Source organism: Mongoliitalea daihaiensis (assembly GCF_021596945.1).
Lineage (GTDB): Bacteria > Bacteroidota > Bacteroidia > Cytophagales > Cyclobacteriaceae > Mongoliitalea > Mongoliitalea daihaiensis.
In genome coordinates, this window is the sequence record NZ_CP063779.1 from 4,728,140 (window position 1) to 4,785,810 (window position 57,671).

Below are 57,671 nucleotides of genomic sequence, written 5' to 3' on the forward strand. Positions count from 1 at the left end.
AAGATGTTAATGGCAATCGAGCCAGAATGCGAGGTGGCATTTCACACGATTACTTCTCAGACTTTATCTTAGACATTCGCTCCACTTTAGAAAACTTTCAGGTGCTAAATACCACTGTCCGCGATAATGATCTTTTTTATGGAACGGCCTATGCCTCGGGAACATTAGAGATTTTTGGAGCAGCCAATAACTTGGATATCGTAGCGAAAGCGACCTCTCAACCAAATACTAGGATATTCATCCCCTTCGGATCCTCATCCGTGCAAGCACAAGAAGATTTCATTAACATCATCAATGTACGAGATTCAAGCAATGTGGGATCGACTGAAGAGTCCATTGAAAAGCTGGCAATCAACAATGTTCGAATGAACTTTGTCTTAGACCTTACACCGGATGCCTATGCCGAAATATCCATTGACCCTCGCACAGGCGAAAGCATACAGGGTAGAGGTCGTGGAGTACTTACGTTGAACATTGATACGCAGGGAAATTTTTCGATGAACGGAAACTATGAAATCACAGAAGCGAAGTACAATTTTTCTTTATACAACATCATCAACAAAGAGTTTGTCGTGCAACCTGGTGGAAGAATATCTTGGTTTGGAGATCCATTTGAAGGAAATATGGACATCAAAGCCTATTACCAAGAATCGGTATCTTTACAAAATCTCCAAAATAACCCCAATGCTACCATTGATGATCCTCAAATGCGCAGAAGATGGCCTCTTCGAGTGCTGATGGATCTGCAAGGAAATCTACTTTCCCCAGCCATCACTTTCAATTTTGATTTCTCGCAATTCCCTTCGGAAGGAAACCTTCAGACCTACATTTCAGCGTTTCAAAACAGAATTGCCAACGATGAACAAGAAAAAAACAGACAAGTATTTTCCGTCATCATGATGCGGTCACTTTCTCCCGAAGGACAATTTTCGGGAGTATCGAACATTGCTACCTCTAACCTCAGCCAACTACTTTCTTCTCAATTGAATTCATTCATAGCGCAAGTAGATCAAAACCTAGAGGTAGATATTGACTTGGCTAATTTAGATCAAAGCGCACTTGAAACGTTTCAATTGCGGGTAGCTTATACATTTTTGGATGGACGCTTGCGGGTGACAAGGGACGGGGGATTTACAGATTTGCAGGGAAATGCTGATCTTAACAGTATCGCGGGAGATTGGCAAGCAGAATATCTGTTGACAGAGGATGGTCGCTACCGTATGCGTATCTATAACCGAAATAACTTCAATACCTTTACATCTCTTTCTTTGGCCAGAAATGTCGCAACGTATGGGGTTTCGATTTCACAGAACTTATCATTCGACTCCTTTTCAGAATTCATTCAAAGAATCAAAACACGAAGAAAGCCCTTGGATTTAAAAAATGATTCCGATGATTTTCTCAGGGAAGAGTATGGAGATCAATGGCAAGAAATACCCCTTGAGAATCTGGAAGAAAACTTCCAAAAGTCTCAAAAAAATAATCCATCCGTCCCGGTATTCCTTCGAAAAGAAGAGGATCGTTAAAACATTTTTGAAGCCTATCCTATTCTATATAAAAAATAGACCACATGGAAAAAGTAAGTATATTTTGGTTTAGAAGAGACCTTAGATTGGATGACAATCGAGGACTTTATCATGCCTACACGCAGGAGAAAAATGTCCTGCCATTATTTATTTTTGATAGAGAAATCTTGGATGATTTAGATGATCGAGAGGACGCAAGGGTGAGTTTCATACATCACCAAATCACACGCCTATCCAACGAATTAGCTGCTTTTGGGAGCTCTATGGTAGTGAAATACGGGAAGCCGATAGAGGTTTATGAGGAGCTACTGAACACCTATGACATTGTCAATGTGTACACCAATCGGGACTATGAGCCTTATGCGGTATCGAGAGATTTAGAAATCCAAAAACTTTTGAGCAGCAAAAATATACAGTTTCTAGATTTCAAAGATCAAGTGATATTTGAAAGAGATGAAATCGTCAATGGAAGTGGTGGCTTTTACAAAGTATTTACCCCATATAGCAAGGTTTGGTTAGAGAAATTCAATAAATCCACCATTCAATTGGTCTCCTTAAACTCAACAAAAAACACCTTTTTCCAGACCAATGCTTTGCCAGTTCCAAGTTTGGAGGATATGGGTTTCAAGCCAAGCTCGATTCAAATTCCACCACTGGAAATCAATACCGCTTTAATTCAAAAGTACGATCAGGTAAGAAATTTTCCTGCTATCAAAGGAACCTCACGACTGGGGATCCACATACGGTTCGGCACCATTTCTGTTAGAAAATTAGCTTTGGAAGTTCAAAAGCTCAATGCTACCTATCTGAATGAGTTGATCTGGAGAGAATTTTACATGATGATTTTATATCATAATCCTCAAGTGGTGGACAAAGCATTCAAACCTCAATACGATGAAATACCTTGGAGAAATGATGAAGACAATTTTCAAAAGTGGTGTGATGGCAAAACTGGATACCCTATCGTTGATGCAGGAATGCGGGAATTAAATGCTACTGGCTTTATGCATAACCGTGTTCGGATGATCGTAGCGAGTTTTCTTACCAAACATTTATTGATTGATTGGAGATGGGGAGAAGCATACTTTGCAAAAAAACTCTTAGATTTCGAACTCTCCTCCAATAATGGGGGCTGGCAGTGGGCAGCTGGAACAGGTACAGATGCACAACCCTACTTCCGAGTATTCAATCCAGAATCCCAAACGGAGAAGTTTGATAAAGAATTGAAATATATCAAAAAGTGGGTGCCTGAATACGGAACCCCAGCATACCCGAAGCCCATAGTAGACCATAAGTTTGCAAGGGAAAGAGCAATCAGTACATACAAGGAAGCGTTGAATACATGAACATAGGTGATAGAGTACGTTTACTCCACGGCAATGAAGAAGGAGTGATTACTAAAATCTCAGGATCAAAAGTAGAGATTGAAATAGAGGACGGTTTCAGAATCCCTGCTATGAAAAATGAGGTAGTGGTAGTCTCACCGTCCGAAAGGATGATTTTCGGAGAAAAAGAATCAGAAATTCCAGTAATTGGGTCAGAAAAACAAAGCAGTATCAGCAGTAAGGATATCGGAGTTTTTCTAAGCTATATCCCCTTGAACGATCAAGCACATGCCGTCTACCTTTCAAACAACAGTTCTAAAAGTTACATGGTAATCGTGTCGGAGGTTTTTGGAACTAACTCCCAGACCATTATTGCAGACAGCTTGCTCCCATCAAAGTCCCAAAAAATATCAGAGAAAAACATCCGTGACTTTGAGGAATGGCCACACCTAATGATCCAACTGGTGCAAATCAATAAAAAAATTGATAAAACAGAGCCTATCGTATCCAAAACGTATAAGTTTAAAGCAAGTGCATTCTTTAAAAGTAAAGGAATTGCACCGATATTGAATAAAACAGGCTATGTATTTAACATAACAGCAAGTGCAAAACCGTTGGATATTACTGCTCTCAATCAAGAACTTCAAAGCATACAACCGAAAGTAGTCCCATCTTTTCCAAAACCACCAAAAGAAGTAGATTTACACATTGAAAAATTGACTAAAGATCATAGTTTGATGAGTAACTCAGAGATGTTGAAACTTCAAATGGAGGTTTTTGAAAAAAACCTGAATTACGCTATTGCAGCTGCTATGGATGAGATTTCATTTATCCATGGTATCGGAAACGGAATCCTTCGAAAAGAAATTCACCGATATTTGAGTCAATTGCCAAATATTAAGTATTTTAAGGACACGCAAAAAAGCCCATTTGGCTTTGGTGCAACCTTAGTAAGAATCTCATAACCCATGCAAGGTAAACTTTCCCCCTTATTTCAGACTTTTCACCAGCAATTTCACGAAGGAAAATCTATTTTCAATGCACTGAGCAAACAATTCAGAGGCAAAAAGGCCGTAGAACTGGAGCAAAAGCTCATTTTTCTTGAAATTTACATAGACCTATTGGCTAAAATACATTTCAAAGAAGACCAACTGAAATTTAAAGTTTTTTCTCCATTCAAGGATATTTTTAAAGGTCTTAAGAAAGTCAAACATATACGGATCATCCTCGGGCAGTTAGCATTGTATAAGACAGACAATACCCCCACCTTTAATTCCTATGAGCGTTTTCTTTTACTTGAAAAAAACAAACTCTACACGCAAGTCTACGATCTTATTGTCGGAGCTCCTTTAAAAATTTGGGAAGACTTATATGAAGAAGCTTTCAACTACAGTCATGGCATCAAACCTTTATCCATAAATACCGCGACTACTCAAATTATTGAAGAGGAGTTAGAGTTTTTCAATTTAGAAAACAAAGACAAGCTGACATCCAAAGGGATCAAAGATATTTATGAAGGAGTGAGAGTGATTACTGCTTTAGAGAATTTGCGCATTGAAATTGGTTTCAATGCCGTCTTTGTACCTGCAGTTCATGAGTACCTTACCTCCTTCCAAAGAGACTTGTTGGAATGGTACGAAAACCATTTGCTCATGCAGCACATCATCAGCTATTTATCAGAACAAGAGCATGTCTCAAAAAAATACTTGGAACTTCTAGCCGGATTGAAGGAAAATAAAAAAACCTACACCCTTCGAGTTGAAAAGGAATGTAGGTTTCTCTTTGACAAAATCATTCAATAAACTTAAGAAAGCTTCGCAAGTGCTTGTCTGAGGTCTTCTTTCAAGTCATCAGCATCTTCAATTCCTACGCTTAAGCGAATGAGGGAATCAGTCAAACCAACTTTTTCTCGTTCTTCTTTGGGTATAGAGCCATGGGTCATGGAAGCTGGGTGTCCCGATAGTGACTCTACACCTCCCAAAGATTCTGCCAAGGCAAAATAATGTAAGTTCTCAAGGACTATCTTAGCGTCCTCGATACGGTTTCCTTTGATGATAAAAGAAATCATTCCTCCAAAATCTCTCATTTGGGATTTGGCTACTGTATGATTGGGATGATCTTCGAAACCTGGCCAAAATACCTTTTCAACCATAGGGTGTGTGCGTAAAAAAGCTGCTATAGTCTTCCCATTTTGGCAATGTCGTTCCATCCTGATATGCAACGTTTTGATCCCTCTGAGTACCAAAAAACAATCTTGTGGTCCTGGAATAGCACCGCATGCATTTTGGATAAAAGCTAGCTTTTCAGCCAATGCATCATCATTGACGATGATAGCTCCCATCACCACATCAGAATGTCCAGCCAAATACTTCGTCACCGAATGCATGACAATATCAGCACCTAAGTCTAATGGATTTTGTAGGAAAGGAGTAGCAAAAGTATTATCCACAGCTAAAAGTACTCCATGCTTTTTAGCGATCGAAGCAATTTTAGCGACATCCACAATATTCATCATGGGATTGGTCGGGGTTTCTGCCCAAATCAATTTCGTGTTTTCGTTGATATATGCCTCCATAGATTCCGGATTATCCATAGAGACAAAGTGGAATTTTATTCCATAGCGCTGAAAAACTTTGGTAAAGATCCGATAAGAGCCCCCATACAAATCACTGGTAGAAATGACTTCATCACCAGGATTCAGAAGTTTGATAATCGCATCAATAGCCCCCAATCCAGAAGAAAAACATAAGCCATATTTTCCATTTTCCAAAGCAGCCAGATTATTTTGAAGGGCTGTGCGGGTTGGATTGTGAGTACGAGAATACTCATAACCCTGATGATCGCCCAGTGAACGCTGTACATAGGTAGATGTTTGGAAAATGGGAGTCATAATGGCCCCAGTACTTGGATCCGGCTCTACACCAGCATGGATAGTTTTTGTTCCGAATTTCATAAATCAACTTAGAAAGTTTATGGGCTTACTTCTGTTTTTTTTCTTTTCTTGCAGCTCGGGAGATCAAAGATGACAAAAATGACAGGCATTATCAAGGAATTTAAAACTGGGATTCAGAAGAATTTATTTTTGGGTTTGGCTGTCTTATGGGTAAGTGTAATGCCTAGCATTGGAACATTGACAGCGACTCCAGTGATGCTAACTCATGTGGATTTCATCCGTCAGTTTCCTTGGAGTAGTCCACTTTCTATGTTGACTACTTGCTTGATTTTAGTATGTGTGATGGGTATTGCCTTGCTCCCTACTACTATGGTGGCTGTATTTTCAGGTTTTTTATTTGGTTGGCAAATGTTTCCTTGGTTGATCCTTTCCTATGCATCCGCCTCTTTAATCGGGTACGCTTGGGGTAAATTTGTAACAAAAGATGGCTTGAATTTTCTCATCAATCGCTATCCAAAAGTATCTGTCCTCCTCGAGTCTCATGCTCAAAATCTCCCTCAATTGATCTTCTTCATTCGGATTAGCCCCGTGATCCCCTTTGCTTTATCCAATCTCTTGTTTGCTTTTCTCAAAACAGGTTGGAAAAAGCTTTTGGTATGGGGAACATTGGGTATGTTCCCTAGAACCTTGTTGGCTTTTTATACCGGCACTCTAGCAAATGACCTATATGATGCGCTATATGAAGAAGATTCCCTCTCTAAATGGCTGCTATTTTTAGTTTTTTTGGGCATCAGCACCTTTGGAATTTGGAAGATTTTTACCTCTCGCAAACAAAAACAAAGCAATTCATCTCAGGTGTGAAAATTTCATTTCTACCTAACGCAAGAGATACATTTTCCCATACCCCTGTCTAAAGGCTTTATCTCCCGCTGTATTTCTCAACTCTACAAATGCCCCATTCTTACGAACCAAAACACGGTAAATGTACACACCATTTGCTAGTTGATCTCCAAACTCATCTCTCCCATCCCAAGCATACTCCGTAATATTGTTTCCAATTCGAATGGCTCCTAATTCATCCTGTAAAATCTCCCGAACCACCCGGCCTGTTACGGTCATGATTTGAATTTTTATCTGGTCAGGGACCTCATTACCCGTGACGGTAAACACAAAGCGTACACTTGTACTAAAAGGATTGGGATATGGGTAAAAGTTTGAAATAGTTGCCTCATTGATGACCTCAAAGTTGATTTCGTAAGGCTTTTCTACTCCAAGATCATCTGTTACTACACGCAGGGTATAAATTCCATCTTCCAAAGGTCCAGGACGCATCTCTATTCTAAAACCCGAGTTTTCGGTAGCTTCTGTCCAGAATACACGAGGATCAGAAAAATTAATCCTCCCAAATTGACATCCTTCACATTGCTTTCTCAAAAACAATTCAATACCAACAGTATCACGTTTGAGCAGCAGGCTGGTTTCATTTTTCAGCAAGGTAGTGATCATTACTGTTGGAGAAACAATATCTCCATCCATAATATACACCCCATCGAAACTTACATCCAAAATGGCAGTCGTATTATCAGGGATTACCGTGATATAATTGCCCAAATCAATCAAATTGTTTCTGAAGGTCTGCTCCATCAGGATACGTGGATTGGCAAATACTTCAATTTCATTTTCGCCTCCTCTCCCAATCGAATTAAACGGGATTGCAAACTCTATGCGCTCACCTGCTGCTAAGGCAGGGAATTTTCTGCTGAAATTCTGGACTGTGCGCTGAGTGTTGTTGGTAATCTTCCAGTCCACCTGAATGGAGTCTAGAAAGTCATACTTTGAGATATTGATAAACTCAAAATTCAAGGAAGTTTCTAAACCTTCTTGAAGTGTCAATTGCTCATCTCTGTTCTTGAAAATCAACACACCTTCGGGTACGCCTGTGTAATTTACCTGCCATTTATTCAGCTGAGCGGGAGCTGTCGAAGCTGGATCATCCATGGAATAGCGCAACCTGAGGAATGGATACAAGGATGGATTAATACCAGTCAAGTCTGCCAAGCTTTCATTGACATTAGTTAATAGTACTTGCTCTTCACCAGAAGGCCTGACACCAATCACATCAAAATGCGCAAAATCATTATTAAACCATTCCCTTTTATTGACGCGATTAAAGAAGAGCTTCCAATCCGAAGCAGGGCCAATTCTAGGTGTGATGATAGAGCCTGACGTGATGTATCCTTTTACAGAGGTTTCAAATTCGATAATTTGTTCATTGGTCTCCAATTCGATACCTCTTTGGGCGACGATTTCTACAGCCTCCCCTGTTCTCATTCCTTTCTGTCCATAAAGAATATATGGATCGCCATTTTTTAGATTTCTTAAAACCGCTTCATTTGCCCCCACCTGACGCAAGCTTTGAAAGGCTGCATCGGGCCACTGTTCGTAGTTCACATTTCCTACTGAGAAGATTACCACAAAATCCCCCTCTCTTAGGCCATTGATATAATCAATTAAAAATGTCTGACCGGGATTACTTATCTGAGCATTGCGGATACTTTGTATTACCTGAGGCACCCTGCCACAACTTCTACCATCCAGGATATCAAAACCAGGTACAGGAATTACTAAGTAGGGCGTCAATGATTTTTGCTCAAATGCTACTAATCCCAAAGAACCATCTGGACATAGACGGGAATTGGCATTATTTATATTATCCAAAATGTACGGCACCCCATCCAAATAAAATTGGGTGTTACGAAATGTCAATGAATCAGCCTGATTACCAAAGGTAAACACCCCTATATCCAAGGTATTGGTTTGGTAATCCCATCTGCGTTGGTTGGAATCAAAAGCAATATTATCTAATATATTGGTCTGTATTTCGGCAACTTCCCGTTGTGTCCACCCTTCGGGACCATTACGAATAAAGGAGAAACTACTACTGGTCCAATCTTCACTTTCGCCTTCTTGAGGTTGTAAAAATCGGCTCCTCCAATAGAAAGTAACTGAATCTCTTGCTTGAATATTTTGAAATAAATCCAATTTCCACTGCAAGATATTAGAGGTAGTAATTCTATTTTCTCTTCGTGAAGAGCTGTTGAAATTTGGTGATGTATCTATCTGTACCACTACTGTACGTTGCTCAATTGATTTCCCTGGAATTTGGGCAATCAATTCAACTTCCCGTTCATTTACAATTCCAAAGGCACTTGGCAACAGATGAATTGTGCCACTTAAAGGAATGAATCTAGTTACGGTCACCGAATTATTCATGAAAGTCATTTCAGGAATGACTCGATCCGTATTGATTTCGATGGTGAAATTATTCTCTCCAAAAGCTGCAAGCCCTGTATTTGGTACGGCAAAACTGATCGTATCTTTTCGAAAAACCCCTGCTACTTTCTTTAAAGGATAGGAAATATCCGTGCCATCCGGCAATCTTCTGGAGACTTTGAAGTTTACTGAGTCAGTGTTTACAATACCGAGATTTCGGAGCACAAACTTTAACTCCAAAGAATCTGATAAAGCATTGAAGACATCACCTTCAAACGCCCCTAAAAAGACTTCAGACTCCTGCACAGCGTAATCCGCTTTGTTTGCTGGAAACATGCGCACGGCCGGATCCCCCAACATCACCAACTGCTCTCCGTGGGAGCGGTTCACAGCAGAGGTGCCAAATTGTCTGTAAAATAAGCGTTCTGTTTCACGCTTGACTACACCTATAGGGCGATGAATCATTGTAGAATCTGCAAATGCTTTGGTATAAAAAGCTTCTGAATATCTTCGGAGGAAAACATCCACTCCCAAACTGGCATGTGCCAAGAAATTGGAAGCTCCCTTTTGTGGAGTCACAATCCAATCTTCCCCAAAAGTGTAAGCATTGCCAAAAGCATTCCCTGCATCACATCCATTTAGAAGTAAAATAGGATACTTTCCTTGATTTTTATAACCAATTGTTGGGTCTGATGCAAACCCGATTTCAATATCAATCACGGTAGGTGCTCCATGCCCAAAAAAAGTAATTAAGTTAACTCCTTTGTTGACATCCCCAGATATATCTATAAGCTCAATGGTAGAATTAGATCGTTTCCGGTAGGTTGTTACATTTCCGCCCAAGAATTTGCCTTGAGCTATATCTTTGAACCCATTGAGGAAATTAAAAAAACGTTGAAGTTCAAAAGCACTGATTCCTCCACTTAAGTGTACAATTTCTTTCAACCACTCCGCTTGATGGCCCAAAGCATCTTTTTCTTTAATCTTGTCTAGGTAATCCGCTACCTGTTGGGAATTCCTAACAGGTAATCGTCCAATAGCAACTTCCCCCACGTAAGGATCTTCTGGATTCAATCCCATGGAGAAATTATTATCCGCATAAGGGTAACCTGCCGGCGGAATCATATCCTGAAAATTGAAAATGGACGGACGCTGCCTATAAAAAAAGTTGGTATTGCCTTCTCTGGCAGTTGCGAAAATCCCTACAGAGCGCCCTACTAAGAGTAGATGTTCGGGTTTATGAATAGGATAATATTCCTGAAGGAATTTATAGATGGCCAAAGGGGTTTTCTCTCCAAATGTAAACTGGTCATATAGCTCATCAATGTTGACAATCAGTGTATCATAACTACCGCCAGCTGGGGAAGCTCTATGGGCTGCATATGCCACCACTGGATCCGCATAGGTTCGGGTAGGTCTTCTTAAAGAACGATGGGTAAGCAAAATGAAGTCTGCACTTCTAGATAAGAAGTCCCGGAACCTTGTAGGAACCATCGATCCAACTGGAATAATTTCCAGGTTGTTTTGCAGCAAGATTTTGCTTGAACTATTACTAGATTGCGCTTGAAAACGCATCAACTGCCCCTCCTTGACAATAGCAACACGCTCAGGATTTAAGGGATCTGTCACATCATAGGCTTGATAATTACCGAGGATTTGGGGAAACTCTATAGCTGAAACCCCGGGTTCTGTAATCACAAATTGTTTGTCCCGTTCTCCTCCTACGACAGTTTTGGGATAGGTTAGCCTAAGGTATGCTATGGATACATTGTCTACCCCTTGAGGACCTTGGCTAGCAATCTGAACTCTCAAAACCCCATTGCGATCAAAGTCGCCTGCATTAATTTCTATACTCCGATGAATCGCTTGAAAGTCTGCGTATTCAAATCTGCCCACCTGTCTAAGATTCCCTAAGGTGGGACCTACGCTAATGACTGAGACATGAGGTGTGTCGGACCTTCCCGTTAGACCTATTTCTAAAACTGCTCTTCCATTTTCTGGTATCGGACCCAGATCAGTTAAATTCAAGTTTAATGGTACTGTTCGGGTAATCGGAGGGCTCATCCAACCCTGGCCTTCCTCAAATTCGGCTATACGCACACCTGGATTGTAAACTCTACCTAAGTTGTACTGAGCAGCAAAAACCTCGAAATACTCATCTTGATAAGTCTGAAGAGTAGGTGCAGTAGGTGCAGGTGCTGCCCGTTGAGCCATTCTACGACCATTGACTCCTGGTGTTACTGCTAGGTAAAAGGCAGTCGTATCATTGTGCGTATTGTATGCTATATTGCCTACATGGCTAGGGTCTTTATATAATTTAGCATCTAGAGTCCCATCATTTCTTCTTCCAAAAAAGTCAATGTAATCATTGGCATCAAAAGACCCGTCCTGTGCACCTTCCACATGAATCGCCACTTCCTCTCCTCTGAAGTACATGCGGATATGGTTGGGATTGATGATAGACGGATTAATTCCTGCTGATGCTAAGGCAGCAAAGTTGATTCTATGGATTCCATCTTGAGAGGTTGGAATTTTATAGTATGTTTTGGAAAAATCAATCCAATCACTTTGTCCAAATGCAACCTGCATCAAGACCAAATTCAACAAAAACCCTATCAAGTATGCTTTATTCATTTGCTAATTTTTCCACCCCTTGTTTATTCTGTAACGAGCATCTAATTCCTGCAAACTTACTTTCACTGAGACAATATGTGAATACGGTGTCTGAGAAATACCCCCAATATCGGAAAGGGCATAATCAATAAAAAACTTATCACTGAGAAATACTCCCAATCCAAAACTTGGCTTCCAAGAAGTGAACATGGTATTATCAAAATCTCTGATACGCTGTACATTACTACCTCCTCCGCGCAAGAAGAATTTATTACTGTAATTTACCTCAAAACCTAAGCGAGGATCGAAAGAAACCAAACTAGTCCGTAAAACAGTATTTCTTCTTCCATCAAATGTAAAGTCTAAATCCAAGACCCCCTGCAGACCTATATCATCTGTAAGCTGTACATCGCGGGTGACAGAAAAGATAGCTCTAGGCAAGGTAAGTTCTATGGAATTGACCGGAATTTCATTATTAGTTTGAGCATAAATGTCACGGACCATATCTGCATTATGAAACCAGGCATTGAAAGTACTGGTGATATCTTTCAACATGACTCCAAATCTCCAATCATCCAACAAGTAAATTCCCCCTAAATCCAATCCAAAGCCCCACGCCTGAGCAAATCTGCCTACATTTCGATGAATGATTTTCGCATTGACTCCAAACTTAAATTCATCACTCACATCCTTAGCAAAGGATAGCAACAATGCATAGTCGGCAGCATTAAAAAACTGGATATTATTATAATTTAATGCTCCATTGGCATCATACAAAAACCGAGTATCTGGGATGTCATCTACTCCGAATCTGATGAGAGAAACTGCGATCTGATTGTCATAATCCAGACTCGTACTATAGCCTAAATAATCAAACTTGGCTATCCCAGCAAAATATTCAGCATGCATCAAGGTAAACTCATGCTTATTTCGGATACCAAGCAAACCTGCAGGATTCCAAAAAGCAGCAGTAACATCCCGAACAGAAGACACTTGAGCGCCACCCATTGCCAATGCCCTCGCCCCAACTCCAATATTCATAAATTCATTTGAATATTTGGGGGCAATCGTTTGAGCATAGAGTCCTCCACAAACTAGGAAGAAAAGATAACATAATAGGAGCCCCAATCTGGCCATTTGCAACTTGAAATTCTTATACGCAAAGTAAAAATAAATAAGAAACAAACGCTTAAGAATCCAATTTTTCATGAAAATAAATCTCCAATATGCCCGAAAACGGTCACTAAACTGTCCAATTTTATCTTTTTGGCAATTTTAAAAAATGGACTTGGCATTTTTTAAAAAAAATTATCCCCCTCGTGGGTGTCATACTATATTTAGGTAAATGCTGAAAATTGAGCTAATTTGGAAGAAAATTCCCACCTGAGAAAGGCATAAAAAGTGATTGCTATAGATGAACATGATCAAAGGAAATACTCTGGTACAATTTTTCTCTAAATACCTTCAGCAAATGTACACAAAACCATACATGCTGCCCTGGAATGAAAAATAAACCAACGATATGAACACTATAAGCACCCAACTACGCAGGAGAATTCTGGAGCTCTGCATCTTGAAGATCATATCCAGAGGAGAAGTCTACCTCTCAGACATGCTCGAAGAATTAAAGGAAGCAGAATTAATCTCAGCAGAAGGTACCTTATACCCACTGATGTATCGATTCAGAAAAGCGAATTTGGTCCTCGTCCGCTCTGAAAACCTCGACTCTGGTCCTACCAAAAAGTATTACACGCTATCAGCGGAAGGATTAGTTGCAATAGCCCAACTTGAACAAACTTGGCTTGGACTGGTAAATTCTGTCCAAATGATCACCTCCAAACAACCAACATCATGAAAAAGACCATCAGCATCAACATTAGCGGCATTCTCTTTCATATAGAAGAGGACGGTTATAGCACACTCAAAAAGTACTTAGACTCCATCAATAAATACTTTTCTACATATAGTGACAACCAAGAAATCATTGCCGATATAGAAAACCGCATTGCAGAAATCTTTTTATCTAACCTGAAAAATAACAAACAGGTAATCACAGAAGAAAACATCAATGCTTTGATTGAAAAAATGGGGACAATCGCCGATTTCAAAGCAGCCGAGTCTGATGTAAAAGCAGACTTTAGCCACAATGAAGGTCAGGAAGAGCAGGACTTTTATAAATACATCACTCCTCCTAACAGTAATACGAAAGGATATAAAAAACTTACACGTCTAGAAAATAGAAAAATCTTAGGTGGCGTTTGTGCAGGAATTGCTCATTACCTTGCCATTGATGCCCTTTGGATTCGATTGATTGCGATTTTATTGCTTTTTAGTGGTAAGCTCAATTTTAATCCAGATTGGGATTTTATGCCATGGAACATGAAAATTGGTTTTTCAATCGGTATTTGGGCTCTTTTGGCTTACATTGTCATGTGGGTAATGCTTCCCGCATCTTATGATGAACCTGAGGATAAAAATATCAAAAAACTATACAGAAATCCTGATGACAGAACACTCGGAGGAGTTGCTTCAGGAGTAGCTGCATATTTTGGTATTGAAGTGATTTGGGCTAGATTGATTTTTGTCGCTTTAATCTTTGCTGGTGGGTCAGGCCTAGTCATTTACATTATTTTATGGATCATCACTCCTCAAGCAAGTTCGATCACAGAGCGAATTCAAATGAAGGGTGGAGCCATCACTCTGGATAATATTGATTACACCATTAAAGAAAATATGAATATTGGCCATGCGGAAGAGGAAAGCCCTGGTAAAAAAGTCCTACTGGCACCATTCAGAGTGCTTGGTAAGCTCATTAATAATTTGGGAACAGCACTTGGACCTATCGGCCTGTTTATTTTAGCTATCTTCCGCATACTCTTTGGAACCTTTGTTTTCCTACTCGGCTTGGCGTTTATCATCACTCCTGTGAGCTTATTAGGCGTGTACTTTGCCATTTTACCAGAAGCCATGTTGAATACAGGCAGTGTCGATGTACCCATAGAATGGATCATAGAAATGATTCCTGCTTGGTTAGCTGTTGCGGTAGCTGCCTTAATTGCAATTCCTGGTATCATCATTCTTTTGTTAGCTATATCTGTTTTTGTCAAGCGAAATATCATCAGTTCAAAATATGGGCTTATTCTGCTTGGTTTATGGATCATATCTCTTGGAGTGAGTGTTTTTCAACTCCCAAAAGTGCTTAAAAACTTCAGTACAGAAATAACGCATCAAGAATCCTCCGTCATTGATCCCACTGGAAAAATCCTTGTTTTGAAAGGAAACGATGAGTTTGAAAAGAATGCAATACTGGAATCCGTTACCTTGCAAATTAAGGGGGGATCTCAAAATGATGTTTCCTTAATTATGGAATATAAAGGTCGAGGGAAAAATATCGAGGATGCTACATTGAATGCCAAGGCTATACAATACGAATACCTTGTGCAAGACTCCACCATTACCTTTCCTACACATTGGAACCTGAGTAACTTACGGCAATTTAGAGCACAAAAACTACGGATGACTTTGGAAGTGCCTTATGAAAGGGCCTTTATCATGCATCCCTCCCTTACGCCCATCATCCGCAATACTCTTTATCAAAACGGCTATAAAATCAGGGATCTTTCTGACGATAATTACTTCGTATTTAATGAAAGGGGACTCTTGTGCCTAACTTGTAACAGCAATGGGAGACTTCATTCCACAGATAGTATTTCGGTTGCCAACTTCAAAAAACAGTATCCATTTATACAGCTTGATTAACCTCAGCTAATCAAGTAAGGAAGTCAACTATCCACAAGACCTCAGGGAAAAAACAACCCGCTTTGTGTCTTGTGGATTTTCTTCTTTTTAACTCGTATCAAGGTACATTCTGATGTCTCAACTAAGGATCCGAAAACTGCTAGATTTTTCTTGTTTTTTAATAGTCCTTCCCGAATTTTTAAGGTACATTAGCTAAACAAGTAAACCCAGATCATGAAAGTAAGAATCAAATTTTTGGGGGGAGCCAAGACAGTCACTGGTTCTCGGTATTTATTGGAAATCGATCATCTGAAAATCTTAATTGATTGCGGCTTATTCCAAGGGCTTAAGGAGTTAAGATTACGAAACTGGGATACTTTCCCCATAGCTCCATCAGAAATCGACGCTGTTATTCTTACCCATGCACATATTGATCATACTGGATACCTTCCAAAATTTGTGAAAGAAGGCTTTCGTGGCCCTATTTATTGTACCAATCCTACCTTGGATTTGACCAAAATACTCTTGCTAGACTCTGGAAAGTTACAACAAGAGGAAGCTAATTTCGCGCAAAAAAAAGGTTACTCCAAGCATGAAAAACCAGAGCCTCTCTACCAAATTGAGGATGTGGAACGTGTATTCTCGTTATTAAATGGCGTGGAAATGGAAAACAAGATTGAAATTTTTCCAAATATCCATGTGACATTTTTCCCGGCAGGCCATATTTTAGGCGCATCCATCATCAAATTGACCGTTCAGGGAAAAAACCAAGAAAAGAAAATTGTTTTCTCGGGGGACTTAGGCAGATTTCAAGATCCTCTATTCAATCCTCCGAGTAGAATCCCTTTTGCTGACGTGCTGATTTTGGAGTCTACTTATGGCAATAGAATACAAAAGAATCATCGCCCCGAAGAGGAATTAGGCAAAGCAATTAGAGAAACTTATCAAAAGGGTGGTGTTGCAACTATACCAGCCTTTGCTGTAGGCCGTACGCAACTGGTTCTTTACTATCTAGATTACCTGCTTCAAAAGAAAAAAATCCCTTCCATTCCTATCTACATAGATAGTCCGATGGCTATTGACGTCACCAAACTTTACAAGGAATTTACAGGTTACCATCGTGTAGGAGCATTGATTGACGAGTCTAGTGCCAATCCATTTAATCACAAGCTGCTCCATTATTACAGCTCCCAAGAATCCTCTATTTCCCTCAACCAACTTCGTGGAGATGCCATCATCATCTCAGCGAGTGGCATGGCTACTGGAGGCAGAATAGTGCATCATCTTTATAATAGGTTACCCAATGAACAGGATAGTTTCATTTTTGTAGGCTATCAAGCAGCGGGAACTAGGGGAAGAAAGCTATTGGAAGGAGACACCACCTGCCGAATGTACGGAATAGATGTACCCGTCAAAGCAGCTATCTACTACATTGACGGGCTCTCTGCCCATGCTGATCAGGAAGAACTGCTCGCATGGTGTGAGGGTTTTGTAAGTAAGCCCAAAATAACATTCCTCGTTCATGGAGAGGCGGATGCCTCAGAAGAACTCGCCAAACGCCTACAAGAGGATTTAGGTTGGAACAGTATCGTGCCGGAATACTTGGAAAGCTTTGAGTTATTTGACGGAATTTAAAGAATTACTTAAAATGTCTGTACCACTGGAAATGCTCATTGATAATTTCCTCTTTATTGTTGACAATAAAGTCCAAGAAAGCGTGAGCCACAGGTGAAAATCGTTTGTTTTTCAAATGAATCAAATGCCAATTTGTGACGATTGGCAGACCTTTAATTGGTATTATTTTCAATTCTCCACTTCTAAGCTCGTTTTTTATTCCAATCAAAGGCATCACCGAACAACCCAATCCTGCCAATACAGCTTGCTTGACTGCTTCATTAGATGTCAATTCTAATTTGCGTTGTACATAAATATCATTATCCTTTAAAAAGCGTTCCATGACAAGCCTAGTCCCCGATCCTTGCTCTCTGAAAATCAAGACCATTTTCTCTAGCATATCAGGTTCGATACTTCCCGATCCTAATTGAAAATTTTTGCCAGCGATCAAATATAAATTATTCTCCATCAAGGGTATTCGCTCTACCTGTAATGCCTCCGGTAAAATAGACACCAAAGCAAAATCTATCTCATTATCATCCAAACTGTTTAGCACCATTGCCTTATTTGTCACATCCAGTTTGAGCTCTACGTCAGGGTTTCTTTTCAGAAATTCTGATAAAAAGTAAGGAATTACATACTTACCCGTAGAAACTACCGAAATTTTCAACTTCCCAGCCAACCTACCTTTGTAAATAGCTGTTCTAGATTGAATTACATCAATCTGTTCCAGGATTTTTTGGGCATATTCTGCTATTTCCTTCCCAAAATCCGTCACATATAATTTTCTACCGACCACCTCTGTAAGTGGTATTTCAAATTGATCCTGAAAATTTTTTAACTGCACAGAAACAGCAGGCTGAGAAAGATGAAGATCCTCCGCTGCCTTGGTAATGCTCTCTCGCTGCACGACTTTCATAAAAATCTGTAACTGATGCAAGGTATAGTTCATAAGGAAATTTTATGTTAAATATTCAATAGATTAATAAAAATATATGTATTATACATGGTTAATTTGCGAAAGGTTTCCTGAAACATTATGTTTTACGAAAATCTCTCAAATGGAGTTCAGTATCAAAAACCATTAACCTATGAATTTACAGTTACTCATTGACAATTTCACCAACCCTGCATTTCTATTTTTTGTTTTAGGAATCATTGCTGTCAGGGTGAAAAGTGATTTAGAAATTCCCGCCAACTCCTCTAAGTTTATTTCATTATATCTTTTGTTTTCAATCGGCTTTAAAGGAGGTCAAGAACTTGCCCATAGTGAATTTAGTATGTCCATCATATGGGCTGTTTTATTTGGTATAGTCACAGCCTTAGTAATTCCTCTATATACGTTTTTTATCCTTAAGAAGAGGTTTAGCATCGAAAACGCTGGGGCAATTGCAGCAGCTTATGGATCGGTATCCGCAGTGACGTTCGTCACAGCTGTATCATTTTTGGAAATACAGCAACAGGTATTTAGCGGTTATATGGTAGCTATAATGGCCTTGATGGAGGCTCCTGCTATTATCTTGGGGGTATTACTCATTAGGAAATATGGAGAGGGAAGTCAAACCAAGCTAAAGCATGTGGCCGGCCACGCTTTTACAAATGGCTCTGTTTTATTGATCCTCGGAAGTTTAGTAATTGGCTTTTTGGCTAGTGATCAAGAAGCGGAGGGCATCAAGCCTTTTACAACCGACATATTCAAAGGATTCCTTGCTATCTTCCTATTAGACATGGGAATAACCAGTGGTAAAAAACTTAAAGACTTCATTGCATCTGGTAGGTTTACTACCTTTTTTGCATTGATCGTACCTTTGATCAATGGTATCATCGTCGCTTATGTGAGTCAGCTCGTCACCTCAAGTACAGGCGATCGATTTATGTTTGCTATTTTAGCTGCCTCAGCCTCTTACATTGCAGTCCCAGCAGCCATGAAAATCGCAGTCCCCAAAGCAAACCCTGGTATTTTCCTCCCCATGGCCTTAGCAGTAACCTTCCCTTTAAATATTACCATAGGGCTACCGCTCTATTATTGGGTGGCAAGTCTTTGATCTACATTCAACCCTTGTTGGATCCCCCCAATGTTTCTTCTGTCTTTATAGGTATTGAGGTTGGCGACTTTCAATAGACACGTCAGCGCGAGAGAAAGGCTGCTCAAACTCGAGCAGCCTCTTTTTTTATAAATTCCTGATTTTCCATTTGGCTTTCAAATAGCCCCAAAGGAGTTTGGGGCTCATCCCTTTTTTCCGCGAGATGCCTCCAACATATCCCACATTTCTTGAGGTATCATATCCAAATTATTAAATTCACCCGCTCCCATTAGCCATTCTCCTCCATCTATCGTCACTACCTCACCGTTGACATAAGCCGAAAAATCCGACACTAAGTATGCAGCTAAATTTGCTAATTCCTGATGGTCTCCTACTCTACCCACCGGTACTTTTTTAGCTGGATCAAATTTCTTTACCAAATCTCCAGGCAATAGCCTACTCCAAGCTCCTTCGGTAGGAAATGGACCCGGTGCAATGGCATTGCTACGGATTCCATACTTAGCCCACTCTACCGCCAAAGAACGCGTCATGGCTAATACCCCCGCTTTAGCTGCTGCTGATGGTACTACATAGCCTGAACCTGTCCAAGCATAGGTTGTCACAATATTCAAAAAAACCCCAGGTTGTTTTGCTGCAATCCATCGCTTTCCTGCTGTCAAAGTAACATTGGATGTTCCTTTTAATACAATATCAATCACTGTACTAAACGCATTTGAAGAAAGCCTTTCAGTAGGGCTGATAAAATTTCCTGCAGCATTATTCAAGACCACATCTATGCGACCAAAAATAGCATCCGCTTCATCAAACATGGACTCCACTTGAGAAATTTCCCGCACATCACATGCAATCGGTGCTACTTTCCCACCTGTGAGTTGCTCAATTTCCTTCGCTGTTTCTTGTAACACATCCAACTTCCGGCTGGTAATGACGAGATTGGCACCAAGTTTGGAAAAATAAATTGCCATGGATTTACCTAAACCCGTACCACCTCCCGTGATAAGTATACTTTTGCCTTTTAATGCTCCTTCTTTGAGCATTCCTTCTGTGTGTGTCATATCTTTTGTAGGTTATTTCTCCGTTGAAGATAGAGAAATAGCAATACAAAAAAAAGTATGCATGCATACTTTTTTTCCAATTTTCAAATTCTCTTAAAAGAACCTAGTTTTACAATTATTTCAGTATGTATGAAAAAGTTTATCACTCTTGCATTTGTTGCTCTTTTTTGCTTGGCTTGTGACTCCGAAACCGAGAGAACCTTAAGCACTGATTTACAGGTAGAAGGAACAGAGGTATTTAACATATCACTAGCTTTTGAAGAAAGCTTGTACTTTGGCTTGTTAAGTTTAGACGATTATAGAATAGCAGAGAGAGATAGTATCTCTTTACCAGGCTGCCCTATTTTGTCAGTTGATAACGACAGTAGTCAAGTTCGCTTAACATTTCAAGCTAACCCTGCCTGCGACAGTCAAAAACTGGAAAGAAATGGATCAATCCTCATAAACTTTAGTAGAAACACCTCAACAGAATCGATCCGAACGCTGATCTATGATGATTATTCTATCAAAGGTATCCATCTGGATGGAGATCGTAGTTTTACTGTAGTGAGAAATGGAAGTCCTGCCAGTATTCAAGAAAGTTTTACAAATCTTAGAATGACCAATCCACGAGGATCCACCACACGAATTTCAGGCAACTTTTCACATCAGTTGCAACTGTCAAACAGACAGCTCATTGGTTTTACAAGCACTGGGCAACTATCGGGGATCAATATTGCCGGACGAGAATTCACTATGCAACAGACATCTCCCCGTCAATACCTTACTACCTGCCTCCTTCAAGGCAATCTCCTAGCACAGCAAGGCGTCGAACGATGGAGCATTTCTAGAGGTCAAAACAAAAATGCTGTCCAACACACACTGACTTTCTCTCTATCAAGCAACTGTGAGACAAATGCAAATCTATCCCTTTCCGATGGCCGGAGTCTTTCCTTCAAACTCTAAGCAAAAAAAAAGCCTTGAATGTTTATTCAAGGCTTTTTTTGGTGGGCATTATTAATACCTATAATACTCCGGTTTGAACGGACCTTCCGGCGTCACACCGATGTAAGCTGCCTGATCGTTGGACAAGATATCCAATTCTACACCTAACTTAGATAGGTGAAGAGCTGCCACTTTTTCATCTAAATGCTTTGGCAAGACATAAACTCCTGGCTCGTACTTGTCTGTATTCAACCATAATTCCAACTGTGCCAAAGTCTGATTAGTAAAGCTATTGGACATCACAAAAGACGGGTGACCAGTAGCACAACCAAGATTTACCAATCTACCTTCTGCCAATACGATGATTTGCTTACCATCGATTTCATATAAATCTACCTGTGGCTTGATCACATCTTTGGTGTGTCCGTAGTTTTTGTTCAACCAGGCCATATCGATTTCATTGTCAAAGTGTCCTATATTACATACGATCGCTTTGTCTTTCATTGCACGGAAGTGAACTTCAGAAATGATGTCTTTATTTCCAGTTGCGGTTACTACGATATCTGCCTCTTTAACTGCATCCACCATTTTCTTCACGGCAAATCCATCCATAGCGGCCTGCAATGCACAAATTGGATCAATTTCGGTCACAATCACACGAGCACCTGCGCCTCTTAGGGAAGCGGCAGAACCTTTACCAACATCACCATACCCTGCAACTACCGCTACTTTACCTGCCATCATGACATCCGTAGCTCTTCGAATAGCATCTACCAATGACTCTTTACAACCATATTTGTTGTCAAATTTTGACTTTGTTACTGAGTCATTGACATTTATGGCTGGCATTGGAAGTGTACCATTTTTCATACGCTCGTACAATCTGTGAACACCGGTTGTGGTTTCTTCAGAAAGTCCTTTGATCCCGGCAACTAACTCAGGGTAATTATCCAAAACCATATTGGTCAAATCACCTCCATCATCCAAAATCATATTCAAAGGCTGACGATCTTCTCCAAAGAAAATGGTTTGCTCGATACACCAATCAAACTCTTCTGCTGTCATACCTTTCCATGCATAAACAGAAATTCCTGCTGCTGCAATTGCTGCTGCTGCATGATCTTGTGTAGAAAAAATATTACAAGAAGACCAAGTTACCTCAGCACCTAAGGCTACCAATGTCTCAATCAACACGGCGGTTTGAATAGTCATGTGCAAACACCCTGCTATTCTAGCACCCTTCAATGGCTGCGATGCACCATATTCCTCACGTAAAGCCATCAAACCAGGCATTTCTGCTTCTGCCAATGTGATTTCTTTTCTACCCCACTCAGCCAGTGAAATGTCTTTCACTTTGTACTGGATAAACTTGTCAGATTTTATTTCAGACATATTATTGAATTATTAATGAATTGATTTTCAAACTAAAATGCAAAATTAAGTATTTTTATTGGGAATGAAAAGTTATAAACCTAGGTACTGTATTTCCTTGAATCCATAAGATTGAATCTCACCTTTCTTGTTTACCAACAATTTACCATCTTCAGTAACACCTGTGATCACCCCTTCAAATACATCTCCATCTGAAAACAGTTGTCTCTGCTGATAGTTCAATAAATTTTTAAGATAACTATTTTTCAACATTCGTATTTCACCTCGCTTCAAACGAATATAATTCCACTCAATGCGTTGCACAAGCTTTTCCATTACCTCCCAGATATCATGCGTCTTTTGTGTAAGACGGCACAGGGATAATGCGCCCGGAAAAGCATTCATGTTTTGATTGACATTGAGACCGATTCCCACTACAGAAGACTCTATCCACTGGCTTTGCAAGGTATTTTCAATCAGCACACCGGCTATTTTACCGTATTTCTTATGCAGTACATCATTGGGCCACTTCACAACAAACTCGGGATCAAAAGCCTGTAGCAGCTCTAAAATTGAAAGGCAAATGACGATATTCAAATCAAACTGTTGGCCTGCCTTCAAGAACTTAGGTTCCAATACCAAGGAAAAAGTCAAGTTCATGCCGGGCTCCGACCACCATCGATTCCCACGTTGCCCTTTTCCTTTAGTCTGTTTATCTGTAAAAACGATCACCCCCTCTCCCGCCTCGTTATTTTTCAATAATTGCTGAGCAAAATCGTTGGTAGAGTGACACTCTGTCAGATAAATAATTTCTTTCCCCAAAAAAACAGTATTGGCAAGGATTTTATGCATTTATAATAGTTAAATTGTAGAGTATTCAAGATATTTAGACCTTGGTTTTTATGATACCAAATCAAACCACAAAGTTAATCTTTAAAATATGACAGCAGAAGCGCTGAGCAAAGTAATTATTCAGGGAATGGAAGAAAAAAAAGCCCACAACATTGTATTGATGGACTTAAGGGGAGTTAAAAATGCATTCACGGACTTTTTTGTAATTTGCTCTGGAAATTCAGACACACAACTGGAGGCCATAGCAGAGTCCATCGAAGAATTTGTATATAAAAGCAATCGTGAAAAACCTGCAGTTTCAGAAGGAAAAAGTAACCGTCAATGGATCTTAATTGACTATGTAAATGTAGTAGCCCATGTTTTTTTGAAAGACAAAAGGGACTATTACGGTTTGGAAGAGCTATGGGGAGATGCCACAATCACACGTATTGAAAAATCTTTTTCATAAACTTTAACCAGCCAAAATCGTTTTATCAAAAGTTTGCACAAATTACAGCAGCATGAGCGAAAATAATAAAAATAAAAGTTTTGTACCAAAAACACCACAAAAGCCTAATCTTCAGCTTTGGCTGATCATCACGGCAGTGATTGTGTTGATTGGAATCACGTTTATAAATCAACGAAGCACCGTCGTCAATATAACGAAAAGCAGATTTGAGGAAATGTACCTTGCCAATGATGTGGCCAAGGTCATGATCATTAGAAATGAAAATAGGGTAGATATTTCTCTTCGGGAGTCTGCTTTGCAAAATCAAAAATACAGCACTGAATTAGAGACAAGCAGTCCCTTTTTCAATCCCGCTGGACCTCATTACTCCATAGAGGTACCCACTGCTGAAAAGTTTGCTTCAGATTTTGAAGAACTTGAAAGTAAGATGCCAGAGGATCAACGCATAGGATATAGCGTGCGCAATGAACAAAATTGGTCTAACTGGTTTTCTAGCTTTGGTTTCTTGATTCTTTTATTCGTCTTCTTCTGGTTGATGATGCGAAGAATGGCCGGGCCAAGCGGTCCAGGTGGGCAGATTTTCAATGTGGGGAAATCTAAAGCACAGCTTTTTGATGCCGAAAACAAAGTCAAGATTACCTTTGACAATGTGGCAGGTTTGGATGAAGCAAAAGAAGAAATCCAAGAGATTGTCGAATTTCTGAAGAACCCTTCAAAATTCACCAAACTGGGTGGTAAAATCCCTAAAGGTGCTTTATTGGTAGGACCTCCAGGCACAGGTAAAACCTTGCTTGCAAAAGCTGTAGCGGGAGAGGCAGGCGTACCTTTCTTTACTTTATCAGGTTCTGACTTTGTCGAAATGTTTGTTGGGGTAGGTGCTGCAAGGGTACGTGACTTGTTTAAGCAAGCTAAAGAAAAGGCTCCTTGTATCATATTTATCGATGAGATTGATGCAATTGGTCGCTCTAGAGGTAAAGGACAAATGCCTGGTTCCAATGACGAACGTGAAAATACATTGAACTCCCTACTAGTGGAGATGGATGGATTTGGTACCGATACTGGTGTCATCGTGTTAGCAGCTACCAACAGACCGGATGTCTTAGATTCTGCGTTGTTGAGGCCGGGTAGATTTGATAGACAAATCAGTATAGACAAACCAGATATCGTGGGCAGAGAAGCTATTTTTAAAGTTCACTTGCAACCAATTAAAGTAGGTTCAGATATCGATGCTAAAAAATTATCCGCTCAAACACCAGGTTTTGCGGGCGCAGAAATTGCAAACGTATGTAATGAAGCAGCGCTCATTGCTGCGAGAAGAAATAAGACAGAAGTAGATATGCAAGACTTCCAAGACGCTGTGGATAGGGTCATTGGAGGATTGGAGAAGAAAAATAAAATCATCTCTCCAGAGGAAAAGAAAATCGTGGCATACCATGAAGCAGGTCACGCTGTTGCAGGCTGGTTTTTAGAGCATGCAGATCCATTGGTCAAAGTAAGTATTGTACCTAGAGGGGTTGCAGCCTTGGGATATGCACAATATTTACCTAAGGAGCAGTTCTTGTACCAAACAGAGCAGCTATTGGATGAGATGTGTATGACTTTGGGTGGAAGAGCCGCAGAAGAAATCGTATTTGGGAAAATCTCAACAGGTGCTTTGAGTGATTTGGAACGAGTGACAAAAATGGCTTATTCCATGGTATCTGTATATGGTATGAACGACATCATTGGTAACGTATCTTTTTACGATAGCAAGTCTACAGACTACCGCATGACCAAACCATATTCGGAAACTACTGCTGAGACTATTGACTCCGAAGTACGTAAACTCATTGCGGCGGCTTATGAACGCACCAAAGAGCTTTTAGGAAGCAAGCGTGCTGAATTGGAAACGTTAGCCAAGGAATTGCTCGAAAAAGAAATCTTATTCCAAACAGATTTGGAAAAATTGATAGGCAAGCGCCCGTTTGAAAAGGAGACTACCTATGAGGCATTTACCAAAAAAATGGATGCCAAAGAAGCAGATGAAGCTGCTGCCAAAGAGGCCGCTTCTCCAGAGGTTACAGAAAATCCAACTGCGCCTGTAAACGAAGAGGAATCGAAGTAAAAGAATCATCAAATAAAATAAAAGAAAGGCCGATTTTAAAAATCGGCCTTTCTTTTTTGAGAAATTTTATACCAAACGATGCATAATGTGTATATAAGTTTGATTCAAACAACGCTCTGTTTAGCCAAATCCAGTCCAAAAACCCCTCCCCTACAAATAAATCCATCTATCATATGAATCATTTTTATTTCAAAAGCATGTTTGTGTATATTTGAAGCATCGTTTGAATTCATGAAAATAAACCTTAGCCATAAAAAAGTATTTTTTGCATCCGATTTTCACCTCGGAGCACCTAACAAAGAAGCCAGCAAAAGGAGAGAAGCCAAAATAATTCGTTGGTTAAATGAAATCGAAGACGAGGCAGCTGCTATCTTTTTGGTAGGAGATATCTTCGATTTTTGGTTTGAATACGATACCGTTGTACCGAAAGGCTTTATTCGATTCCTTGGAAAAATTGCGGACTTAAGAGATAAAAATATTCCCGTTTGTTTCTTTACAGGCAATCATGACCTTTGGATGAAGGATTACTTTATCCATGAGTTGGGAATCCCCGTACATCATCAACCTATAGAAGTTGAAATTGGTAGCAAACGCTTTTTGATCGGCCATGGAGATGGTTTGGGGCCAGGTGATCAAACCTATAAACTTTTGAAAAAAGTGTTTACAAATCCCGCTTGCAAGTGGCTATTTAAATGGTTGCATCCAGATATTGGTGTTAAAATCGCCCTCAATTGGAGTTCCAACAGCCGAGCAAGTAGCATGGCTAAAAATGACAATGACTTCAAAGGAGAAAATGAATGGCTTTGGCAATACGCCAAACAAGTATATGCCTCAAACCCGCTAGATTATTTTGTATTTGGACACAGGCATCTCCCGCTGGAGCTTCCAGTTGGAAAGACGGGAACCTACATCAACCTAGGGGAGTGGGTCAGTCAGTTTACCTATGGTGAGTTTGATGGTGAAAAATTTGAATTAAAAACCTTCAACTTTTGAAAATCTTCGCGCCGATCTTGCTCCTGCTTTGTTGCATATTTCCTTTCAAGGCAAATGCGCAGCAAGCGTTTGGAGAACCTTTGACGGTGATTCAAGTACCACGCTTAGATTTGATATCCTTGGATAATCAGGGCTTTATTTTCGCTGTAGATCTAGAGGGGAATCTGTATCAATACCAAGTAGATCAAACTACTTGGATCAATAACTTCTCTCCTCCCCGCCAAGCAAGAATATCCAGCCTTGAAGCCTTCTGGACTGTTAACATTTTTACTTTTTCCGTAGACCTACAGGAATACAGAATCCTGGACCGCTTTATCAATCCCATCGCAGAAAATAGAATCCCAGACCATTTAATTTCATTGGCCAAAGTAGCCACATTAGGAAATAACAACATCATATGGGTCTTAGATGAAAGTGATCTTTCCCTCAAACAATTCGATTACAGAAGAAATCGCATCATTCAGCATCAACCGCTTAACTTGATTTTAGGGGAATCCTTCCTCTATGTGACGGATATGCGGGAGTATGGCAACCTCTTATTTCTTACCATTGAAGATGAAGGAATTTTTATTTTCGATAATCAAGGTAATTTCATCCGCAAGTACCCACTTCTGCTTACACAAAAATTATCCTTTTGGAAAAACAATTTGGTATTTATTTCCAATGGTGAACTACAACTCCTAGACTTTCAATCCGGTAAAAATCAAAGCTTCCCACTTCCCAAAGAAGTACAGGACATGTCCGTAATGATCGGTCCTCGTACACTCGTTTTCTACGGTAAAAATCAGATCCGCATCTACGACCTTGAAAAAACTTTGGGGCTTTTGGAGGAATAAAATCACTCCATATTAGTTAACTCAGCCTTTCAATGAGTTTGTTTGAACTACAGGTGATACAGGTAAATAAAAAGGCCACTCTAAGGCGGCCTTTTTATTTTTTATCCGATAGACACTAGGGTGATATCGAAAATCAAATCCTCACCTGCGAGTGGATGATTGGCATCCAACGTGATTTTTGTGTCATCTATATGAACGACCTTTACAGGTACAGGTTGACCTGCTTGATTCTGAAGAGAAAGCTCCAAACCTAATTCGGGCTTGATATGTGGAGGTACCTGGTCCAATGGTATATCCAACATCATATCGTCTCTTTTTTCTCCATACGCTTCTATAGAAGGGATGGTCACGGTAATTTCTTGTCCGACTTCCATTCCATTGACAGCTGTATCAAAACCTTTAATCATGTTTCCGTCCCCTACTACAAAAGATAAGGGCTCTCTGTTGGCAGAGCTATCAAATACAGTCCCATTTTGCAATCTCCCGGTGTAATGTACACTGACAGCATCGCCTTTACTTGCTATTGACATAAAATACTTTATTGGTTAAAGTTCAAAGGTAAGGATTATAAATAACCTAAAAAAATGTACGAAAACAACCCAATGCTGTACGCATACGAGAAATAACTGTCCGTTATCGGACATTGAATTCAAGAAAAGTCGCTATATTAGCCTGCTATGCCTGATTTACTGATTTGGCATTATTTTGTCATAGTATCAGACAAATCAAAGCACTAAACGATGAACAGCATGGAAGCTACCCAACTAGGCAAAATTCTAATCATAGATGACAACGAGGACTTACTTTTTGCTGCTAAAATGCTCTTGAAAAAACACGCGAAAGAAGTCAGCATAGAAAAAGATCCCCGACGCATCCCTTTCTTGATCAATAACAATTCATTTGACGTGATTTTATTGGATATGAACTTTACCGAAGATACCACCTCGGGCAAGGAAGGATTCCACTGGCTCAAAACGATTAAAGAAATCGACCCACAAGCGGTCGTAATTTTGATCACCGCATTTGGAGATGTAGAAATGGCCGTACAAGCACTGAAAGAAGGAGCAACAGACTTCATTCTCAAGCCTTGGCAAAATGAAAAGCTATTAGCTACGCTGACTTCTGCCAGCCGTTTGAAGGAAAGCTACAACCAAGTAGACAAACTCTCCAAGAAACAAAAACAGCTGCAATCAGACTTAAAGAAACCATATGAGGACATCATAGGAACTTCTGCTTCCATGAAAAATATCTTCTCCATCATTGACAAGGTAGCACAAACGGATGCCAATATCTTGATTTTGGGAGAAAACGGGACCGGTAAAGAATTGATCGCACGGGCCATTCATGAGCGTTCACTGCGCAGGGATGAGATATTTGTTGGGGTTGACATGGGGGCCATTACAGAAACCCTTTTCGAAAGTGAGCTCTTCGGCCACAAGCGCGGTTCGTTTACAGATGCAAAAGAAGATCGAGCAGGAAGGTTTGAGATTGCTGATCAAGGTACACTTTTCTTGGACGAAATAGGGAATTTGAGTATGCCATTGCAATCCAAGCTTTTGACGGTCTTACAAAAACGAGAGGTTACCCGCATAGGAACCAATAAATCCATCCCTGTGGATATTCGCCTCATCTGCGCTACCAACATGCCTTTGCATGAAATGGTCATGGATAATACTTTCCGACAAGATTTACTTTACCGAATCAATACTGTCGAAATCTTTCTCCCTCCCTTGAGAGAACGTTTGGATGATATTCCCATCTTGGCAAACCATTTTTTGAAAATTTACAGCGCCAAATACCGGAAGCAATTCGATGGATTTACCGCTTCTGCTATGCAGCTTCTACAAGGCTATAGCTGGCCTGGCAATATCCGTGAATTGCAGCATGCTATCGAGCGGGCCATCATCATGGCTGATGGAAGCGAATTGGACGCACGAGATTTCTTTTTCCTTTCAGCCAAACCTGTCAATGAGCGGGTCGCTGCACAGGCTACATTTAATTTGGACGAAGTAGAAAAAACAACCATCCAAAAAGTGATTGATAAAAATGGCGGGAATATTTCTAAAGCTGCCAAAGAATTGGGGTTGACTCGTGCATCCCTCTACAGAAGACTCGAAAAATATGGATTATAAAGTAGGCTTATTGGGCAGGATTGTATTGCTTGCCCTCTCTATCTTTTTCTTAAGCTTGTTCATCACCAAAGGATCAAGTGTATTTGGTATTTCCCTCTTCATCATCGTAGTCGTGGCCCAAATCATCTTTTTGATCAAATATGCAGAAAGCTCCTTTCAAAAGGTGCGCTTGTTTCTCAACAATATCAAACAGGATAACTACACCAATGTCTATCCGGTGAAATTTGATGGCACAGAAACTGACGATCTCCACATCGAGTTCAATGCTATCCTTGCCAAACTAAAGGAAGACCAAGCCGAAAAAGAAGCCAATTACCAATATTTTCGTTCGGTTTTCCAGCATTTAAGCATAGGCCTGATGACCTTTGATGAATCAGGCAATGTACAGATCATCAATACTGCGGCTAAGCGGCTCCTGAATATTCAGCAATTGAATCATATCGGAGAGATCGGATCCATCAACAAAGAGCTCAGCCAAGCCATCAATCAGTTGAGAACCGGAGGCTCGGAACTCATTAAAATTGCACACCCAGATGGCATCATCCAGCTTTCCGTCTATGCTATCGAACTGGTGATGAGAGGCCATAAGTTCAAGTTGGTCTCCCTTCAGAATATCCAAAGCGAATTGGAGGAAAAAGAAATGGAAGCTTGGCAAGGGCTTATCAAAGTGTTGACGCACGAAATCATGAATAGTATGTCGCCGATTTCATCCCTTGCCTCCACCATCAAGTCAGATATTGCCGCTAAATTGGATGTTGAACAAACCGCAGATCTCTTAGAATTGGAGGAATATCAGATGGCTCTCAACACCATTGAAAAAAGAAGTGAAGGATTGATTAATTTTGTTTCGGATTTCAGAAACTTAGCCCATATTCCGGTGCCTAAATTTCAAACGATCCAGCTATCCTCTTTATTTGATCAATTGACTACCCTGCTGCAGCATAGCTTTGACGAATATCAGATTCAGGTTATCAAGCGTGTAGAACCTTCTGAATTAATACTCTTTGCTGATCCCATGCTCATAGAGCAGGTTTTGATCAATTTGATTCAAAATGCCATTCAAGCGATGGAGGAGTCTGTCACCAGGGTGCTTACATTGGATGCTTTCATCGATGAAAACGGGAAAATTATTATCGAAATTTCAGATTCGGGCAAAGGAATAGAGGAAGATGCTCTATCAAAAATTTTCATCCCCTTCTTTACCACTAAGAAGAAGGGTTCGGGTATTGGTTTGAGTCTTTCCAAGCAGATCATCCGAAGACACAAGGGAAACATTCAAGTGAAGTCTGACTTAGGTACGGGCAGTACTTTCAAACTGATTTTCAATGGTTAATTATTTTCTCGTATAGATTAGCACGGGGCCATCACATGAAGCCCAAGCCACATTTTTTAGTTTACGGGCATTATCAAATACCAAAAATTCAAACTCAGGCAAACAAGAACCTGCGATCTGAGGGTTGGTCTCATAAAGTAATTCCACTTGAAACAAATTTTCAAAAGAGGCTTCAGCTGACTCTACAAATGAATACTTCCCAAAGGATTGTACAGGTAGATTGATATTGCGTACATCACCACCCAAGCGGGTTGAAAATTTGATAAAAGTACCATCATCATTAAAAATATAACGCTCTTGAAACAAAGGCTCATTCATTTCGATACCTTCCACCGCATTTTGCATTACAGATAAATTCCAATAGCCTAAAATACTGAATTCAGGCTCCTTATCATCCTGACTGCAAGCAAAGCAGCTCACCAACAGCAACAAGGCCACTACTCTCATATCTCACATCTATAATTTATTACAAATACATTAATTCTTCCCTAAGATTGAAATAAAGACGTAATAAGCAAAGGATTCGTTTAGAAAACTTTATAAACGAAGTGAATTTATTACACGAAAGATACAAATAGCCAACTATTCTCATTCGCTAGACTTGCAATAAAACAAGCATATTGAGCAATTCCCAACCCCAACTAGATCACATAACAAAGGAGAAATTAATTCTTTAAACTCCAAATCAAGTCTCCCAAACAGTACATTCATCCTATGGTAATACTCTCTTCACAAATAAGCTTTTGCCAAACTAAATCTTCGCCATTCAATAACATTGCTTTCATCATGAGTTGATATTGGGTTACTACTTTTATAAAAAACTAAAAGCATTGAAAACCCACTTCAAAACAATCGTAGTCTCAGACATACACTTGGGGACAAAAGGCTCAAAAGCGAAGGAAATTGCACGTTTTTTAAAGCTTTACTCTTGTGAAAATCTGATTTTAAATGGTGATATCATCGACGGATGGCAGCTGAAAAAATCAGGCTCTTGGAAGCGCAAACACACACGGTTTTTTAATCGCATGCTTAAAATGATAGAACAGGATAACACCAGGGTGTACTATCTACGCGGCAATCATGATGATTTTTTGGATCAGATACTGCCCTTACAAATTGGTAACTTATCCATTCAGCAAGATATGATTTATGAAAGCTGTGGAAAAAAATACTTCATCACCCACGGAGATATGTTTGACAGTGTGACGACTCATTTGCGTTGGATTGCCTACTTGGGTGATATTGGCTACACATTTTTGCTTTGGCTCAACCGACAGGTCAACTACTATCGAAGAAAAAAAGGTCTGCCCTATTACTCCCTCAGCCAATATATCAAAGGAAAAGTCAAAACAGCAGTCTCTTACATTGATTCCTATGAAGAAGAGTTGGCTCGATTTGCCCATTCTAAGGGATGTGATGGCATTATCTGCGGGCATATACACAAAGCCGAAAATAGAATGATTGACGGGATATGCTATCTCAATTCAGGTGACTGGGTAGAAAGCATGAGTGCCTTAGCAGAAGACCATGAAGGAAATTGGCAACTGATTTACTACAATGAAATCGACTTCAAATCCAAGGAGTCAAAAGTAGTAGTTCCTGAACCGATCAACCTTGCAGAAGATACCTATAAAATTGTTGCATTCAATTCGTTGGGAACTGATTTAAAAAAATATACATTGAAAGGAAGCTCATGAGGTTTATGTTTTTGGTACAAGGTGAAGGGCGTGGACACATGACCCAAGCTCTGAGCCTCTCTGAAATACTCATTTCGGAAGGACATGCGGTCGTGGCTGTAGGTATTGGGAAAAGTAAGCGAAGAAAAATACCTGAATTTTTTACCCAAGGCATCCATTGCCCAATCATCGGCTTTGAAAGTCCCAACTTTGTATGCGATCAAGAACAAAAGAAAATCCTTCTTTGGGAAACTCTCATTTTCAATTTTGCTCATACAAAAACCTATTATCAAAGTTTGAAGACCATCAACACGATGGTTGAAACCTATCAGCCTGATGTGATCATTAATTTTTATGAATTACTCGGCGGATTGCATCAACTGATATTTCGTCCCAAACAGCGTTATTGGGTAATCGGGCATCAATACTTAACAGCACACCAAGAATTCCCTTTTGCAAAAGGAAAAATATTACACAAAGAACTATTTCAACTCAATACATTCGTAACGGCCATCAGAGCCGAAAAATTACTAGCCCTTTCATTTAGACCCTTACCGCCCTGCAAAAACAGAAAGGTCATCGTCTTACCTCCACTTTTGCGCAAACAGCTTTTTGACTTAAGCCCTAGAGAAGAAGACTTTATCTTGGCATACATGGTCAATCCCGGGTACGCTAAAGAACTGACCGAACAAGCAAAACTCCATCCAGAAATAAAGATTGAGGCATTTTGGGACAACAAATCATATACTGCAAGCTATCAAGTGTTGCCAAACCTTATTTTTCATCCCATCAACGATCTTCTTTTCCTTCAAAAAATGAGTGCTTGTAAGGCCTATATTACAACTGCTGGATTTGAGTCCGTCTGTGAAGCGATGTATTTAGGAAAGCCTGTATTCATGGTGCCTGTAAAAGGACAATACGAACAAGCTTGCAATGCAATTGATGCCGAAATTGCCGGGGCGGGAATAGCGCACGATGGTTTTGATCTCACTCTCCTGGCAAACTACCTGAGAATCCACCAAAGTAGACAAATAGCCCATCAAACATGGATCGGACAAAGTAGGGAAATGATTAGTAAGCAGTTTCTTGGAGAAAGAGACAGGTCATTTGTAGAAAGTTAATCCATGTATAACCTTTGCGTATTTTTGTTCGGTTATGCAACCAATAGCGTTCGTTACTAAAAATTGATAAGTTTCGACTGCATTCCCATAGAAAAGACTCTTTCAAAATTAATATTTATGATTACCCGCAATCATCTGTCAATTATTTGGACTCTGATCTAATTGCGGATAATCATATTAATATTTTTGACAAAGCACTAAACATTAGTTTGTTGCTATTTTTGAGATAATAATTTTAAAAAAACCTGATTTTTAAAATTCCATTCGCCCAACAAGCTGTATTCTTTCGAACTTTATTAAATTCGTGGATACGTTAGCAATTGATCGTTCATGAATATAGAAAAAGAAAGGCTTAGGGAAGACAAGGAACGAATTAAGCATTGGAAAAAATGGGGGCCTTATCTGACAGAAAGACAATGGGGCACTGTAAGAGAAGACTACAGTCCAAATGGGGATGCATGGAATAATGTAACCCATGAAGAAGCACGAAGTAAAGCCTATCGCTGGGGCGAAGAAGGTATAGGAGGGGTATCAGATTACAGACAAAAAATATGCATTGCCTGGGCTTTTTGGAATGGAAAAGATCCTTTCATAAAGGAGCGCCTTTTTGGATTAACAGGACCACAGGGTAATCATGGGGAGGATGTAAAAGAACTTTATTACTATTTGGACTCCACTCCTACCCATAGTTATATGAAGATGCTATACAAGTATCCTCAAGCTGAATTTCCATATAAGCAACTCTATGAGGTCAATGCCAAACGAGGCAAACTGGACCCAGAATTTGAGTTGATGGATACGGGTATTTTTGATAATGATGAGTATTTTGACATTTTCCTAGAATATGCCAAAGAAGATGCGGAAGACATTTCTTTTTTTGCCACAATCCATAACAGAGGTGCAGAAGATGCCCCTTTGGTGGTGATGCCTACTATTTGGTTTCGAAAAACATGGTTTACCGGTCATGAACCTTTTATGCCGAAAATTTCAAAACAAAGCGTTGATGAACTGAAGGCTTTCAGCCCTAAAAGCGGTAACTATTTTTTCACATTTGAAGGGGAGCCCGAGTTTAAGTTTTGTGACAATGAAACCAATCGAATGCGATTGTACAGTATCCCTAATGAAAAAGAATACCTCAAAGACGCGATCAATGACTATGTAATCAAAGGTTACGTACAACATCTCAATCCTAATAATTACGGAACTAAAGCAGCTGCCATCTACCGTTTAAACATTCCAGCAGGAGGAAGTGTGCGCATCAAATTTCGTATGACACATCAAAAACAAGCAGAATGCTTGGAAGATTGTGAACGAATTTTAGCTACCCGAAAACAAGAGGCTGACGATTTTTACAATGAAATCCAGTCGCGGGTGAAATCCGAAGACCATCGATTGATTCAGCGTCAGGCTTTTGCAGGCATGATGTGGGGCAAGCAGTTTTACTACTATAATGTAGAGCGTTGGCTGGAAGGAGACCCCGGTAGATACTCCCCTCCAAAAGAGCGAAAAAAAGGGAGAAATACCTCTTGGAGGCACATGCACAACTATGATATTATTTCCATGCCTGATAAATGGGAATATCCTTGGTATGCTGTCTGGGATTCTGCTTTTCACTGTATCCCAATTTCAAGAATAGATCCTGATTTTGCCAAAAATCAATTGACGCTATTTTTAAACGATTGGTATATACATCCCAATGGTCAGATTCCTGCCTATGAATGGAATTTTTCTGATGTAAACCCTCCCGTGCACGCCTATGCGGTATCCCGTGTATTTCACATCGATAAAAAAATGAAAGGAAAAGGAGATTTTGAGTTTTTGGAACGCTGTTTCCACAAGCTTATGATCAACTTCACTTGGTGGGTCAATCAAAAAGATTCGGATGGGAAAAATATTTTCCAAGGGGGGTTTTTGGGCTTAGATAACATCTCCGTCATTGACCGAAGCCATGCGGATCGTTTTGGCGGAAAACTCGAACAAGCGGATGCTACATCCTGGATGGCCATGTTTAGCTTAAATATGTTGCGAATATCCTTGGATTTATGTGAGTTCAATAAAACTTATCAATATTCGTCCATCAAATTCTTGGAGCATTTTCTTCACATTGCAGGAGCGATGAATAATATTTCAGGAGAAAACATTAGTCTTTGGGATGAAAAAGAACAGTTTTTCTTTGATATTTTTCATTTACCTGGAAAAGAGCCGAAAGTGATGAAGCTTAAATCCATTGTAGGCATCATTCCATTATTTGCTGTAGAATCTATTCGGATAGACCTCTTTGACGACCTCCCAGATTTCAAAAAGCGATTAGAGTTTTTCTTAAAAGAAAAACCCAAACTTGCAGCCTTGGTATCAAGCTGGATACAACCGGGTCATGAGAAAAGAAGACTGTTTGCCCTATTGAGGGGGCATAGAATGAAGAGTATCTTACACAAGATGTTGGATAAGGACGAGTTTTTAAGTGAGTATGGTATTCGATCCATGTCAAAATACCATGAAAAGCACCCTTTCTCCCTAAGAATCAATAAAGAAGTTCAAACAGTCCGATATACTCCTGGAGAATCCGATACATTAATGTTTGGCGGAAATAGCAATTGGCGAGGTCCTATTTGGTTCCCTATTAATCATTTGATCATTGAATCGTTGAGAAAATTTGATCATTACTACGGAGGTGAATTTTCTATAGAATACCCTACAGGTTCGGGCAAATACCTTACAATGGATCTTATTGCAAGGGAGCTATCCTTACGCTGCATCAAAATATTTGAAAAAGATGAACAGGGCTACAGGCCTGTGTTTGGTAAACATAAAAAATTCCAAGAGGATCCACACTTCAGAGACTATGTGCTCTTTTATGAATACTTCCACGGAGATAATGGCGCAGGATTAGGTGCCTCTCATCAAACAGGCTGGACTGGTCTAGTAGCAGAAATGATCCATAAATATTATAAATCAGATAAAAAGAAAGAGGAAGAGGAAAATGCTGAGACCCTTTTTAGACTCTAGGCGAATGGAAGCAGGCTGTGATGAAGTGGGGAGAGGATGCCTCAGTGGTCCCGTAGTGGCTGCTGCTGTTATTCTTCCCCCTGATTACGCCAATGAATTTATCAATGATTCCAAAAAGCTCAGTAAGCGTAATCGAGAAGATTTGATTACTGAAATCAAACAACATGCACTTAGTTGGGCAGTAGCAGAAGCTTCCGTGGAAGAAATTGATGAAATCAACATTTTGAATGCTTCTTTTTTGGCCATGAACCGAGCTGTGGAAGCTCTTCAGATTACACCAGAATTTCTCCTCATAGATGGCAATCGATTTAAAACCAAGCTTGACATTCCCTATGAATGCATCATTAAAGGGGACGCCCAATTCGCTAGCATTGCTGCTGCCTCCATTTTGGCAAAGGTTTATAGGGATAAACTCATGGTTCGGCTTGCCTCGGAGTTTCCTGGCTATGACTGGGAACATAATGCAGGCTATCCTACACCCAAACACAGGGCGGGGATTCAAGCGCTCGGGTTGACCCCTTGGCACCGCAAAACTTTCAAACAGCTCCCTGATCAATTGGAGCTTTTCAAAAACGCATAAGCATATAGCCCTGCGGAACGTACTTGGTTAAAGTAGTGAGCATAGATAGAGCCATCTCTGCTCCATCCCACATATCGGAGGACTGCATATCTCTTGCAAGCAACGATTGACCACAAATATAAAACTCTACTCCTGCATCTTTTAAAGCTTCATATACAGGTAAATTAGGGTTATTTACCCCATAAAGCTTCCTATAAAATTCATCATTCAAGATGCTGTATATGGCACCACCGTGAACAGCTACTTTCACCTGTAATTGAGTAGCCTGTACCCCTCCTATGCCATGTAGATTGATCATTCGAGCAATGTTATCTACCATTCGGTTGATTTGAGCAGGATTTTCGGCTGCTGACACCAAATCAATGATGATATTAAATTTTTGATCCGAGTTGGGCAACTCGGTCGCTTCGGGAATTTCATAAACTTTGCCAAACCCCTTGACAATAGGATCTAATGCCTGACGCTGTGCCACAACAGGATAAGCCAAAAGGAAGCTGAGAAAAAAAAAGACTATCAGATTTTTCATAGCAATTGATTTTTCCAAAAGCTAAAAAAAAACATCAACGTATCAAACCTCTATTACTTCAACAACAAAAACAGGTTCGGAAGTGCCGGCCGCCTCGGGTTGTACAATACCAAAAACCAAAAACTTATTTCCATACCAATGTTTGTACTTGGGGTTAGTAAGTAGGTTCGCAAACGAATCCTCTTTGTATAGCTTATTTACTTGATTGACAGATTTTAACTCACCATTTTGAAGTTTATATACCTTCTCTCCCGGTAGATTTCTTTTATTATCATTCCCTCGAAACAAAAAGTAAACATCGGTCGCCTGATTCCCCAATTGATAACTACCTGAGTAAATTGCATTATTGAAGTAAAGTTTGATGGATTTATCAAAAGATTTATTGCTTTCACCATCCAAAGTCATAAAATGTATAAATTTCTTATTCGTTTTTACAGGCTGCGCTGCTAAGGTGATGTATTCTCCGTCCGTAACAGCCTCAACCAGTTTCATCTCTCGATGAAAATGCTTTCTCTTTTTGTTGGAATTCCGTTGAAAAGCATAAAACCCAGAGAATTCCTTAAAAGGGTATTTTGTGAAACTTTGCTCCAAAAATTCGTTTACTTCGATTTGAAAATACCCGGAAAACCACTCTCCAGGCTTAAAACTATATGTACCAACAATTTTGTGTTCATCATACGGTCCGTAAAGTAACTGAGCGCTGCGGATGTTTAATTTTTTATCTTTTGGAATGTTGATGGGAATTTTAAGTGTACGCAATCCTTCCTTATTATAAGATAGAATTTGAAACTCTTGATAGCGTTTTTTACCTTGAGTAAAAATCAAAAGGTCTACCTGATCATCTACAACCTGTAAATCCCAAACACGGGTATCTTTCCCAAAAAATTCGCTTATTGAATATAGTTCTTGCTTTTTGTAATTAAATATCTCCAAAAAATCCCCTTCCAATAAAGATCCCAACATTACTATACCATCTTGAATGGGTCTAATCGACAGAGGAAATACAAATGTAGAAGATATAGGATAGCTGACTAGTTCACCTGTCTGAAAGTCTATCTTAATAAGTATTTTTTTGTAGCCTGTACCACTCCCGTAGGATATAAAAAGATAGGCAAACTCAGGGTCCTCCTCATAGGTAAACTTATAGATATTAGGTGCTAACTTCTGCTTTTTAGAAAACAGTGTTTGAAGTTGTTCGTCTTTGATGGTGAATTCGAGTTCTCCTTTCAGTTTATTGATTTTGTAGGAAAGTACACGATTATCGGAAGTAATTACTCCGTACTCCAAGCCGTATAAATGTGATTCGAGAGAAATATATTGCGCATTTACCTTAGAGAAGCTTACAGCGATTACAAAAAACACTACTAGTAACTTAACTAATTTCATCATACCGTAACAAACGACCTTGCTTAAAGAATGTTTTAAAAAAAAAGCCCCGAAAAGATCAGAGCTAAGTGCGCACGAGAAGATTCGAACTTCCACACCCAAACGGGCACTACCCCCTCAAAGTAGCGTGTCTACCAGTTTCACCACGTGCGCTTGAAAGGTCTGCAAAAGTAGAAATAGAAGTGTATCTTCGCAAATCTTGAGGTATTAATTTGCGATAAAGTTAGGATTTAATTTCCGTAGACTTTTCCTTCTGCAGCCAATAATGTGTTAAACAGGAGAGAAGCTATCGTCATCGGACCTACACCTCCCGGAACGGGCGTGATGGCAGATGCCTTTTGAGATACTTCATCAAACTTCACATCCCCTATCAATCTAAATCCTGATTTCTTACTTGAATCATCTACTCGGTGAATTCCAACATCGATCACTACTGCTCCTTCCTTCACCATATCAGCGGTGACAAACTCAGGTTTACCTAAAGCCACAATCAAAATATCAGCCGTTTTGGCTATTTCAGGCAGATTCTTTGTTCTACTATGTGTTAAAGTTACTGTACAGTTGCCAGGGTATTCATTTCGTGCCATCAAAATACTCATTGGAGAACCAACAATATGACTTCTTCCAATAACCACACAATGTTTACCAGAGGTTTCTATTTGATACCGCTTCAATAACTCCACAATCCCATAGGGAGTAGCTGCTACATATGCAGGCCATCCCAAAGTCATTCTTCCCACATTGGCAGGTGTAAAACCATCTACATCCTTTTCCGGCTTGATTTTATTAGTGACCTTTTCTACAGAGATATGCTTTGGCAAAGGCAGCTGGACGATCAACCCATCAATCGCAGGATTTTGGTTGATATCTTCTACGACTGTCAAAAGCTCCTCTTCTGAAATAGTTTCTTCCAAACGAACTAATGTAGAATCAAAACCAACTTGATCGCAAGCTTTTACTTTAGCACCTACATAGGTCTGACTCGCCCCATCATTTCCTACCAACACCGCTGCTAAATGCGGTTTTTTTCCGCCCGCATCCACAATTTCCTTTACCCGAGTCGCAATTTCTGATTTGATTTCTTCCGAGGTTTTTTTTCCGTCGATGATGGTAATCATAGTGATTAGTTGATTGAGTGGTTAGTGATTGAGTGATTAGTTGATTGGTTGATTGAGTGGTTAGTTGATTGAGTGGTTAGTGATTGAGTGATTAGTGATTAGTTGTCAAGAATCACGGTTTCATTGTTGAGAGTCATTAAATGCTCTAAATTTTTATTTGAATTGATTTTTTTGGGCTGTTTCTAAACTTTTAACAAATATAGCTATTTACTCATTTGACTCTTTGAATAAGAAGTTAAGCGTTTGGTTATCACATGCTAACTTAGACTTACGAATGATTTTTATACAAATTAAAGACTCCCTTAATTCTTTTAGAATTACTCTAAACTTATGAATAAAATCTTTTCTAGACTCACTGCTTTGAGCTTCACCATAATTCAGAGCGGGAGAAGTACCCGATCTTAACAATTGTCCTCCTAAATGCCCTCCTGCTTTGGATTTTGGCAAGGAATCTGACAAATGTATGATAGACACAGCATAATCAATCAGTCTTTCTTCAAGATTAAATTCTTTCGACATTATTTTTATAGTCGAAAACGTTCATTTAAAGGTGGATTTAAACTTCATTATTCAATATTTGACGTTCATCATTCGACATTTTAACTCCGAATGATGAACGCTGAATTTAGAATTTTGATATCCAAACCCATCTAAAACAGATCAATCTAATCTAGCTTCAACACAGCCATAAATGCCTCTTGAGGTACTTCTACGTTACCAACTTGACGCATACGTTTCTTTCCTTTCTTCTGTTTTTCCAAGAGTTTACGCTTTCGGGAAATATCTCCTCCATAACACTTGGCCAAAACGTTTTTCCTCAAGGCCTTCACTGTCTCTCTAGCAATGATTTTTGTACCAATGGCAGCTTGAATTGCAATTTCAAACATCTGTCTCGGCACCAACTCCTTCAATTTTTCGCAGAGTCTTTTTCCCCATTCATAGGCTTTGTCTCTATGCACAATGGCAGAAAGGGCATCTACAATCTCTCCATTCAACATGACGTCCAAACGCACCATGTGAGAAGCTTGAGGAGCAATTAATTCATAATCCAAGGAAGCATATCCTCTGGAAATGGTCTTCAACTTATCAAAGAAATCAAATACGATTTCAGCTAATGGCATATCAAATGATAGTTCCACACGTTCTGAAGTCAAATATACTTGATTTTTGATTTGACCTCTTTTCTCCATACACAACTGAATCACAGGTCCTACATATTCAGAGGCTGTAATAATGGTTGCTTTTACAAATGGCTCTTCGATGTGTTTAAACAAATTAGGATCTGGCATATCCGAAGGAGCATTGATAAACCTGAATTCACCATTATTCATCAACGCTTTGAATTGAACGGAAGGAACAGTGGTAATTACAGTCATATCAAATTCCCGTTCTAACCGCTCTTGTATAATCTCCATATGCAACATTCCCAAGAAACCGCAACGGAAACCAAAGCCTAATGCAGCTGAAGTTTCTGGTTCCCATACTAAAGAAGCATCATTTAATTGGAGCTTTTCCATAGAAGCCCTTAATTCTTCAAACTCTGTAGTATCTACCGGGTAAATCCCAGCAAATACCATTGGTTTTACATTTTCAAAGCCTCTAATCGCTGTTTGGCAAGGGTTTTTTACGTGGGTAATGGTATCCCCCACTTTCACTTCTTTGGCAACTTTAATCCCTGAAATCAAGTAACCTACATTTCCTGCCGCGAGTGTTTGCTGAGGAATTTGATTAATTCCCAAGATACCTATTTCATCGGCGTCATATTCCTTCCCGGTATTTACAAATTTGATTTTATCACCTTTGTTGATGGTACCGTTGAAAATACGGAAAATAACTTCTACCCCTCTAAAAGGATTATACACCGAATCAAAAATCATTGCTTGCAAAGGTGCATCAATGTGACCTTTGGGTGCAGGTACACGTTCTACTACGGCATTTAAAATATCTTCAATACCTAAACCCTCTTTCCCAGATGCTAATATAATATCTTCCCGATCACAGCCAATCAAGTCAATCACCTCATCCGCCACTACCTCAGGATCAGCGCCAGGAAGGTCAATTTTATTCAAAACAGGAATGATCTCGAGGTCTTGCCCAATTGCTAGATACAAATTGGAAATCGTCTGTGCTTCAATCCCTTGTGAAGCATCTACAATCAATAAGGCACCTTCACAGGCAGCTATGGACCGAGAAACCTCGTAAGAAAAGTCCACATGCCCTGGAGTATCAATCAGGTTGAGGGTATATTCCTCACCTTTATAAGTATACTTCATCTGTATAGCGTGGGATTTAATGGTAATACCCCGCTCTCGCTCCAGATCCATGTTGTCCAACAACTGATCTTGCATCTCTCTGTCGCTTACAGTATTCGTGAATTGAAGTAAGCGATCCGCCAACGTACTCTTCCCATGATCAATATGGGCGATAATACAGAAATTTCTAATTTTTTGCATAGTCATATCAGAACGCAAAAATAGATAAAAATGTGGCAATTTTGGGAATTAAAACTATAGCAAACAGAATTTTATTTTCTTTGCAGATTATTACGAATCATTCATGAAAAGTATAGCAGACAAGAAGCGGCAGCAAAATATAGCTGAATACATCATTTACATGTATCAAATGGAAGATTTGCTCCGTGCTTATGACTTTGTCTTAGAGGATATTGAGCAATATGTAGTAAGCCATTATCCCATTAAACCTGCTGAGAAAGTCGAAACTTTGCAGTGGTTTGAATCTTTAGCCAAGGATATGCATGTGCAAAAAGTAAGCAAAAAAGGGCATCTGAAAGAAATACAAATGATCGTGGATACTTTAGCCGCACTTCACTGGGATTTGCTAAAGACGGATGGGAATTATTTCAAACTCTACCAACAAGCCAAACCTCATATTCTTCAATTCATGATGGAAGATGGTGCTTCTGACATTCAACATGAAGTACAGTTGTTTTTAAATGCCATCTACGGCCGCTTACTAGCCCGCTTGCATGGCCGAGAGATTCCTGCAGCTGTCTTGGAGGCGACGGAGGTTTTTGGAAATGTTTTGAGTTATTTGAATGCGGGGTACATGAATCAAGAATGATTACTATGCATCCAAAAACTCATATACACTCCGATAACATCCCTTTTCCTCCATATAATCTAAAAACTCCCTATAAAATTCATGAGAACCCAGGGTGGCTGAATCTCCAACAACCACTAACTTCCTCTTTGCTCTGGTAAGTGCCACATTCATGCGACGCACATCGGACAAAAAACCGATTTCCCCCTTGCTATTGGAACGAACCAAACTAATAAAAATGATGTCCCGCTCTTGTCCTTGAAATCCATCGATGGAGTCGATGGTCAGCAACTCGGAAAAAGAACGTAAATTAGGAAAAGCATAAGAACCAAATATCAATTCATTAAACTTTCGAACTTGTGCCCGATACGGCGCAATCAAGCCTATTGTCCAAGCATTGGTTTTGATCTTAGCAATACCCACTCTTTTCAATAAACTTTCCAAGTGTTGCAGTACAAATGTTGCTTCCTCTGGATTATAGGTACTCAAAGACTCTTGTTCCTGCTGCTCTTGAAATCCTGCTCCTGCAGTATCAATGAATTCCATCACTGGTTCATCTTCACTCAAATAATGTGTCAGTGTATGAGGAGCCGCTTTCAAGCCTGAATGATAGAAATACTGACTAGAAAAGCCCATGATCGTTTCTGGCATACGGTATTGTTCCTGTAGCATTTGGGATACATAGGGCTGCCTTTTGATCACTTTTTCAAACAAAGTTTCACTTAATCCAGCTTTAGCTGCCTCATAGGATTTGATGGTAGGAGGAAGCTGGCAGTGGTCCCCGGCCATCACGACTTTTTTAGCCTTTAAAATTGGAATCCATGTTGCAGGCTCTAATCCTTGACCAGCCTCATCGATAAATACCACAGGAAATTCCACACCTTTCAAGGCATGTGCACTGGCACCAACCAAGGTAGTAGCAAAAACTTGTGTTTTTTGAAATACATCATAGGTAATGTAATCTTCCAATTGCTCAGCTTCTGACTTCAAACGACCCGCTTCATCCAATAAACGTTTACGTTGAGCACGTTCCTCAGGCCCAAAACTTCGCTTATACTTAAAGGCCAACTTACGGTACTCATCAGCCGCTTTTCTTGCTTTTTTCAAATCCCGAAAGCTCTCGTGCATGGCGAGCTTTGCGTCTAATGTTTGACTCAAAATAGCATCATCAACTCTCGCTGGATGTCCCAAACGAAGCGTGTGAATATTTTCTTCAAGAAGCTTTTCAACCACCAAATCAACGGCCGCATTGCTTGGAGCACAGACTAACACTTGGGGATACTGCTTTAACGAATGAACAATTGCCTGTACCAAGGTTGTCGTTTTACCTGTTCCTGGAGGGCCATGAATGATTGCAATATCTTTAGTTTGTGTCACTAAGGAGACTGCATTGTTTTGAGAAGGATTCAAAAGAGAAGTGGACGGTAAGATTTTGGTATCCAGTGCAGCTTCCGATTCTCCCAATAAAATATTTTTAAGCTCTCCAATCCGTCCTTTGTCAGCTTTGATGACGGATTTCATAGCAAATTCCATCTCTCGATAGGATGCCTCATCAAACAGGAGGTCAATTCCCATCTTCCCTTTATGCATCCATTCAGGCACCTCGTCTACTTGGATCGTGATGATCATCACATCCTTTTTGACTTGATTGATGACTCCACTGACCCGTTGATGATGAAATCCTTCTAAAGTAGAAAAAATAGAAACAGATTTTCCTGATTGGAAGACATGAGCATAACCAATATCTAAGCGCTCTAGGTCTACAATTACACGTTCTCCATGCCCTATTTTCATTTTTTTCAGCAATACAGGATACCAACAAACTCCCTCTTCTTTTTTATCTGCGATGGAGGTATACATAAATTTCTTCTTGTATTGAGCAAGATCCTCCTCCCATTCGATTTTTAAAAGTCTTAAAGTATTTTTTAATTGGTCCTGAATTTTCGACATGGAATTGTAAATTTGTTTGCGAATTTACATGTTAATCACCCTTCAGTGTATTCTGTTTAAAAAAAAATACAATTGAACTACCTAGCTCACGCCTATTTATCATTTGGAGAGCCAAAAATCTTGATTGGAAATCTCATAGGAGATTCCGTCAGGGGCAATATTGAGCGAACCTACGAACGGGAAATTGTAATTGGAGTGAAACTTCATCGAGCAATTGACAAGTTTACAGACAATCATCCCTTAGTCAAAGAAGCGCAAGAAATCCTCAAACCTGTGTATGGAAAATACTCATCAGTGATCACCGATATGTACTTTGATTACTTTTTAGGAAAGTATTGGAATAATTATCATAAGATGCCTTTGGATGAATTTGCGCATCAGGTCTATGATACCATTGATATTTTTATAGATATCATCCCCTATCGATTTCTGAAAATGTATGGCTTTATGCGCTACCACAATATGTTGGTAGGTTATGGCAACTTAGATGGCATCCGTAGGGCGATGCAAGCGATGGCCAAAAAGACAAAATTTAATTCAAATATGGAAACTGCGCATATCTTCTTAGATGAAAACCATGAGTACTTTAGGGTGCATTTTGGAGAATTTTTTGAAGACTTAGTTGCTCATTCCAAAACAACTCTGTTAGAGTTAAAAAACACATGATTACCTGTAAACCAAAAACAAATACATACGTTGCACTTGGCTCAGTTTTAGGCTTGTTAATCATTGGATTGATTGCTACACTTGCCCATTTCGCCAACGTGGGCACCTTTGGCTTATGGTTTTATTTAATCAGTACATCTTTACTGACGATCGTTATCTTATTGCTTATGGTAAAAATGATGGCTGGATATAAATTTATCAGTGCAGGTAAAGAAAAGATCACCCTTCGATTTCCACTTCGAAAAGCAACCAAAATCTACAATCTCGATCAGGTCAGTGTTTGGGAAGAGGAAAAGGTAGTCGCCAATAAAAAAGAGTTTAAGCAGCTTACAATTGTATTTGATGATCAAACTTCGTTTTCTATTAGCAATCACGAGCACGATAATTATCAAGACATGATTGGCTATTTCCAAAAGAAAATAGCTAGAAAAAACATTTCAAACATGGTCAAAACTGGAAGGCCAAAGAAGAAGTAAGAGCAAAATTAGATTGCTTGGGATCTACGCCACGATAGAAAAAAGTCCCACTGTTTGCCCAAAACTGTCTTCCTTCTACCCTCCAAACTATTTTTTCTGAAAGTGGGAAATCTACATTTACAGAATAGCCAGATAGTTTGAAAGGGTCTTCTAATATCACTGCCCTTGAATCAGAATAATATTCTGAACGAATGGCCGCTGTATACTTCTCAAAGATGGATGTTTTGAAGGAGGCAGTTACTCCCCACCAATGTGCATTGGGAGCCATTGCCAATTGTTGGAATCCATAATCAAAGCCAACCGTATAACCCCATGTTGATAGTTCGTGCTGAATATAGAAATTATTGAAAAAACGCATTTCACGGAGAAATGAAACACTTTCATTCCCCAAATAATTCGCATAGTTAATGATCATTCCTTTGACAGGCGAGTGATTAATCCCAAGGCCAAGACCTATCCCTTGTTGATTTTCTATTCGCTGTACATTCTGCCACCCATTGCTTGCCCAAAAAGTAAAAGACGTATGCTCTTTCCATTGATATGTCAAACGAGCACCTGTCAAAAAGTAAGGTGAGTTTTCCGCCATCAAACTCCTACTCAAATGCCAGCCCACTGTACCTATCCAACTTTCAAAACCTATATGAGATGGCATAATCCCCACATCAATCCAAAGCCCTTCTGAGATTTGTACTCCAATAGATGCCTCATTGACTAATTGGGCCCAAGCTGGCTCTTCTGCTAAATTCTGCTGAGCATAGGTTCCTGCCATCAAAGCGAATGAACTCCTGAACTTTTCTTGGGTGTAAGAAGCTTTTATCAAGGCTAAATTGACGCTAAACTCATTATGCCTATTGAAATTATATAAGAACTCAGGTCGTTGATGATTAGTAGGCTTATTAAAGTCATAGCTGTAGTATGTCTCTAGATATCCGGACAATTCCCAACCGGAAAAATCTTTGACCTGAGCCAATAATGGCCCATTTAAAAGTAGGCAACATATTATCAACCGAAATTTCATGTAGCTAATGTGAAGGGGGAAAAATAAAGCCAGCTTTCGCTGGCTTTATTTTATTTTCTTGTTCTAAAATGCTTATCGTATAGCTCTACGCTTTCTTGAATAATTTTAAAGGCCTCTTCTTTTCCTAAGAAGTCTTCCACTTTTACTTCCTTATTTTCAAGTTTCTTGTAATCTTCAAAAAACCTATGGACTTCCTTCATTAAGTGAGGAGGCAATTCATCAATATCATTGATATAGTTTACAGACTGATCACCAGCAGCTACAGCGATGATTTTATCATCTGCTTCACCACCATCGACCATTCTCATAACACCGATAACTTTAGCTTTTACCAAAGTCATGGATGGAATATCAATTTGAGAGATAATTAAGATATCCAATGGATCATGATCTTCACAATATGTTTGTGGAATAAAACCATAGTTAGCAGGATAATGGACAGCCGAAAAAAGAACCCTATCCAAGAGTAACATGCCTGTCTTTTTATCCAATTCGTACTTTCCCTTGCTTCCCTTGGGGATTTCAATAACTCCTGTCACATACTCTGGAGCTTCTTTTCCTAATTGCACATCGTGCCATGGATTGATCATAGTTAAAAACTTTTGATTAAAACAATATTTGATTTCAAAATTACAGTCAAAAAGTCTTTAAAAAAATGAATTCTATCTTTAATTTATCAACAGCGATCATTGAATCCTTAATCTTTGGTCTGCTCCATACTCGGAAGTCTTACAATAACCTTAGTCCCCACTTGCGCTTCAGAGACAAGCTTGATCTCTCCTCCCATCTGTGTCACAGACTCCTTGACCATATAAAGCCCTAATCCAGAACCCGCATTTTTTTTGGAAGCCCGTTGAAATAAATTAAAAATCCCCGGCTGTAAGTCTCTCTCTATGCCGCTTCCGTTATCTTCAACCGAAATAATTGCGCATTCATCAATGACTTGAATTTCTATTTTTATCCATGGATTATCTTTCAACTCTTTGTGAAAGTTATAGGCATTGGAAAAAAGATTATTCAAAATAACACGAACCTTAGCGTCATCAGAGAAAAATTCTCTCTGTTGCTCAATAACACTCAAAATATTAAATCCGGTCAAATCCCACTTTTCACGATAAGCACTGACTTGTTGCTCTACTATTGTTTTAAAATCAATGTTTGTTATTTGATTTTCCATTTTTGTAGAGCGATAAAAATCAAGCATTTTGTAAATAAAATCATCAAGCTTGGTGGTTGCTGAATCAATCATCTCAAAATATTCTAAGATAATAGGCTCATCAACCTCCATTTGCGCAAGTTTAGATACTCCTGAAATGCTCATCAAAGGACCTCTCAATTCATGAGATAAAGAATATACAAACTGATTCATTTCTATTTGTATTTTTTCTAACCTCTCAGTTTTCTCCTTTAATTCTTGGCGGGTTCTATAAATTTCGGCTGCATTGACGATGGCATTTTTAATTTGATCCAAATTCCAAGGCTTATCTATAAACCTGTAAACCTCCCCTTTATTTATAGCATCAATGACCGAAACAATATCTGAATAGCCCGTCAATAAAATGCGAATGGGATCAGGATTAATTTTTGTTAGTTGCTCAAAAAATTCTACTCCGGTAAGTCCTGGCATCCGCTGATCTGCTACCACAACTTGGAATTCCTGCGAAGTCACAAGTTCTAGACCCTCAGCTGCATCTAGCGCTGTAGTGATATCAAAGAACTTCCTTAAACTTGCTCGAAAAGAGGTTAAATTATTAGCCTCATCATCTATATATAAAACTCTAATTGTTTCCGTCATGTGCTAGGGTATTTTGAAGGATTGGAAGCCTTATTTTGAATATTGTCCCCTGGGTAAGGACAGAATTTACTTCCAAAAACCCCTTATGATTCTCGATAATGGTGTAAACAATTGATAAACCTAAACCCGTACCTTTTCCTACTCCTTTGGTAGTAAAAAAAGGTTCGAAAATACGCTGTTTGATTGATTCTGGAATACCAGGACCATTATCTTCTATTTCAATTTCTACAAAGTTATTTAGATTTTTGGTTCTGATGGTAATTTTTGGAGACTCTTTTTGTTGTTCATTCTCCAACAACGCCTGAATAGCATTGGTCAGAATATTCATAAATACCTGATTGATCTTACCTGCAAGGCATTCCACCAAAGGTATGGTATCATAGGATTTTATAACGCTGATTTTACCATTCATACTACTGCTGAGCAAAATCAATGTACTGTCTAGCCCATCATGCAAATTGACTTTTTTAACATCTTGCTCATCTACCCGAGAAAATAGCTTTAATCCTTTTACAATTTCAACCGTACGTTTGGCACCATCTTCCATCCCATGCAACAACTGATCAATTTCTTCTACTAAATAATCAAGTTCCAATTCTTCCTCTAGGGATTTCAACTCTTTCAATGTAGCTTGATTAAACTCATGTAGACCCTTTTCTTTATAGGCCCTCAAGATTTCTAAAATATCGCCTATATCCCTTTTAAGAGGAGAGACATTGGAACTCACAAAGTTGATTGGATTATTAATTTCATGGGCAATGCCTGCCGTCAACTGACCTAATGAAGCCATTTTCTCCTGCTCTACCAACTGGGTTTGTGTACTCTGAAGGTTATGCAAAGTATCTTCCAGCTCAATGGTACGCTGCTTTACCTTTTCCTCCAAAAATTCATTCTGTCTTGTGATAAGCGTCTCATTTCTTTTCATAAAGGCAAGTTTTTCTTGCTGTTCAGACTCTTTCTCTTTTTTAAGAATATTGATTTTATCTGCTAAGGCAAATGAAATCAAGACAACCTCCAAGCCCGAACCAAATGGCATGATGTAGGCAGAAAACTTTGTAAATGGAATAATTCCCATTTCTGAGAAGACAAAAATAAATATACCAACCATGAATACTGACCAAGCTATCAGATACAAGCGTGCAGGACCATAGCCTTTTTTCAAGATTCTAAAAGCAACTAAAAACACATACATAACCACTATTGACTGTGTCACCAGTAACACTTGATAACTTAAGGTAATGGATATGAAAAATGCATTAGCCAAAATAAACGCATATACAAAATAGATAAAGTAAAACCCTTTATTCAACGTAGGAACAAAATGTCGAGCATTCAAGAACACTTTTAAAAACCAGATCCCTACAATGCTGACAAGGGATGAGAAAATCACAATGGATCGTTGATTCATCCAAACCCAATTAGGCCATAGCAGTTCCTGTGTATATCCCAAAATCGACGATTGGGCAAACCAAACAGCTAAAAGATGCAGGACATAAACCAAATAAGTGATATCCCTGACCGAAGAATAGAGGAAGACATTGTAAAAAAATAGACCGACAATAACCCCCGTAAATATCCCGAATAAAACATTTTCAAAGTTCAACCGCTGATAGACCCCTAAAGTACTTGCGATGAAGGCTGATACTATCTTTTTGTCACTGCTCTGTACGCGTAGATAAATATATGCAACTGCTTCATCTGCAGGAGGCCGCAAAGAAAAAATCAGTTTATTGGATGGCAAAATCCTTGTAGAAAAATCAATAATTCTACCAGTCAATTGATTATCCACTACTTGATCATTCACTACTAGAAAATAATCTACCACATCCAACGAACTATTATTCAAAACCAAAAATTTATTTTCTGTGGTACTCCGCAAGTTTTCTACTTTAAATCGGAGCCAAACCGCAGCATTGCTAATTCCAAAGTTGGGATTTTCGGATTCAATTCGTTCAAATCCTTCCACTCGAATGACATCTTCAATGGTCAGACTTCTTTCTTTATCTATTAGATACTCATATTTTTTTACATTTTGCAAAGTCTCTCCAGCTTCCCATTGAAAGACCGGAGTCCCGAACATGCTCATCAGGATAAAAATAAAACCTATTATCATTTCCAATGCGGGTTAGCTATCCTTAAATCAAATTCAATTTCAACATCTCCTTTAGGTGTCTTTTCTAAAGTAATGCAATGTAAAGATTCCCTCAGCCTAAAAATAAAATCCCTTTCCGTTTTTTCAGCCTTGGACAGAAGGGATGGATCTTTTAAAACAATGGCAGTAGCTACCAGATCGAGTTTCGGATAAAAAAAAGCTCCTTGGTTGCCTATAGTGGTTTCTATTTCAAATCCTTTTTGAAGAGAAGGTGGCAGAGTGTATTCAGAAACTAAGGCAAGTAAAGAATGTAATCCTAATTGGGTAGCAATAGCAATCCCAGTACGAATAAGATACACTGCTCCAATTGAATAGCCCGAAATACTCTTAGAATTCCAAAGACCGGCTACTTCAGCCGTTCCGGTAAATGCATATGATCTCACCAAATCAAACACCTGCTCATCCACCTGTGATATTGCTGTTTCCATAGGCAAAGGATAATCATGATGAGCAATATGCAAGCGTAGACCTGAAACAATTTCTCCAGTTTCTTGCAATTCAACAACCACTACATACACATATGGGTTGTACATCCAGTCGTCTTTAGCAGATGTCACTTTTGTTACACCGTATTGTCGTAAAACATGGAGGTGGCCCTCAGCAAATTCAATGCATGCCGCAGGTTCATCAATCGCTCGAAAAGCCCTAAACCTAAACATGCTTAGCAATTCTAAGGGTTTCTTTGACAGGTCTTCGGTAAGATTTCACTACATCACCATTCGTGATATTTAATCTAAACATAAATAATGCCTCTCCGTCTTTCAATTCCAATAGCTCTTTGAAACTTTTATAACTGGATTCAATCAGACTGCCCTCAAATTCAGAAAAATCTGACTGTCCACCTTTGAAATATCTATGGAACATAAATAAAGAAGCAGTAACTGGTTGAAAACTGACCCCCAGCTTGTTTGCAATTACCCACAGTCGCTGAATAATTGCACCACCAGACAAATAGGTCTTGGGGTTGAAATCTTTTGCAGTCAATACCATAATAGTTGAGGCTGACTTAAAAGTATCATCGGAAATTTTAGTAAAACCTTGTCCTAATTTGAATTTTCTTATCACGTCCATAGCCTGCTTATTACTGATTATTTTCAACAAAGCCCTTTCAGCTGCGCCGAAATCAAAAGTAGCTATATCTATCCCATCTTTGGTCGCGAGAGCCTCCTCGGGTGTCCATCGAATCTCTTCAACAAAATCTTTATATCCTTGCTTATTAAGCATGCGAACCCAATCCATACAGCCATTAATTTCTGCAAGTGCATCAATACTTGTTGAATGATCAAATACTTTTAATTGAAATTCTGTACCAGACACTACCGCTTTTATTTGATCAAGTTGTAACTCTGTAAGTGGTACTCTTGAGTGGTTGAGACGATCCGTAATTCTTTGAGGTACAAAAGAGTATAAAGAATCTTTCGACAATTGGATACTAGGATCCCCTTTCGATATGAAATAGATAGAAGCAATTTCTTTCGCTCCAAACTCTTCTACATGTTCACAAATTTCAATCTTTATGCCATGATGGGCAGACCAAATCCGAATATTTTCAAGAGCTGCTCCAAAAGCCATCAAAGAACCGGTTCCTTTGAAGTCAAGCAAGGATTCACTTCTCACCTGGTCATGCAATAAATGAAGCACACCGCGTTCGTCAAAAAACCAAGACCATGGCTGAATATTCCCTCCTGAAGGTGCCAGATTAGCAAATTCAACCATTTCTTCCAACTCCTGATTTGATAAGCGATAGGAGGAGCTGAGATGATTAGTAAGTTTAATGGTACTTTCGACTTGCTGATTGATGCTTTTTTTAGTTTGATGCTTTGCGTCAGAGGTATCTCCAAGGCCAAGTAGCTCATCAAAATCTACATAATATCTACCGGAAGCTAATGGTTGTCCCAACAGCAACTTTCTACTAGCATGTGCTCCCAAAGCTCCTCCCAGAAAAACGGAAGTTGCCAACTGTGGCCATGAAGTAATACTCTGATTTACTTCGAGTAAAGATGCCTTCATCCGGGTAGAAAGCGTTTCCAAACCTGTAATCTTAAGTACTACTGGGATTTTTTCTTTCATCGGAAGATTTTTCAAACTCCTAGAATCTAATCCTTCCACCATTCCATGAAAGATTTCCCGAGTAGGATCGCAATCAAAGCGCTCAACATCCAACATACCTCGATCGGATGTATCCATTAATACTGGAATACGATAATTGCGGGCACTTTCTCTCATCATCAACTTCATATCCAAACTATCGCATTCATCAATCAAAAGATCCAAGGCTCCTCCTTTAAGTAAAAAATCATCCATATTTTTTTCCGTAAGTCCCTCTTCGTAAACAGTAACTTTAAGGTATGGGTCGATTTCTGCAATTTCTCTTTTAACTATACAGGTTTTCTTTTCACCTAAATAATGTACCCCTGAACGAAGCCTATTCAAGTTACTCAACTCCAAACTATCAAAATCAGCGATCCTCAACTCTCCAAAACTACGTTCCAAAGCTAATGCAATAGCAACACTCTGACCTACGGACAGCCCAACTACACCAATTTTCTTTTGAGAGAGCTCAGCTTGCTCTTCTGCTGTAATTTTATATTTGTTACGAACGGTCCTAACTTCAGCAAAATCCTCTTCGGGTAATATGTGAACCAATATATTTCTCCAAGGATAATAAACCCAACTACCGTAAAAATCCCCACCCCTTTCAGTCAAGAACTCCCTCGCTAATTCATCCATTTCCAAGGGTTTAATTTGTTTGGTGGGATTTTTAAGCTTTATTAAGTCTTTGATTTGGGATAAAATAGGATCATGAATCCGTACCAATGAATTGTTTTTTAACAGTGAAAAATATGTTAAATCATCTTTTTCCTGTAATTTTAGAACTATATGGCACGTATTTTCTATTTTAGTTGAATATTCCTTTACTAGCATGGTATAATTTTCGATGGGTGAGGCGAATAGTAAATTTACATGAAGTGATGTAAATTTATTTGTTAACAATTAAAATAATTTATCGGTTTTACTAAAATGAATTAAAATACAGTTTTAACTAGCTGATTTTGATTAAAATCACAAAAAAGATTTCGTTAACTGTTAAAAATCTTTATGACTGCTCCTGAAAAAATATCGATTCTTTATGTAGATGATGAGATGCACAATCTTCAGGCTTTCAAGGCTACATTTAGAAGGGATTTTAAAATCCATTTGGCTAACTCCGCTGATGAAGGAAGGTCTGTTTTGAAGAACGAATCCATAGATATCATCATCACCGATCAACGCATGCCCAATGAAGTAGGGGTTGAATTTTTAGCTTCCGTCATCCCTTCACATCCCGACCCCATTAGGATTTTACTCACAGGATATACAGATATCCAAGCTGTAATCGATGCTATCAACAAAGGACAAGTCTACCATTACCTAACCAAACCTTGGGATGAAGATTATATGAGAACTGTCATCAAAAATGCATTTGAGGTATATTCCCTTCGAAAAGAAAATAAAAAACTCACCGAAGATTTGCTTCGTGCCAATGAGCAGTTAGAATTTTTACTGCGCCAAAACCTATTATCTTAAAAGCGAGCAGCCAACAAGAGTTGTAGTTCCTTATGCGTCATACCGAATTTTCTGGCTAAATGAGCATTTGTCAAGCTTCCACGGTAGGTGTATACACCTTTCATAAACCATTTGTAATTAAATACCATTTCCTCTGCACCTCCCAAATCTGCCATTTGAAGAATAATCGGTGTAAAAATATTACTCAGTGAAAATGACGCTGTACGAGCAACTCTTGAAGCTATATTCGGTACACAATAGTGAATTACATCGTGTTTGACATAGACAGGATTATCATGAGATGTCATTGAAGCCGTTTCTACGCAGCCCCCTTGATCGATGCTGACGTCAATAATTATGCTACCTGGATTCATCCCTGCCACCATTTCCTCCGTAATGACAATCATATTTCTACCCTTTTCTGCACGAAGAGCTCCAATGACTACATCAGCACTCTTTAACTCCTCAGCTAGGGTATAGTTATCAATAGTAGAAGTATAGATTTGTTGCCCTAGCAATTGCTTGATTCTTCTGAGCTTGTATAGATGGTTATCAAATACTTTTATATTAGCTCCCAATCCCAAGCCCGTTCTAGCCGCATATTCTGCTACTGTACCAGCACCAATAATCACTACCTTGGTGGGTGGCACTCCGGTAATGCCTCCAAGCAAAAGTCCCTTTCCTGCACTTACAGAACTCAAATACTCTGCTGCTATAAGCATTACTGTAGAACCAGCAATCTCACTCATGGCGCGCACTACTGGCATTCCTCCAACCTTATCTTCTAAATTTTCAAAAGCGACTGCGGTTATTTTTTTTGCATTTAGTGCATGGATGAAAGAAGCCTCCTGCTTTCCTAGCTGTAACGCAGAAATCAAACATGACCCCACGCGCATGTAGTCTATTTCCTCCTCGGAAGGAGGCTCTACTTTAAGGACAACCTCTGCATCAAAAACTTCTTTGGGAGAATAGACAACTTTAGCGCCTGCATCAGAATAATCCTTGTCAGTGAATTTAGAATCATTGCCAGCACCCGATTCCACGAGTACTTGTTGACCATTATTGATCAGTAAGGCAACTGCATCTGGTGTTAAAACTACTCGTTTTTCTTGTGCAGATCTTTCGAGCGGAATACCGATAACCAATGAATTATTTCGAGTTTTAACCTTTGCTTTGGCTTCCTGTGTAAATACAGCTGTATCTGATATCTCAACCATGTTTTTGTCCCTTGATGACTCGGTTTAAGTGGATTTCCCGTTTCCCTGCACTATCCACTGACAGCTCGATCAACACAAAATCCTCTGGCAAATAATGTGGAATTTTCTCTGCCCATTCTAACCAACAATAATTTCCGCTGTAAAAATACTCATCTATACCGATATCCAATACTTCTTCCTCCTCATTAATCCTATAAAAATCAAAATGATAAAAAACCGCACCCTCCTCATTGCCATACTCATTGACTAAACCAAAGGTAGGACTTGACACATTATCAAGCACTCCAAAGAGCCTTGCAATTGCTTTAATCAACGTTGTTTTACCAGCTCCCATAGGCCCTTTAAACACCCAAACAGGCATGTCTTCCGCGTACAGTTTTACCTGTCGAGCGACCTCTTCTAGTGCTGACAACTCGTAAGTATCAATGCGATTCAATTCCAAATTAATTTATCTTAGGTTTTAAATGGGCCAAAGGAATAATCATCTCCTCTAAGGATACCCCCCCATGCTGGAAGGTATCTTTATAAAAGTTGACGTAGTAATTGTAATTATTTGGATATGCAAAGAAATAATCTTCTACTGCAAAAACATAGCTTGTGGACACATTAAAACGTGGAAGTTTGGCATCTTCTGGCTTGTTGATCTCAAATACCTTACCGCTTTCAAAATTTAAATTTTTCCCCTGCTTATACCTTAAATTCGTAGTAATAGTTTTATCCCCGATGATTTTGTAGGGCTTGTTGACTCTTTTTGTGCCATGATCGGTTGTTACAATGACTTCTGCTTTAGCATCGTTGATCTTTTTAAACATTTCGAATAAGGTTGAATGCTCAAACCAACTTCTCGTGAGCGAACGGTAAGCCGATTCATTAGGGGCCAACTCGCGGATCATTTTCATATCCGTGCGTGCGTGAGACATCATATCCACAAAGTTATAGACCAATACATTCAAATCATTATGTAAAAAATTATTAAAGTGCTCTAAGGCATTTTTCCCTTGGTAGGCTTGCAGAATCTTGGTGTAGCTAAATCTAATATTAAGCCTATTCTTGTGGAGATTTTCGGCCAAAAATTCCTCTTCATTATTGTTTTTCCCTTCATCGGTATCCTCTCCTTCCCACAGATCCGGATGGAATCGAGCCATCTCAGATGGCATCATACCACTGAACAAAGAATTTCTTGCATAGGCCGTAGTCGTAGGAAGAATACTGAAATAAGAAGTCTCTTCTTTAATCGTGAAATACTCCGTAATCAAGGGTTTTAGTATTTCCCATTGATCCAATCGAAGATTGTCAATTACAA

The 57,671-nt window shown here is 39.3% G+C and carries 48 protein-coding genes and 1 tRNA gene (2 of these 49 running past the window's edge); 24 read left to right on the forward strand and 25 right to left on the reverse strand.

The genetic code is table 11. The features are described 5' to 3' along the window. The 4 genes in view from IPZ59_RS19865 to IPZ59_RS19880 are tightly spaced (at most 44 nt apart) and all read left to right on the forward strand, a layout consistent with a single transcriptional unit that may run on beyond the window. Positions 1–1,526 carry the final stretch of a translocation/assembly module TamB domain-containing protein gene (locus IPZ59_RS19865; RefSeq protein ID WP_236137772.1) on the forward strand. It extends 3,094 nt beyond the left edge of the window, so the window shows 1,526 of its 4,620 coding nt (coding positions 3,095–4,620); its start codon lies beyond the left edge, outside the window; it ends in the stop codon at positions 1,524–1,526. A gap of 44 nt (positions 1,527–1,570) precedes the next feature. Next, the gene (locus tag IPZ59_RS19870) at positions 1,571–2,872 is read left to right on the forward strand and encodes a cryptochrome/photolyase family protein (RefSeq protein WP_236137773.1); all 1,302 of its coding nucleotides are present in this window, start codon (positions 1,571–1,573) and stop codon (positions 2,870–2,872) included. Beyond that, positions 2,869–3,816, forward strand: coding sequence for a Smr/MutS family protein (locus IPZ59_RS19875; RefSeq protein WP_236137774.1), 948 nt, complete (start codon positions 2,869–2,871; stop codon positions 3,814–3,816). The genes IPZ59_RS19870 and IPZ59_RS19875 overlap by 4 nt, the downstream gene beginning before the upstream one ends. A 3-nt stretch (positions 3,817–3,819) precedes the next feature. After that, complete coding sequence (locus tag IPZ59_RS19880) at positions 3,820–4,653, forward strand: hypothetical protein (protein ID WP_236137775.1); 834 nt, start codon at positions 3,820–3,822, stop codon at positions 4,651–4,653. A gap of 2 nt (positions 4,654–4,655) precedes the next feature. On the opposite strand, the gene IPZ59_RS19885 is transcribed toward IPZ59_RS19880, so the two are convergent. Continuing rightward, positions 4,656–5,804, reverse strand: a complete 1,149-nt coding sequence (locus tag IPZ59_RS19885) for a trans-sulfuration enzyme family protein (RefSeq protein ID WP_236137776.1) — start codon at positions 5,802–5,804, stop codon at positions 4,656–4,658. Between the two features lie 69 nt (positions 5,805–5,873). On the opposite strand from IPZ59_RS19885, the gene IPZ59_RS19890 reads away from it, so the two are divergent. Beyond that, entirely contained in the window at positions 5,874–6,605 is a 732-nt protein-coding gene (locus tag IPZ59_RS19890; protein WP_236137777.1) for a TVP38/TMEM64 family protein, read from the forward strand. A gap of 15 nt (positions 6,606–6,620) precedes the next feature. Here the strand turns inward: IPZ59_RS19890 and porU2 are convergent, their stop codons facing one another. Both porU2 and IPZ59_RS19900 read right to left on the reverse strand, forming a co-directional pair. Continuing rightward, the gene (gene porU2 / locus IPZ59_RS19895) at positions 6,621–11,651 is read right to left on the reverse strand and encodes a putative type IX secretion system sortase PorU2 (protein ID WP_236137778.1); all 5,031 of its coding nucleotides are present in this window, start codon (positions 11,649–11,651) and stop codon (positions 6,621–6,623) included. A 3-nt stretch (positions 11,652–11,654) separates the two neighbouring features. Further along, a complete protein-coding gene (locus tag IPZ59_RS19900; RefSeq protein WP_394800748.1) occupies positions 11,655–12,767 on the reverse strand; it encodes a putative type IX sorting system protein PorV2 in 1,113 nt (370 codons plus the stop codon). A gap of 385 nt (positions 12,768–13,152) precedes the next feature. Between IPZ59_RS19900 and IPZ59_RS19905 the strand changes: the two genes are divergently transcribed. The 3 genes from IPZ59_RS19905 (at position 13,153) to IPZ59_RS19915 (ending at position 17,003) form a co-directional block, all read left to right on the forward strand. Beyond that, positions 13,153–13,485: a PadR family transcriptional regulator gene (locus tag IPZ59_RS19905; RefSeq protein WP_236137780.1), complete on the forward strand. Its 333-nt coding sequence runs from the start codon at positions 13,153–13,155 to the stop codon at positions 13,483–13,485. Further along, positions 13,482–15,389 carry a PspC domain-containing protein gene (locus IPZ59_RS19910; RefSeq protein ID WP_236137781.1) on the forward strand — a complete coding sequence of 636 codons (1,908 nt, stop codon included), beginning with the start codon at positions 13,482–13,484 and terminating at the stop codon, positions 15,387–15,389. The genes IPZ59_RS19905 and IPZ59_RS19910 overlap by 4 nt, the downstream gene beginning before the upstream one ends. 213 nt (positions 15,390–15,602) lie before the next feature. After that, a complete protein-coding gene (locus tag IPZ59_RS19915; protein WP_236137782.1) occupies positions 15,603–17,003 on the forward strand; it encodes an MBL fold metallo-hydrolase RNA specificity domain-containing protein in 1,401 nt (466 codons plus the stop codon). Positions 17,004–17,007: 4 nt separating this feature from the next. On the opposite strand, the gene IPZ59_RS19920 is transcribed toward IPZ59_RS19915, so the two are convergent. Beyond that, a complete protein-coding gene (locus IPZ59_RS19920; protein ID WP_236137783.1) occupies positions 17,008–17,934 on the reverse strand; it encodes a LysR family transcriptional regulator in 927 nt (308 codons plus the stop codon). A 139-nt stretch (positions 17,935–18,073) separates the two neighbouring features. On the opposite strand from IPZ59_RS19920, the gene IPZ59_RS19925 reads away from it, so the two are divergent. Continuing rightward, the gene (locus IPZ59_RS19925; protein WP_236137784.1) at positions 18,074–19,027 is read left to right on the forward strand and encodes a sodium-dependent bicarbonate transport family permease; all 954 of its coding nucleotides are present in this window, start codon (positions 18,074–18,076) and stop codon (positions 19,025–19,027) included. Positions 19,028–19,209: 182 nt separating this feature from the next. On the opposite strand, the gene IPZ59_RS19930 is transcribed toward IPZ59_RS19925, so the two are convergent. Continuing rightward, positions 19,210–20,082, reverse strand: a complete 873-nt coding sequence (locus IPZ59_RS19930) for an SDR family oxidoreductase (RefSeq protein ID WP_236137785.1) — start codon at positions 20,080–20,082, stop codon at positions 19,210–19,212. A gap of 129 nt (positions 20,083–20,211) precedes the next feature. On the opposite strand from IPZ59_RS19930, the gene IPZ59_RS19935 reads away from it, so the two are divergent. After that, complete coding sequence (locus IPZ59_RS19935) at positions 20,212–21,027, forward strand: hypothetical protein (protein ID WP_236137786.1); 816 nt, start codon at positions 20,212–20,214, stop codon at positions 21,025–21,027. 51 nt (positions 21,028–21,078) lie between these two features. On the opposite strand, the gene ahcY is transcribed toward IPZ59_RS19935, so the two are convergent. After that, entirely contained in the window at positions 21,079–22,398 is a 1,320-nt protein-coding gene (ahcY, locus tag IPZ59_RS19940; protein WP_236137787.1) for an adenosylhomocysteinase, read from the reverse strand. Between the two features lie 72 nt (positions 22,399–22,470). After that, positions 22,471–23,229, reverse strand: a complete 759-nt coding sequence (locus tag IPZ59_RS19945) for a biotin--[acetyl-CoA-carboxylase] ligase (protein WP_236137788.1) — start codon at positions 23,227–23,229, stop codon at positions 22,471–22,473. A gap of 88 nt (positions 23,230–23,317) precedes the next feature. Between IPZ59_RS19945 and rsfS the strand changes: the two genes are divergently transcribed. The 4 genes from rsfS to IPZ59_RS19965 all read left to right on the forward strand — a co-directional run bounded on the left by rsfS (position 23,318) and on the right by IPZ59_RS19965 (position 27,610). Then, positions 23,318–23,677 (forward strand): ribosome silencing factor, encoded by a 360-nt coding sequence (gene rsfS / locus IPZ59_RS19950; protein ID WP_236137789.1) that lies wholly within the window; start codon positions 23,318–23,320, stop codon positions 23,675–23,677. Between the two features lie 52 nt (positions 23,678–23,729). Further along, positions 23,730–25,781, forward strand: coding sequence for an ATP-dependent zinc metalloprotease FtsH (gene ftsH, locus IPZ59_RS19955; RefSeq protein WP_236137790.1), 2,052 nt, complete (start codon positions 23,730–23,732; stop codon positions 25,779–25,781). Between the two features lie 231 nt (positions 25,782–26,012). Then, on the forward strand, positions 26,013–26,774 hold the full coding sequence (locus tag IPZ59_RS19960; RefSeq protein WP_236137791.1) for a UDP-2,3-diacylglucosamine diphosphatase: 762 nt from the start codon (positions 26,013–26,015) through the stop codon (positions 26,772–26,774). Next, complete coding sequence (locus tag IPZ59_RS19965) at positions 26,771–27,610, forward strand: hypothetical protein (RefSeq protein WP_236137792.1); 840 nt, start codon at positions 26,771–26,773, stop codon at positions 27,608–27,610. The genes IPZ59_RS19960 and IPZ59_RS19965 overlap by 4 nt, the downstream gene beginning before the upstream one ends. Before the next feature lie 101 nt (positions 27,611–27,711). Here IPZ59_RS19965 and IPZ59_RS19970 read toward each other — a convergent pair whose 3' ends face one another. Continuing rightward, positions 27,712–28,140 (reverse strand): FKBP-type peptidyl-prolyl cis-trans isomerase, encoded by a 429-nt coding sequence (locus tag IPZ59_RS19970; RefSeq protein ID WP_236137793.1) that lies wholly within the window; start codon positions 28,138–28,140, stop codon positions 27,712–27,714. Between the two features lie 219 nt (positions 28,141–28,359). Between IPZ59_RS19970 and IPZ59_RS19975 the strand changes: the two genes are divergently transcribed. Together IPZ59_RS19975 and IPZ59_RS19980 are read left to right on the forward strand one after the other, a co-directional pair. Further along, a complete protein-coding gene (locus IPZ59_RS19975; protein WP_236137794.1) occupies positions 28,360–29,742 on the forward strand; it encodes a sigma-54-dependent transcriptional regulator in 1,383 nt (460 codons plus the stop codon). Further along, positions 29,732–31,075 carry a sensor histidine kinase gene (locus IPZ59_RS19980; protein WP_236137795.1) on the forward strand — a complete coding sequence of 448 codons (1,344 nt, stop codon included), beginning with the start codon at positions 29,732–29,734 and terminating at the stop codon, positions 31,073–31,075. Before IPZ59_RS19975 ends, IPZ59_RS19980 begins: the two co-directional genes overlap by 11 nt. Here IPZ59_RS19980 and IPZ59_RS19985 read toward each other — a convergent pair whose 3' ends face one another. Beyond that, entirely contained in the window at positions 31,076–31,522 is a 447-nt protein-coding gene (locus IPZ59_RS19985; RefSeq protein WP_236137796.1) for a lipocalin-like domain-containing protein, read from the reverse strand. 383 nt (positions 31,523–31,905) lie between these two features. Here IPZ59_RS19985 and IPZ59_RS19990 point away from each other — a divergent pair, with 383 nt between their 5' ends. From IPZ59_RS19990 to IPZ59_RS20005, 4 genes are all read left to right on the forward strand, one after another. Further along, on the forward strand, positions 31,906–32,772 hold the full coding sequence (locus tag IPZ59_RS19990) for a UDP-2,3-diacylglucosamine diphosphatase (RefSeq protein ID WP_236137797.1): 867 nt from the start codon (positions 31,906–31,908) through the stop codon (positions 32,770–32,772). 5 nt (positions 32,773–32,777) lie between these two features. Beyond that, a complete protein-coding gene (locus tag IPZ59_RS19995; RefSeq protein WP_236137798.1) occupies positions 32,778–33,872 on the forward strand; it encodes a glycosyltransferase family protein in 1,095 nt (364 codons plus the stop codon). Positions 33,873–34,202: 330 nt separating this feature from the next. Beyond that, a complete protein-coding gene (locus IPZ59_RS20000) occupies positions 34,203–36,878 on the forward strand; it encodes an MGH1-like glycoside hydrolase domain-containing protein (RefSeq protein ID WP_236137799.1) in 2,676 nt (891 codons plus the stop codon). Continuing rightward, positions 36,853–37,458: a ribonuclease HII gene (locus tag IPZ59_RS20005; protein WP_236137800.1), complete on the forward strand. Its 606-nt coding sequence runs from the start codon at positions 36,853–36,855 to the stop codon at positions 37,456–37,458. The genes IPZ59_RS20000 and IPZ59_RS20005 overlap by 26 nt, the downstream gene beginning before the upstream one ends. Here IPZ59_RS20005 and IPZ59_RS20010 read toward each other — a convergent pair. The 6 genes from IPZ59_RS20010 to lepA form a co-directional block, all read right to left on the reverse strand. Further along, positions 37,445–37,984, reverse strand: a complete 540-nt coding sequence (locus IPZ59_RS20010; protein WP_236137801.1) for a DsrE family protein — start codon at positions 37,982–37,984, stop codon at positions 37,445–37,447. The genes IPZ59_RS20005 and IPZ59_RS20010 overlap by 14 nt on opposite strands. A 42-nt stretch (positions 37,985–38,026) precedes the next feature. Beyond that, positions 38,027–39,373: a hypothetical protein gene (locus tag IPZ59_RS20015; RefSeq protein ID WP_236137802.1), complete on the reverse strand. Its 1,347-nt coding sequence runs from the start codon at positions 39,371–39,373 to the stop codon at positions 38,027–38,029. Positions 39,374–39,439: 66 nt separating this feature from the next. Continuing rightward, positions 39,440–39,523: transfer RNA gene (locus IPZ59_RS20020), tRNA-Leu, on the reverse strand. A gap of 77 nt (positions 39,524–39,600) precedes the next feature. Continuing rightward, positions 39,601–40,488 (reverse strand): bifunctional 5,10-methylenetetrahydrofolate dehydrogenase/5,10-methenyltetrahydrofolate cyclohydrolase, encoded by an 888-nt coding sequence (locus IPZ59_RS20025; protein WP_236137803.1) that lies wholly within the window; start codon positions 40,486–40,488, stop codon positions 39,601–39,603. Between the two features lie 207 nt (positions 40,489–40,695). Continuing rightward, positions 40,696–41,007: a four helix bundle protein gene (locus tag IPZ59_RS20030; RefSeq protein ID WP_236137804.1), complete on the reverse strand. Its 312-nt coding sequence runs from the start codon at positions 41,005–41,007 to the stop codon at positions 40,696–40,698. 146 nt (positions 41,008–41,153) lie between these two features. After that, positions 41,154–42,947: a translation elongation factor 4 gene (gene lepA, locus IPZ59_RS20035; RefSeq protein WP_236137805.1), complete on the reverse strand. Its 1,794-nt coding sequence runs from the start codon at positions 42,945–42,947 to the stop codon at positions 41,154–41,156. A 97-nt stretch (positions 42,948–43,044) separates the two neighbouring features. Between lepA and IPZ59_RS20040 the strand changes: the two genes are divergently transcribed. Then, positions 43,045–43,569: a DUF4924 family protein gene (locus tag IPZ59_RS20040; protein WP_236137806.1), complete on the forward strand. Its 525-nt coding sequence runs from the start codon at positions 43,045–43,047 to the stop codon at positions 43,567–43,569. A gap of 3 nt (positions 43,570–43,572) precedes the next feature. Here IPZ59_RS20040 and IPZ59_RS20045 read toward each other — a convergent pair whose 3' ends face one another. Next, entirely contained in the window at positions 43,573–45,498 is a 1,926-nt protein-coding gene (locus tag IPZ59_RS20045) for an AAA domain-containing protein (protein ID WP_236137807.1), read from the reverse strand. A gap of 72 nt (positions 45,499–45,570) precedes the next feature. On the opposite strand from IPZ59_RS20045, the gene IPZ59_RS20050 reads away from it, so the two are divergent. Together IPZ59_RS20050 and IPZ59_RS20055 are read left to right on the forward strand one after the other, a co-directional pair. Next, the gene (locus IPZ59_RS20050) at positions 45,571–46,164 is read left to right on the forward strand and encodes an acyl carrier protein phosphodiesterase (protein ID WP_236137808.1); all 594 of its coding nucleotides are present in this window, start codon (positions 45,571–45,573) and stop codon (positions 46,162–46,164) included. Beyond that, a complete protein-coding gene (locus IPZ59_RS20055) occupies positions 46,161–46,640 on the forward strand; it encodes a hypothetical protein (RefSeq protein WP_236137809.1) in 480 nt (159 codons plus the stop codon). Before IPZ59_RS20050 ends, IPZ59_RS20055 begins: the two co-directional genes overlap by 4 nt. On the opposite strand, the gene IPZ59_RS20060 is transcribed toward IPZ59_RS20055, so the two are convergent. The 6 genes from IPZ59_RS20060 to IPZ59_RS20085 all read right to left on the reverse strand — a co-directional run bounded on the left by IPZ59_RS20060 (position 46,612) and on the right by IPZ59_RS20085 (position 54,530). Beyond that, positions 46,612–47,658 (reverse strand): outer membrane beta-barrel protein, encoded by a 1,047-nt coding sequence (locus tag IPZ59_RS20060; protein ID WP_236137810.1) that lies wholly within the window; start codon positions 47,656–47,658, stop codon positions 46,612–46,614. The genes IPZ59_RS20055 and IPZ59_RS20060 overlap by 29 nt on opposite strands. Before the next feature lie 50 nt (positions 47,659–47,708). After that, positions 47,709–48,248, reverse strand: coding sequence for an inorganic diphosphatase (locus tag IPZ59_RS20065; RefSeq protein WP_236137811.1), 540 nt, complete (start codon positions 48,246–48,248; stop codon positions 47,709–47,711). 107 nt (positions 48,249–48,355) lie between these two features. Next, positions 48,356–49,453: a hybrid sensor histidine kinase/response regulator gene (locus IPZ59_RS20070; protein WP_236137812.1), complete on the reverse strand. Its 1,098-nt coding sequence runs from the start codon at positions 49,451–49,453 to the stop codon at positions 48,356–48,358. After that, positions 49,437–51,566 (reverse strand): sensor histidine kinase, encoded by a 2,130-nt coding sequence (locus IPZ59_RS20075; protein ID WP_236137813.1) that lies wholly within the window; start codon positions 51,564–51,566, stop codon positions 49,437–49,439. The genes IPZ59_RS20070 and IPZ59_RS20075 overlap by 17 nt, the downstream gene beginning before the upstream one ends. After that, complete coding sequence (locus tag IPZ59_RS20080) at positions 51,563–52,264, reverse strand: hypothetical protein (protein WP_236137814.1); 702 nt, start codon at positions 52,262–52,264, stop codon at positions 51,563–51,565. The genes IPZ59_RS20075 and IPZ59_RS20080 overlap by 4 nt, the downstream gene beginning before the upstream one ends. After that, entirely contained in the window at positions 52,257–54,530 is a 2,274-nt protein-coding gene (locus IPZ59_RS20085; protein WP_236137815.1) for an Rv1355c family protein, read from the reverse strand. Before IPZ59_RS20085 ends, IPZ59_RS20080 begins: the two co-directional genes overlap by 8 nt. Positions 54,531–54,704: 174 nt before the next feature. On the opposite strand from IPZ59_RS20085, the gene IPZ59_RS20090 reads away from it, so the two are divergent. Further along, complete coding sequence (locus IPZ59_RS20090) at positions 54,705–55,172, forward strand: response regulator (protein WP_236137816.1); 468 nt, start codon at positions 54,705–54,707, stop codon at positions 55,170–55,172. Here the strand turns inward: IPZ59_RS20090 and IPZ59_RS20095 are convergent. The 3 genes in view from IPZ59_RS20095 to porX are tightly spaced (at most 7 nt apart) and all read right to left on the reverse strand, a layout consistent with a single transcriptional unit that may run on beyond the window. Beyond that, the gene (locus IPZ59_RS20095; RefSeq protein WP_236137817.1) at positions 55,169–56,368 is read right to left on the reverse strand and encodes an alanine dehydrogenase; all 1,200 of its coding nucleotides are present in this window, start codon (positions 56,366–56,368) and stop codon (positions 55,169–55,171) included. The two genes, IPZ59_RS20090 and IPZ59_RS20095, sit on opposite strands and share 4 nt — an antisense overlap. Continuing rightward, positions 56,361–56,804, reverse strand: coding sequence for a tRNA (adenosine(37)-N6)-threonylcarbamoyltransferase complex ATPase subunit type 1 TsaE (gene tsaE, locus IPZ59_RS20100; RefSeq protein WP_317208027.1), 444 nt, complete (start codon positions 56,802–56,804; stop codon positions 56,361–56,363). The genes IPZ59_RS20095 and tsaE overlap by 8 nt, the downstream gene beginning before the upstream one ends. Positions 56,805–56,811: 7 nt before the next feature. Next, positions 56,812–57,671: the 3' portion of a T9SS response regulator signal transducer PorX gene (gene porX / locus IPZ59_RS20105; protein ID WP_236137818.1), read on the reverse strand. Its footprint extends 700 nt past the window's final position; 860 of the gene's 1,560 nt are visible here — the last part of the coding sequence; its start codon lies off the right edge, out of view; it ends in the stop codon at positions 56,812–56,814.

What these genes read in the sequence shown, in the direction of transcription:
- IPZ59_RS19870 (WP_236137773.1), top strand. Translation starts at nt 1,571, where the DNA reads ATGGAAAAAGTAAGTATATTTTGGTTTAGAAGAGACCTTAGATTGGAT.
- IPZ59_RS19875 (WP_236137774.1), top strand. Translation starts at nt 2,869, where the DNA reads ATGAACATAGGTGATAGAGTACGTTTACTCCACGGCAATGAAGAAGGA.
- IPZ59_RS19880 (WP_236137775.1), top strand. Translation starts at nt 3,820, where the DNA reads ATGCAAGGTAAACTTTCCCCCTTATTTCAGACTTTTCACCAGCAATTT.
- IPZ59_RS19885 (WP_236137776.1), bottom strand. Translation starts at nt 5,804, where the DNA reads ATGAAATTCGGAACAAAAACTATCCATGCTGGTGTAGAGCCGGATCCA.
- IPZ59_RS19890 (WP_236137777.1), top strand. Translation starts at nt 5,874, where the DNA reads ATGACAAAAATGACAGGCATTATCAAGGAATTTAAAACTGGGATTCAG.
- porU2 (WP_236137778.1), bottom strand. Translation starts at nt 11,651, where the DNA reads ATGAATAAAGCATACTTGATAGGGTTTTTGTTGAATTTGGTCTTGATG.
- IPZ59_RS19900 (WP_394800748.1), bottom strand. Translation starts at nt 12,767, where the DNA reads ATGGCCAGATTGGGGCTCCTATTATGTTATCTTTTCTTCCTAGTTTGT.
- IPZ59_RS19905 (WP_236137780.1), top strand. Translation starts at nt 13,153, where the DNA reads ATGAACACTATAAGCACCCAACTACGCAGGAGAATTCTGGAGCTCTGC.
- IPZ59_RS19910 (WP_236137781.1), top strand. Translation starts at nt 13,482, where the DNA reads ATGAAAAAGACCATCAGCATCAACATTAGCGGCATTCTCTTTCATATA.
- IPZ59_RS19915 (WP_236137782.1), top strand. Translation starts at nt 15,603, where the DNA reads ATGAAAGTAAGAATCAAATTTTTGGGGGGAGCCAAGACAGTCACTGGT.
- IPZ59_RS19920 (WP_236137783.1), bottom strand. Translation starts at nt 17,934, where the DNA reads ATGAACTATACCTTGCATCAGTTACAGATTTTTATGAAAGTCGTGCAG.
- IPZ59_RS19925 (WP_236137784.1), top strand. Translation starts at nt 18,074, where the DNA reads ATGAATTTACAGTTACTCATTGACAATTTCACCAACCCTGCATTTCTA.
- IPZ59_RS19930 (WP_236137785.1), bottom strand. Translation starts at nt 20,082, where the DNA reads ATGACACACACAGAAGGAATGCTCAAAGAAGGAGCATTAAAAGGCAAA.
- IPZ59_RS19935 (WP_236137786.1), top strand. Translation starts at nt 20,212, where the DNA reads ATGAAAAAGTTTATCACTCTTGCATTTGTTGCTCTTTTTTGCTTGGCT.
- ahcY (WP_236137787.1), bottom strand. Translation starts at nt 22,398, where the DNA reads ATGTCTGAAATAAAATCTGACAAGTTTATCCAGTACAAAGTGAAAGAC.
- IPZ59_RS19945 (WP_236137788.1), bottom strand. Translation starts at nt 23,229, where the DNA reads ATGCATAAAATCCTTGCCAATACTGTTTTTTTGGGGAAAGAAATTATT.
- rsfS (WP_236137789.1), top strand. Translation starts at nt 23,318, where the DNA reads ATGACAGCAGAAGCGCTGAGCAAAGTAATTATTCAGGGAATGGAAGAA.
- ftsH (WP_236137790.1), top strand. Translation starts at nt 23,730, where the DNA reads ATGAGCGAAAATAATAAAAATAAAAGTTTTGTACCAAAAACACCACAA.
- IPZ59_RS19960 (WP_236137791.1), top strand. Translation starts at nt 26,013, where the DNA reads ATGAAAATAAACCTTAGCCATAAAAAAGTATTTTTTGCATCCGATTTT.
- IPZ59_RS19970 (WP_236137793.1), bottom strand. Translation starts at nt 28,140, where the DNA reads ATGTCAATAGCAAGTAAAGGCGATGCTGTCAGTGTACATTACACCGGG.
- IPZ59_RS19975 (WP_236137794.1), top strand. Translation starts at nt 28,360, where the DNA reads ATGGAAGCTACCCAACTAGGCAAAATTCTAATCATAGATGACAACGAG.
- IPZ59_RS19980 (WP_236137795.1), top strand. Translation starts at nt 29,732, where the DNA reads ATGGATTATAAAGTAGGCTTATTGGGCAGGATTGTATTGCTTGCCCTC.
- IPZ59_RS19985 (WP_236137796.1), bottom strand. Translation starts at nt 31,522, where the DNA reads ATGAGAGTAGTGGCCTTGTTGCTGTTGGTGAGCTGCTTTGCTTGCAGT.
- IPZ59_RS19995 (WP_236137798.1), top strand. Translation starts at nt 32,778, where the DNA reads ATGTTTTTGGTACAAGGTGAAGGGCGTGGACACATGACCCAAGCTCTG.
- IPZ59_RS20000 (WP_236137799.1), top strand. Translation starts at nt 34,203, where the DNA reads ATGAATATAGAAAAAGAAAGGCTTAGGGAAGACAAGGAACGAATTAAG.
- IPZ59_RS20005 (WP_236137800.1), top strand. Translation starts at nt 36,853, where the DNA reads ATGCTGAGACCCTTTTTAGACTCTAGGCGAATGGAAGCAGGCTGTGAT.
- IPZ59_RS20010 (WP_236137801.1), bottom strand. Translation starts at nt 37,984, where the DNA reads ATGAAAAATCTGATAGTCTTTTTTTTTCTCAGCTTCCTTTTGGCTTAT.
- IPZ59_RS20015 (WP_236137802.1), bottom strand. Translation starts at nt 39,373, where the DNA reads ATGATGAAATTAGTTAAGTTACTAGTAGTGTTTTTTGTAATCGCTGTA.
- IPZ59_RS20025 (WP_236137803.1), bottom strand. Translation starts at nt 40,488, where the DNA reads ATGATTACCATCATCGACGGAAAAAAAACCTCGGAAGAAATCAAATCA.
- IPZ59_RS20030 (WP_236137804.1), bottom strand. Translation starts at nt 41,007, where the DNA reads ATGTCGAAAGAATTTAATCTTGAAGAAAGACTGATTGATTATGCTGTG.
- lepA (WP_236137805.1), bottom strand. Translation starts at nt 42,947, where the DNA reads ATGACTATGCAAAAAATTAGAAATTTCTGTATTATCGCCCATATTGAT.
- IPZ59_RS20040 (WP_236137806.1), top strand. Translation starts at nt 43,045, where the DNA reads ATGAAAAGTATAGCAGACAAGAAGCGGCAGCAAAATATAGCTGAATAC.
- IPZ59_RS20045 (WP_236137807.1), bottom strand. Translation starts at nt 45,498, where the DNA reads ATGTCGAAAATTCAGGACCAATTAAAAAATACTTTAAGACTTTTAAAA.
- IPZ59_RS20055 (WP_236137809.1), top strand. Translation starts at nt 46,161, where the DNA reads ATGATTACCTGTAAACCAAAAACAAATACATACGTTGCACTTGGCTCA.
- IPZ59_RS20060 (WP_236137810.1), bottom strand. Translation starts at nt 47,658, where the DNA reads ATGAAATTTCGGTTGATAATATGTTGCCTACTTTTAAATGGGCCATTA.
- IPZ59_RS20065 (WP_236137811.1), bottom strand. Translation starts at nt 48,248, where the DNA reads ATGATCAATCCATGGCACGATGTGCAATTAGGAAAAGAAGCTCCAGAG.
- IPZ59_RS20070 (WP_236137812.1), bottom strand. Translation starts at nt 49,453, where the DNA reads ATGACGGAAACAATTAGAGTTTTATATATAGATGATGAGGCTAATAAT.
- IPZ59_RS20075 (WP_236137813.1), bottom strand. Translation starts at nt 51,566, where the DNA reads ATGATAATAGGTTTTATTTTTATCCTGATGAGCATGTTCGGGACTCCG.
- IPZ59_RS20080 (WP_236137814.1), bottom strand. Translation starts at nt 52,264, where the DNA reads ATGTTTAGGTTTAGGGCTTTTCGAGCGATTGATGAACCTGCGGCATGC.
- IPZ59_RS20085 (WP_236137815.1), bottom strand. Translation starts at nt 54,530, where the DNA reads ATGCTAGTAAAGGAATATTCAACTAAAATAGAAAATACGTGCCATATA.
- IPZ59_RS20090 (WP_236137816.1), top strand. Translation starts at nt 54,705, where the DNA reads ATGACTGCTCCTGAAAAAATATCGATTCTTTATGTAGATGATGAGATG.
- IPZ59_RS20095 (WP_236137817.1), bottom strand. Translation starts at nt 56,368, where the DNA reads ATGGTTGAGATATCAGATACAGCTGTATTTACACAGGAAGCCAAAGCA.